This window comes from Novosphingobium sp. B 225, assembly GCF_002198665.1.
Lineage (GTDB): Bacteria > Pseudomonadota > Alphaproteobacteria > Sphingomonadales > Sphingomonadaceae > Novosphingobium.
Genome location: NZ_MWLM01000067.1, coordinates 1 through 44,355, shown reverse-complemented (window position 1 = coordinate 44,355; position 44,355 = coordinate 1). Strand labels below are relative to the sequence as shown.

39 protein-coding genes and 2 tRNA genes are annotated in these 44,355 nt (G+C 64.9%); 31 read left to right on the top strand and 10 right to left on the bottom strand.

The window, feature by feature from the left end; translation table 11 throughout:
* Positions 1 to 241: 241 nt before the first annotated feature.
* Entirely contained in the window at positions 242 to 532 is a 291-nt protein-coding gene (locus MNBBLIKP_RS14925) for a cell division protein ZapA (protein ID WP_088311061.1), read from the bottom strand.
* Complete coding sequence (locus MNBBLIKP_RS14920) at positions 529 to 732, bottom strand: hypothetical protein (protein ID WP_088311060.1); 204 nt, start codon at positions 730 to 732, stop codon at positions 529 to 531. Before MNBBLIKP_RS14920 ends, MNBBLIKP_RS14925 begins: the two co-directional genes overlap by 4 nt.
* A gap of 173 nt (positions 733 to 905) precedes the next feature.
* On the opposite strand from MNBBLIKP_RS14920, the gene tkt reads away from it, so the two are divergent.
* The 4 genes from tkt to MNBBLIKP_RS14900 all read left to right on the top strand — a co-directional run bounded on the left by tkt (position 906) and on the right by MNBBLIKP_RS14900 (position 6,308).
* Entirely contained in the window at positions 906 to 2,900 is a 1,995-nt protein-coding gene (gene tkt / locus MNBBLIKP_RS14915; RefSeq protein ID WP_088311059.1) for a transketolase, read from the top strand.
* Between the two features lie 18 nt (positions 2,901 to 2,918).
* Positions 2,919 to 3,926: a type I glyceraldehyde-3-phosphate dehydrogenase gene (gap, locus tag MNBBLIKP_RS14910; RefSeq protein ID WP_088311058.1), complete on the top strand. Its 1,008-nt coding sequence runs from the start codon at positions 2,919 to 2,921 to the stop codon at positions 3,924 to 3,926.
* Positions 3,927 to 4,136: 210 nt separating this feature from the next.
* Positions 4,137 to 5,336 (top strand): phosphoglycerate kinase, encoded by a 1,200-nt coding sequence (locus tag MNBBLIKP_RS14905; protein ID WP_088311057.1) that lies wholly within the window; start codon positions 4,137 to 4,139, stop codon positions 5,334 to 5,336.
* Between the two features lie 81 nt (positions 5,337 to 5,417).
* Complete coding sequence (locus tag MNBBLIKP_RS14900; protein ID WP_088311056.1) at positions 5,418 to 6,308, top strand: fructose bisphosphate aldolase; 891 nt, start codon at positions 5,418 to 5,420, stop codon at positions 6,306 to 6,308.
* A gap of 114 nt (positions 6,309 to 6,422) precedes the next feature.
* On the opposite strand, the gene MNBBLIKP_RS14895 is transcribed toward MNBBLIKP_RS14900, so the two are convergent.
* A complete protein-coding gene (locus MNBBLIKP_RS14895; protein WP_254913071.1) occupies positions 6,423 to 6,800 on the bottom strand; it encodes a hypothetical protein in 378 nt (125 codons plus the stop codon).
* Positions 6,801 to 6,878: 78 nt separating this feature from the next.
* Between MNBBLIKP_RS14895 and thiE the strand changes: the two genes are divergently transcribed.
* Positions 6,879 to 7,493: a thiamine phosphate synthase gene (gene thiE, locus MNBBLIKP_RS14890; protein ID WP_088311055.1), complete on the top strand. Its 615-nt coding sequence runs from the start codon at positions 6,879 to 6,881 to the stop codon at positions 7,491 to 7,493.
* Positions 7,494 to 7,977: 484 nt separating this feature from the next.
* Positions 7,978 to 9,942: an OPT family oligopeptide transporter gene (locus tag MNBBLIKP_RS14880; RefSeq protein WP_088311053.1), complete on the top strand. Its 1,965-nt coding sequence runs from the start codon at positions 7,978 to 7,980 to the stop codon at positions 9,940 to 9,942.
* A gap of 1 nt (position 9,943) precedes the next feature.
* Here MNBBLIKP_RS14880 and MNBBLIKP_RS14875 read toward each other — a convergent pair whose 3' ends face one another.
* Complete coding sequence (locus MNBBLIKP_RS14875; protein ID WP_140420624.1) at positions 9,944 to 10,303, bottom strand: hypothetical protein; 360 nt, start codon at positions 10,301 to 10,303, stop codon at positions 9,944 to 9,946.
* A 136-nt stretch (positions 10,304 to 10,439) separates the two neighbouring features.
* Here MNBBLIKP_RS14875 and efp point away from each other — a divergent pair, with 136 nt between their 5' ends.
* From efp to MNBBLIKP_RS14835, 8 genes are all read left to right on the top strand, one after another.
* Positions 10,440 to 11,006: an elongation factor P gene (gene efp, locus MNBBLIKP_RS14870; protein WP_088311051.1), complete on the top strand. Its 567-nt coding sequence runs from the start codon at positions 10,440 to 10,442 to the stop codon at positions 11,004 to 11,006.
* Between the two features lie 9 nt (positions 11,007 to 11,015).
* Entirely contained in the window at positions 11,016 to 11,837 is an 822-nt protein-coding gene (locus MNBBLIKP_RS14865) for an inositol monophosphatase family protein (protein ID WP_088311050.1), read from the top strand.
* A 75-nt stretch (positions 11,838 to 11,912) separates the two neighbouring features.
* Positions 11,913 to 12,221 carry a hypothetical protein gene (locus MNBBLIKP_RS14860; protein ID WP_088311049.1) on the top strand — a complete coding sequence of 103 codons (309 nt, stop codon included), beginning with the start codon at positions 11,913 to 11,915 and terminating at the stop codon, positions 12,219 to 12,221.
* Positions 12,222 to 12,275: 54 nt separating this feature from the next.
* Positions 12,276 to 12,359: transfer RNA gene (locus MNBBLIKP_RS14855), tRNA-Leu, on the top strand.
* Between the two features lie 43 nt (positions 12,360 to 12,402).
* On the top strand, positions 12,403 to 13,728 hold the full coding sequence (locus tag MNBBLIKP_RS14850; protein ID WP_088311048.1) for an amidohydrolase: 1,326 nt from the start codon (positions 12,403 to 12,405) through the stop codon (positions 13,726 to 13,728).
* A 133-nt stretch (positions 13,729 to 13,861) separates the two neighbouring features.
* Positions 13,862 to 14,281, top strand: coding sequence for a rubrerythrin family protein (locus tag MNBBLIKP_RS14845; RefSeq protein WP_088311047.1), 420 nt, complete (start codon positions 13,862 to 13,864; stop codon positions 14,279 to 14,281).
* Positions 14,282 to 14,443: 162 nt separating this feature from the next.
* A complete protein-coding gene (locus tag MNBBLIKP_RS14840; RefSeq protein WP_088311046.1) occupies positions 14,444 to 15,769 on the top strand; it encodes a heterodisulfide reductase-related iron-sulfur binding cluster in 1,326 nt (441 codons plus the stop codon).
* A gap of 42 nt (positions 15,770 to 15,811) precedes the next feature.
* Entirely contained in the window at positions 15,812 to 16,408 is a 597-nt protein-coding gene (locus tag MNBBLIKP_RS14835; RefSeq protein WP_176399790.1) for a DUF3501 family protein, read from the top strand.
* On the opposite strand, the gene MNBBLIKP_RS14830 is transcribed toward MNBBLIKP_RS14835, so the two are convergent.
* Together MNBBLIKP_RS14830 and MNBBLIKP_RS18105 are read right to left on the bottom strand one after the other, a co-directional pair.
* Positions 16,405 to 16,977, bottom strand: coding sequence for a hypothetical protein (locus tag MNBBLIKP_RS14830; protein WP_140420623.1), 573 nt, complete (start codon positions 16,975 to 16,977; stop codon positions 16,405 to 16,407). The two genes, MNBBLIKP_RS14835 and MNBBLIKP_RS14830, sit on opposite strands and share 4 nt — an antisense overlap.
* Before the next feature lie 129 nt (positions 16,978 to 17,106).
* Complete coding sequence (locus MNBBLIKP_RS18105; protein ID WP_176399786.1) at positions 17,107 to 17,283, bottom strand: hypothetical protein; 177 nt, start codon at positions 17,281 to 17,283, stop codon at positions 17,107 to 17,109.
* 167 nt (positions 17,284 to 17,450) lie between these two features.
* Between MNBBLIKP_RS18105 and MNBBLIKP_RS14825 the strand changes: the two genes are divergently transcribed.
* The 7 genes from MNBBLIKP_RS14825 (at position 17,451) to MNBBLIKP_RS14795 (ending at position 27,749) form a co-directional block, all read left to right on the top strand.
* On the top strand, positions 17,451 to 18,839 hold the full coding sequence (locus MNBBLIKP_RS14825) for a helix-turn-helix domain-containing protein (RefSeq protein WP_088311043.1): 1,389 nt from the start codon (positions 17,451 to 17,453) through the stop codon (positions 18,837 to 18,839).
* A gap of 113 nt (positions 18,840 to 18,952) precedes the next feature.
* Positions 18,953 to 20,338, top strand: a complete 1,386-nt coding sequence (locus MNBBLIKP_RS14820; RefSeq protein ID WP_088311042.1) for a TIGR03013 family XrtA/PEP-CTERM system glycosyltransferase — start codon at positions 18,953 to 18,955, stop codon at positions 20,336 to 20,338.
* A 1-nt stretch (position 20,339) separates the two neighbouring features.
* Complete coding sequence (gene prsK / locus MNBBLIKP_RS14815; protein WP_088311041.1) at positions 20,340 to 22,457, top strand: XrtA/PEP-CTERM system histidine kinase PrsK; 2,118 nt, start codon at positions 20,340 to 20,342, stop codon at positions 22,455 to 22,457.
* The gene (gene prsR / locus MNBBLIKP_RS14810) at positions 22,457 to 23,821 is read left to right on the top strand and encodes a PEP-CTERM-box response regulator transcription factor (RefSeq protein ID WP_088311065.1); all 1,365 of its coding nucleotides are present in this window, start codon (positions 22,457 to 22,459) and stop codon (positions 23,819 to 23,821) included. The genes prsK and prsR overlap by 1 nt, the downstream gene beginning before the upstream one ends.
* The gene (locus tag MNBBLIKP_RS14805; protein WP_140420622.1) at positions 23,814 to 25,631 is read left to right on the top strand and encodes a tetratricopeptide repeat protein; all 1,818 of its coding nucleotides are present in this window, start codon (positions 23,814 to 23,816) and stop codon (positions 25,629 to 25,631) included. The genes prsR and MNBBLIKP_RS14805 overlap by 8 nt, the downstream gene beginning before the upstream one ends.
* Positions 25,632 to 25,705: 74 nt before the next feature.
* The gene (locus MNBBLIKP_RS14800; RefSeq protein ID WP_088311039.1) at positions 25,706 to 26,764 is read left to right on the top strand and encodes a CaiB/BaiF CoA transferase family protein; all 1,059 of its coding nucleotides are present in this window, start codon (positions 25,706 to 25,708) and stop codon (positions 26,762 to 26,764) included.
* Positions 26,765 to 26,795: 31 nt separating this feature from the next.
* A complete protein-coding gene (locus MNBBLIKP_RS14795) occupies positions 26,796 to 27,749 on the top strand; it encodes a bile acid:sodium symporter family protein (RefSeq protein ID WP_088311038.1) in 954 nt (317 codons plus the stop codon).
* On the opposite strand, the gene MNBBLIKP_RS14790 is transcribed toward MNBBLIKP_RS14795, so the two are convergent.
* A complete protein-coding gene (locus MNBBLIKP_RS14790; RefSeq protein WP_088311037.1) occupies positions 27,736 to 28,803 on the bottom strand; it encodes a DUF475 domain-containing protein in 1,068 nt (355 codons plus the stop codon). The genes MNBBLIKP_RS14795 and MNBBLIKP_RS14790 overlap by 14 nt on opposite strands.
* 41 nt (positions 28,804 to 28,844) lie before the next feature.
* On the bottom strand, positions 28,845 to 29,714 hold the full coding sequence (panB, locus tag MNBBLIKP_RS14785; RefSeq protein WP_088311036.1) for a 3-methyl-2-oxobutanoate hydroxymethyltransferase: 870 nt from the start codon (positions 29,712 to 29,714) through the stop codon (positions 28,845 to 28,847).
* Between the two features lie 143 nt (positions 29,715 to 29,857).
* Between panB and MNBBLIKP_RS14780 the strand changes: the two genes are divergently transcribed.
* The 4 genes from MNBBLIKP_RS14780 (at position 29,858) to MNBBLIKP_RS14765 (ending at position 37,553) form a co-directional block, all read left to right on the top strand.
* Positions 29,858 to 31,486 carry an amino acid permease gene (locus MNBBLIKP_RS14780; protein WP_088311035.1) on the top strand — a complete coding sequence of 543 codons (1,629 nt, stop codon included), beginning with the start codon at positions 29,858 to 29,860 and terminating at the stop codon, positions 31,484 to 31,486.
* Between the two features lie 114 nt (positions 31,487 to 31,600).
* The gene (locus MNBBLIKP_RS18100; RefSeq protein ID WP_176399789.1) at positions 31,601 to 32,341 is read left to right on the top strand and encodes a hypothetical protein; all 741 of its coding nucleotides are present in this window, start codon (positions 31,601 to 31,603) and stop codon (positions 32,339 to 32,341) included.
* A gap of 5 nt (positions 32,342 to 32,346) precedes the next feature.
* Positions 32,347 to 34,086 carry a DUF6504 family protein gene (locus MNBBLIKP_RS14770; protein ID WP_140420621.1) on the top strand — a complete coding sequence of 580 codons (1,740 nt, stop codon included), beginning with the start codon at positions 32,347 to 32,349 and terminating at the stop codon, positions 34,084 to 34,086.
* Between the two features lie 2 nt (positions 34,087 to 34,088).
* The gene (locus MNBBLIKP_RS14765; RefSeq protein ID WP_088311034.1) at positions 34,089 to 37,553 is read left to right on the top strand and encodes an error-prone DNA polymerase; all 3,465 of its coding nucleotides are present in this window, start codon (positions 34,089 to 34,091) and stop codon (positions 37,551 to 37,553) included.
* Positions 37,554 to 37,599: 46 nt separating this feature from the next.
* Here the strand turns inward: MNBBLIKP_RS14765 and MNBBLIKP_RS14760 are convergent.
* Both MNBBLIKP_RS14760 and recJ read right to left on the bottom strand, forming a co-directional pair.
* Positions 37,600 to 37,674: transfer RNA gene (locus tag MNBBLIKP_RS14760), tRNA-Glu, on the bottom strand.
* Between the two features lie 78 nt (positions 37,675 to 37,752).
* The gene (gene recJ / locus MNBBLIKP_RS14755; RefSeq protein ID WP_088311033.1) at positions 37,753 to 39,558 is read right to left on the bottom strand and encodes a single-stranded-DNA-specific exonuclease RecJ; all 1,806 of its coding nucleotides are present in this window, start codon (positions 39,556 to 39,558) and stop codon (positions 37,753 to 37,755) included.
* A gap of 121 nt (positions 39,559 to 39,679) precedes the next feature.
* On the opposite strand from recJ, the gene MNBBLIKP_RS14750 reads away from it, so the two are divergent.
* The 6 genes from MNBBLIKP_RS14750 to MNBBLIKP_RS14730 all read left to right on the top strand — a co-directional run.
* Positions 39,680 to 40,894: a hypothetical protein gene (locus tag MNBBLIKP_RS14750; protein ID WP_254913070.1), complete on the top strand. Its 1,215-nt coding sequence runs from the start codon at positions 39,680 to 39,682 to the stop codon at positions 40,892 to 40,894.
* Between the two features lie 52 nt (positions 40,895 to 40,946).
* Positions 40,947 to 41,375 (top strand): flavodoxin family protein, encoded by a 429-nt coding sequence (locus MNBBLIKP_RS14745; protein WP_088311062.1) that lies wholly within the window; start codon positions 40,947 to 40,949, stop codon positions 41,373 to 41,375.
* A gap of 153 nt (positions 41,376 to 41,528) precedes the next feature.
* Positions 41,529 to 42,239 (top strand): hypothetical protein, encoded by a 711-nt coding sequence (locus MNBBLIKP_RS14740; protein WP_088311032.1) that lies wholly within the window; start codon positions 41,529 to 41,531, stop codon positions 42,237 to 42,239.
* A 7-nt stretch (positions 42,240 to 42,246) separates the two neighbouring features.
* On the top strand, positions 42,247 to 42,585 hold the full coding sequence (locus MNBBLIKP_RS18335) for an AHH domain-containing protein (protein WP_254913069.1): 339 nt from the start codon (positions 42,247 to 42,249) through the stop codon (positions 42,583 to 42,585).
* Positions 42,586 to 42,612: 27 nt separating this feature from the next.
* Positions 42,613 to 42,786, top strand: a complete 174-nt coding sequence (locus tag MNBBLIKP_RS18330; RefSeq protein ID WP_254913068.1) for a hypothetical protein — start codon at positions 42,613 to 42,615, stop codon at positions 42,784 to 42,786.
* A gap of 181 nt (positions 42,787 to 42,967) precedes the next feature.
* Positions 42,968 to 44,355, top strand: a 1,388-nt coding sequence (locus MNBBLIKP_RS14730) for an amidohydrolase family protein (protein WP_140420620.1), incomplete at its 3' end; no start/stop codon positions are given.

Below are 44,355 nucleotides of genomic sequence, written 5' to 3'. Positions count from 1 at the left end.
AGGGGGACCACCCCGCGGGTGGTCCCCCTCCCCCAAAGGGGGAGGATTTCAAACAGGGTGACGGGACCACCATGGGCCGTTGCCGGGAAATCCTCTGACGCGTTCACGTCAGGTGGGGACCATGTGTGCCGGACCAGGATCCGACCAGGGACAGCCCCCATGGATTTGCTTATAGCCTCAGGGATTTTCGAAGGCTCGCACCGGGCAGTACCCGTCGCTGTGCTATATGGCCCTGCTTGCCTTACTGCTCAAGGGCAGAGGCGATATTTTCCAGTCGCTGGGCAATCCGTTCCAGCGCGGGGGCATGGGCATCGGGATCAGCCCCGGCCAGTTTGCCGCGGGCTTCGTGCAGTTCGTCTGCCAGAAGCAGCGCGGCGAACAGCAGTTGCCGGGCTTCACCCTGCGCGGCGCTGCCCATGTCTTCGACCTTGCCGTTGATCATGCTGCCCAGCGCGCGGACGTGATCTTCCTCACCCTCGGCGCAGGCAACGGTATAGTCGCGGCCGCCGATCCGCAGGGATACGTTGCTCATCCCGCCGATCCTTCGATCAGCTGGTCGAGCTGCTGCAGCCCTTCGCTGACCGCGTCACGCAGGCGCGCGTGCTTGGCCTGAAGCTGGGCGAGGTCGGCCAGACCATGGCGATTTTCAGCCACTTGGCGTGCAGCCCCGTCCAGCCGGGCAAGCGCCGCGTCGATCCGGGCCAGAGCCTGAGAGGTTCGATCCCCATTCATCGTGGCAAGGCTAGCGCAATATGGCCGCCCGGCAAAGGGTTGCGTGGGGCTTTTCCCACGATCTCGGAGCATGGCGGTCAGCACCCGTGCTTGACGGGGGGAGATGCCTCCGCAAAGGAACCCCTGCGCCGAATCGCTACGGCATTCGGCCCTGTTACGGAGCCAGCCAGACCATGAGCCTTGATCCCGCCCGCCTCGCGCCCATGGCCAACGCCATCCGCGCGCTTTCGATGGACGCGGTCCAGGCGGCCAACAGTGGCCACCCCGGCATGCCGATGGGCATGGCCGATGTCGCCACCGTGCTGTTCAGCCAGTTCCTGAAATTCGATCCCGCCGCGCCGAAATGGCCGGACCGGGACCGCTTCGTGCTGTCCGCCGGGCACGGTTCGATGCTGATCTATTCGTTGCTCAACCTGACCGGCTATGCCCGGCCGACGATGGATGACATCCGCAATTTCCGTCAGCTGCACAGCCCCTGCGCCGGGCACCCCGAAAATTTTGAGCTGGAAGGTGTGGAATGCACCACCGGCCCGTTAGGGCAGGGCCTGGCCATGGCAGTGGGCATGGCGATTGCCGAACGCCACCTCAACGCGCGGTTCGGTGATGCGCTGGTCGATCACCGGACCTGGGTGATCGCGGGCGATGGCTGCCTGATGGAAGGGATCAACCACGAAGCCGTGGGCCTGGCCGGGACGTTCAAGCTGGGCGGGCTCAACGTGCTGTGGGATGATAACAACATCACGATCGATGGCGATACCGCGCTTTCGACCTGTGAAGACGTGCTGGCGCGCTATGCCGCCAGTGGTTGGCACACCGCGAAGTGTGACGGGCATGACCATGCCGATGTGGCCCGCGCTCTGGCCGAAGCTGCGGCCGATCCGCGCCCCTCGCTGGTCGCCTGCAAGACCGTGATCGGCAAGGGTGCGCCGAACAAGCAGGGCACCCACAATGTCCACGGCGCTCCGCTGGGTGCGGATGAAATTGCTGCGACCCGGGCCTATCTGGGCTGGACCTCGGCTCCGTTTGAAGTGCCAGCAGAGATCGCGGCGGACTGGCGCGCCTTGGGTGCCAGGGGCGCTGCAGCCCGCGCCGAATGGGAAGCGCGGCTGGCCGCATCGCCCGCGCGTGCTGATTTTGAAGCCGGGCTTGCCGGTGTTGCCGCCACGGCCGCTTCTGCGCTCGAAGCCTATATCGCCGATCTGGTTGCGAACCCGCAAAAGGTTGCGACCCGCAAGGCTTCGGAAATGGCGCTGGGGCCTTTGACGGAACAACTGCCCACCCTGATCGGCGGCAGTGCCGACCTGACGGGGTCAAACCTGACCAAGACCAAGTTCACGCCCACTTTCGGCGCGAACGATTATGCCGGGCGGCATATCCATTATGGGATACGCGAATTCGGCATGGCGGCGGCAATGAACGGCATGGCGCTGCACGGCGGCATGGTGCCTTATGGCGGTACTTTCCTGGTGTTCAGCGACTATTGCCGCAACGCGATCCGCATGTCGGCGATCCAGCGTGCCCAGGTTGTCTATGTGCTGACCCACGATTCGATCGGGCTGGGTGAAGACGGGCCGACCCACCAGCCGGTTGAACACATCATGTCGATGCGGCTGATCCCCGGCCTGCTGGTGTTCCGTCCGGCGGACGTGATCGAAACCGCCGAATGCTGGGCCGCCGCGCTGGAAGCCGCGGGCACGGCTTCGGTGCTGGCGCTGTCGCGCCAGAACCTGCCGCAATTGCGCGGGGAAGGGGACGCGGGCTGGACGGGCGCGGCCAACCGCAGCGCCAAGGGCGGCTACCGCCTGCGCAGCGCCGTGGCGGCACGCAAGGTGGTGCTGGTCGCGACCGGTTCGGAAGTGGAAATCGCGGTGGCCTGTGCGGCTGAACTCGAAGTTGCCGGGATCGGCGCGGACGTGGTGTCGATGCCTTGCACCGAACTGTTCGACGCCCAGGATGCGGCCTACCGCGCCGATGTGTTGCCCGCCGATGCGCTCAAGGTCTCGATCGAGGCCGGGGTGACGCATGGCTGGGAACGCTATGTCGGCAGCGATGGGCTGTGCTGCGGGATCGACAGCTTTGGTGCCTCGGCCCCGGCAGACCAGCTCTACAAGTATTTCGGCCTTACGGCTGACGCAATTGTACCCAAGATCAAGGCCAAACTGGGCTAATTAGGAGGAGTTGACACAATGGCGACCAAGGTTGCGATTAACGGTTTCGGACGCATCGGGCGCAACGTGGCACGGGCAATTCTGGAACGCACCGACCATGATCTCGAACTGGTTTCGATCAACGATCTGGCATCGGCCAAGGCCAACGCCATGCTGTTCCAGCGTGACAGCGTCCACGGTCCGTTCAGCGGCACTGTGGAAGTGGACGGCAATGACCTGATCATCAACGGCAAGCGCATCAAGGTAACTGCCGAGCGCGATCCGGCCAACCTGCCGCACGGTGCCAACGGCGTTGACATCGCGCTGGAATGCACCGGTTTCTTCACCGACCGCGCCAGCTGCGAAAAGCATCTGGCCGCCGGTGCCAAGAAGGTGCTGATCTCTGCCCCCGGCAAGAACGTGGACCTGACGGTCGTTTTCGGCGTCAACCATGACAAGCTGGAAGCTGGCCACACCATCGTGTCGAACGCTTCGTGCACCACCAACTGCCTGGCGCCGTTCGCCAAGGTGCTGAACGATGCGATCGGGATCGAACGCGGGCTGATGACCACGGTCCACGCCTATACCAACGATCAGAAGATCCTCGACCAGATCCACGAAGATCCGCGCCGCGCCCGCGCCGCCGCGATGAGCATGATCCCCACCACCACCGGCGCCGCCCGCGCCGTGGGCGAAGTGCTGCCCGAACTGAAGGGCAAGCTGGACGGCAGCGCCATCCGCGTGCCGACCCCGAACGTCTCGGTGGTCGATCTGACCTTCCAGCCGGGGCGCGAAACGACCAAAGAAGAAGTCAACGCGCTGCTCAAGGCCGCGTCGGAAGGCGCGCTGAAGGGCGTGCTGGGCTATTCGGACGAGCCGCTGGTCTCGATCGACTATAACCATTGCCCGAACAGCAGCACCATCGACAGCCTGGAAACCGCCGTGATCGACGGCAAGCTGGTGCGCGTGCTGAGCTGGTACGACAACGAATGGGGCTTTTCCAACCGCATGGTCGATACGGCCGGCGCGATGGGCAAGCTGCTGTAATTAAAGGTACTGCCATACCTGACCCGTCATGCTGAACTTGTTTCAGCATTCATCGTGCCGATTGGACCGACGTTTGCGTTGACAGCTGTTGCGATGCGGCATTGCTGCCAATCAGAGCTTCGGTCGATGGTCGCCAATGGACCCTGAAACAAGTTCAGGGTGACGGGATGAGGTTGGCGGCATGACCACATCTCCGACCGGGAAAATGCAATGACCAAGTTCCGCACCCTCGACGATCTCTCTGACCTGACCGGCAAGGTCGCGCTGGTGCGGGTGGACCTGAACCTGCCGATGCAGGACGGGGCGGTGACCGACGATACCCGCGTGCGGGCCGCCGCGCCGACGATCCTGGAACTGTCGGCCAAGGGCGCGAAAGTGCTGCTGCTGGCGCATTTCGGACGGCCCAAGGGTGAACGCGTTTCGACCATGTCGGTCAGCATGACGCTTGATGCGGTGCAGGCGGTGCTGGGCAAGGAAGTGATGTTCGTGCCCGAGATTGCCGGGCCGGTGCTTGCCCAGTCGATCGGAATCCTTCAGCCCGGTGACATCGCGCTGCTGGAAAACACCCGGTTCTGGAAAGGCGAGGAAGCGAACGATCCTGAGTTCGCCAAGGCGATTGCGGCCAATGCCGACATCTATGTCAACGATGCCTTCTCTGCCGCGCACCGCGCCCATGCCACGACCGAAGGGCTGGCGCACCTGCTGCCCGCCTATGCCGGGCGATCGATGGAAGCCGAACTCAAGGCGCTCGACAAGGCGCTGGGCACCCCGGTCAAACCGGTTGCCGCGGTAGTTGGCGGGGCCAAGGTTTCATCCAAGCTGGACGTGCTGACCCACCTTGTCACCCAGGTCGATCATCTGATCATCGGCGGCGGCATGGCCAATACGTTCCTGGCGGCGCGCGGCGTCAATGTCGGAAAATCGTTGTGCGAGCATGATTTGGCGCCGACTGCTGAGAAAATAATGGAAACTGCGGAGCAGAGCGGCTGCATCGTCCATCTGCCCTATGATGTGGTGGTGGCCAAGGAATTCGCCGCCAATCCGCCAAGCCTGCGGACCTGCAATGTGCATGAAGTGGCCGCGGACGAGATGATCCTTGATGTGGGGCCACAGGCGGTCGAAGCGCTGGCCGATGTGCTCAAGACCTGCCGGACGCTGGTATGGAATGGCCCGCTTGGGGCGTTCGAAACCGAACCGTTCGACATGGCGACCGTCGCTCTGGCCAAAAGCGCCGCAGCGCTGACCTCCGAAGGCGCGCTGGTTTCGGTTGCGGGCGGCGGCGATACCGTTGCCGCGCTTGCCCATGCCGGGGTGACCGAACAGTTCAGCTATATTTCCACCGCCGGGGGCGCCTTCCTCGAATGGATGGAAGGCAAGGAATTGCCCGGCGTGAAGGCGCTCGAAATCTGATTGGTTAGCACGGTTGCCTTTCGCGGCGCTGCTCGCTATCGGCCCCGGATACATACGTATGCAAGCACAGGAACGGATTCGATGAACACTGCTGACATGACCGCCAAGATGGCCGCCGGAAACGGCTTTATCGCCGCGCTGGACCAGTCGGGTGGGTCCACTCCCAAGGCACTGGCCGGGTACGGGATCGAAGCCGGGGCGTGGAGCAATGATGAGGAAATGTTCGGCCTGATCCACGAAATGCGCGCCCGGATCATCCGTTCGGCGGCGTTCGATGGCAGCAAGGTGATCGGCGCGATCCTGTTCGAACGCACCATGGACGGCACGGTCGATGGCGTGCCCACCCCGCAGGCCCTGATCGCCAAGGGCGTGGTGCCGTTCATCAAGATCGACAAGGGTCTGGAAGACGAGGCAAACGGCGTCCAGCTGATGAAGCCGATGCCTGAACTCGATGCGCTGCTGGTCCGGTCAAAGGCGCTGGGCGTCTATGGCACCAAGGAACGCTCGGTGATCAATTCGGCCAATCAGGCCGGGATCGCCGCCGCCGTTGCGCAGCAGTTCGAAGTGGGTCGGCAAGTGCTCAGCCACGGCATGATGCCGATGCTGGAGCCCGAGATCAACATCAAGAGCGAGACCCGCGCCGAATGCGACGAGATCATGCTGGAGGAAATCCTCAAGAACCTTGAAGGCATGGACCAGCAGGTCATGCTCAAGCTGTCGCTGCCGGTGGTGCCGGGCACCTTCGATGCGCTGACCAGCCATCCCAAGGTGCTGCGCGTGGTCGCGCTGTCGGGCGGCTACAAGCGCCCCGAAGCCTGCGTCGAACTCAGCAAGAACAAGGGCATCATCGCCAGCTTCAGCCGCGCGCTGCTCGAAGACCTGCGCGCGCCGATGAGCGACGCGGAATTCGACGCCTCGCTGGGTGAGGCGATTGAGGCGATTTACCAGGGTTCGACCCGGAAGATTGCCTGACGCGAACAGTTACCTCACCTCCGTTCGTGTCGAGCGAAGTCGAGACACCCGGCGCTGGCNGCGCTGGCGTGTCTCGACTTCGCTCGACACGAACGGAGCTGGGCGGGTATTGGCTTACAACCCACCCGCGAAGGTAAAGCTGAACCGGTAGTCCCCCGGCCTGATCGCCCGCTGCACGCTGCGCGGGGGCATGACGCCTTGCAGGGTCAGCTGCCCGTCCGCCACTCGCTCCGGCTTGCCCAGGGTCAGTTCGCGCAGTTCGCTGCCCGTGCCAAGCCGCACGCGCACTTGCAAACGCACGTCCCCGGCGCGGACGCAGCGGGCTTCCATCGGGCAGCGGCTGTCTTCCAGCACTTTGAGCGGGGTTATGCGCGGGCCGTTCACGCTTACGGTCTGGCCCAGCCGCGCCTCCACGCTGCCATCCTCGCCCACGCGGGGCGTGACGCAGCCGGTCAGGAGCAGGGCGAGCGGGAGGAGGGCCATGGGCTTCATCGGCTGCATCCTGCCACGCCGCGATGAACCGCGCCAGAACGCTTGGCGCGCGCCGCTTTGGCGGATAGGGAGACGGCCATGGACCTTTGCCAACTCTACCTGATCTCCCCGCTCGACGTTTCGGGCGCATTCGCTGACCGGCTGGCACGCGCGCTCGATGCCGGGCCGGTCGCAGCCTTTCAGTTCCGCGTGAAAGACGTGGACGAGCATGAGGCGGCGCGATTGGCAGAGCCGCTTCAGGCGATCTGCGCAGAGCGTGAGGTGGCGTTCATCGTCAACGATTCGATCGCGCTGGCCAAACGACTGGGCGCGGACGGGGTCCATCTGGGGCAGGGTGACGGCGAAGTGGCCGATGCCCGCGCGCGGCTGGGCAAGGATGCGCAGATCGGCGTCACCTGCCACGCCAGCCGCCACCTGGCGATGGAAGCGGGCGAGGCCGGGGCAGACTATGTTGCGTTCGGCGCGTTCTTTCCGACCACGACCAAACAGACCGAACATGTCGCCGATCTTGCCACGCTGACCTGGTGGCAGGATATTTTCGAGATTCCCTGCGTCGCGATCGGCGGGATCACGCCAGACAATTGCCTGCCACTGGTTGAGGCCGGGGCGGACTTTCTGGCAGTGTCCGGGGCGGTGTGGAACGGCGATGAAGCGGCGGCGGTCAGGGCATTTGCAGAGCGGTTGCGGGGATAGGGTGACCCTGTGTCGCTTGTCGGCAAGGTGTTGCTGACCGGGTGGATCTGATCCAGAGTTCTGCGGATCGCGCCTTCACAGGGTGATGATTTTGCCTTGCAGCGCAAAGCCCGTCCCCATCGGGTTGTGTGCTCCGGAAAGATTCGGGCGGGACTGGCGCGGAGCCCCCGCAGCACCGATCGGGCTGGATGCGGCGCGCGAAAAGCCGCTGGGCGACACTGGATAGATATCCGGATATGCTGATATCCGTTTATCCGGATATACGGATATCCGTCCAAAAGAGTCTCCAAATTAGCTCTTTCCTACAGGCGTTCAAACCGGGATACTCGCAGACCATGACAGCCGCGAATCCCTTGGAAAGCCTGACTTCCTGCCATGCCGGGCACCGCGCCCCGGCGCAGGCGGAACCGGGGCGGCGGGGCTGGTTTTTCTTCTTTCAGGACTGTGTCCATAGTGTCCAGTCCTTCAGCCGGGGTCCATCCTGATGAGCGATAATCCACCTGTGACCCGGCCTCAGCCGCTCACCGAACTAACCCTGCGCGGCGTGCTGCTGGGGGCTGTGCTGACCGTGCTGTTCACGGCGGCCAACGTATATCTGGGGCTCAAGATCGGGCTGACTTTCGCCACTTCGATCCCGGCGGCGGTGATTTCGATGGCGGCGCTGAAGGCGTTTTCGGACACCACGATCCAGGAAAACAATATCGTCCAGACCATCGCCAGCGCGGCGGGAACGCTGTCGGCGATCATCTTTGTCCTGCCCGGGCTGATCATGATCGGGTGGTGGACGGGGTTCCCCTATTGGCAGTCGGTCGCGGTGATCGCGGTCGGGGGGACGCTGGGGGTGATGTATTCGGTGCCGCTGCGCCGGGCGCTGGTGACCGGATCGGACTTGCCTTATCCCGAAGGCGTCGCGGCGGCAGAAGTGCTGAAGGTTGGAGCAGGCGTTGGCGGGGCTGAGGAGAACCGCAAAGGCCTTGCCGCGATCGTGCTGGGTGCGGTGCTGTCGGCAGGCTATTCGGTGCTGGCCAAGCTGAAACTGGTGGCCGAGGAAGCCAGCATGGCGGTCAAGCTGGGAAGCGGCGGGACGGCCTTTTCAACCAGCTTCTCGCTCGCGCTTATCGGGGTCGGCCATCTGGTCGGCATGGCAGTGGGCGTAGCGATGCTGGTTGGCCTTGCGATTGGCTGGCTGGTGCTGCTGCCGCAGTTCACGGCTGGCGGGCCGCCGGCCGGGGTGGAACTGGCTGACTTTGTCTCCACCACCTTCCGCAGTCAGGTGCGGTTTGTGGGCGCGGGGGCGATTGGCCTCGCGGCGATCTGGACCCTGATCAAGATGATCGGCCCGATCATCAGCGGCATCGCCGGGGCCCTGCGCGCGGCGCAGCAGCGCAAGAGCGGGCAGGGCGACAGCCTGGACATTACCGAGCGTGATCTGCCGATTGGCGTGATCGGCGGTTCGATCCTGCTGGCCATGGTGCCGATCGGATTGCTGCTGGCGGGCTTTGCGCGGGGCGGGCCGGTTGAAGCGCAACTGGGGCTGACCGTGGCGCTGTCGATTGGCTATGTCCTGCTGGCCGGCGTGGTGATCGCTTCGGTCTGCGGCTATATGGCCGGGCTGATCGGGGCTTCGAACAGTCCGATTTCCGGGGTAGGCATCCTGGCCAGCCTGGGCATTTCGCTGGTCCTGGCGGGGATCTATGGCCAGAGCGGCGATCCCGCGGTGACCCGCGCATTGGTCGCTTTCGCTTTGTTCGTCACCGCAATCGTGTTTGGCGTGGCGACGATTTCCAATGACAACCTGCAGGATCTCAAGACCGGGCAACTGGTCGGCGCGACGCCGTGGAAGCAGCAGGTGGCACTGGTGCTGGGGGTGGTGTTCGGCGCGCTGGTGATCCCGCCGGTGCTGGACCTGCTCAACACCACTTTCGGGTTCCAGGGCGCGCCGGGGGCGGGCGAAAACGCACTGGCCGCGCCGCAAGCCGCCTTGATTACCGCGATTGCGCAAGGGGTGCTGGGCGGCAACCTTGATTGGGGGCTGATCGGGCTGGGCGCGGCGATTGGCGCTGTGGTGATCGTGATTGACGAGGTGCTGAGGAAGTCAGGCAAAGGCAGCCTGCCGCCGCTTGCCGTGGGCATGGGAATATACTTACCGATGGGCCTGACCCTGCTGATCCCGATCGGCGCGATTTGCGGACATTTCTATGACAAATGGGCCGCGCGGCAGGCCGAACCCGCCTTTGCCGAACGCATGGGCGTGCTGGCGGCGACCGGGCTGATCGTGGGTGAAAGCCTGTTCGGGGTGGCCTTTGCCGGGATCGCAGCGGCCAGCGGCGATGCCGAAGTGCTGGCGGTGATGGAACACAACCCCTGGGCCGTGCCGCTGGGCGTAGCGGTGTTCGCAGGGGCGGTGGGCTGGCTCTATGCGCGGACGCGGAAGGCGGTGGTGGGATAACTCAGCGGTTGTTGACCACCTGGCGCACGCAGCGCAGATCGCTGTCCTGCCCGTTCGGCCCGGCCTTGCGCAGGAAGTTGCCGGACAGGCGGTTGAACTTCTCCCCGCGCCGGGGGCCGCTGGTGAAAGTGACCGTATCCCCGGTCAGCAGGTAGGTGCCACGGCCCTGGTCGGTGAAATAGCTGGAGGAATTGACGATGGTGAAATCGTGCTGCGGCTGACGCACCCCGGCGGGGCCGGCGGCATCACCGGGCAGCTCGCAGACATAGGTGCCTTGCTGCAGCGTATCGATCTGCCCACCGGGGGTGGCCAGCGCGGGTCCGGCCAGCAACGCGGCCATAGCGATGATGCGGTTCCTCATGAGCCTCCCCTTGTCCGCGGCGCGATTAGCAGGAACTGAACGGACGCGCCACCTTGCCCCGCGCCCCGCGAAGCGCTAAGGGCGCGCCTTTCCCGGTCCTTGCGTCCGGTTCTTTCTCAACCTTGAAGGCATCCCCATGGCGAAGATCAGCGGCGTGGACATCCGTCCCGGCAATATCCTGGAATACGAAAAGGGCATCTGGAAGGTCGCCAAGACCCAGCACACCCAGCCGGGTAAGGGCGGCGCCTTCATGCAGGTTGAAATGAAGAACCTGATCGACGGCCGCAAAACCAACGTCCGCTTCCGCAGCGCCGACACGGTCGAAAAGGTCCGGCTCGACACCAAGGACTTCCAGTTCCTGTATGTCGAAGGTGACGACCTGGTGTTCATGGACGTCGAAACCTATGATCAGATCACTTTGCCCAAGGACCTGCTGGGCGGCGCCGATGCCTTCCTGCAGGACGGCATGACCGTGCTGCTCGAAATGTATGACGAGCGCCCGATCTCGGTTCAGCTGCCCGAACAGGTCGAAGCGACCATCGTCGAAGCCGACGCTGTGGTGAAGGGGCAGACTGCCTCGTCCAGCTACAAGCCCGCGATCCTCGACAACGGGGTGCGCGTGATGGTTCCGCCGCACATCGCCAGCGGCACCCGGATCGTGGTGGACGTTTACGAACGCACCTACGTCAGCAAGGCAGACTGAGCCCAGATCATGGCAGTTGTTCCCGGGATTGTCCGCGTCATGGAAAAGGCCGCCCGCAAGGCCGGCCAGCGGCTGCGCCGCGACTTTGGCGAAGTCGAGCACCTGCAGGTCTCGAAAAAGGGGCCGGCCGACTTCGTGTCCAAGGCCGACCAGCGCGCCGAACGCACCATCTGGGACGAGCTGCGCGCCGCCCGGCCTGACTGGGGCTTCCTGATGGAAGAAGGCGGCGAGATCGAGGGCGAAGCCGGCAAGCCGCGCTTCATCGTCGATCCGCTCGACGGGACCAGCAACTTCCTCCACGGCATCCCGCATTTCGCGATCTCGATCGCGGTGCAGGAACCCAAGCTGGACGGTTCCGGCTGGGGCGAAGTGACTTCGGGGATCGTCTATCAGCCGGTCACCGATGAAAGCTACTGGGCGGAAAAGACCCGCGGCGCCTGGCTGCACGACCGCCGCCTGCGCGTCTCCTCACGCCGCCATCTCGATGAAAGCCTGATCGCCACCGGGATTCCCTTTGCCGGTCGCGGGGACAGTGCCGAATGGTCAAAGATCTATGCCGAACTGGCCTCGACCGTCGCAGGAATCCGCCGCTTTGGCGCGGCTTCGCTTGATCTCGCCTGGGTCGCTTCGGGCCGGTTTGACGGCTACTGGGAAAGCGGCCTCGCGCCGTGGGATTCTGCGGCTGGCTGCCTGCTGGTGCGCGAAGCCGGCGGCTTTGTCACCGACTGGCGCGGGCAATCGCAGCCGATCTGCGATGCCCAGGTGCTCGCCGGGAACGACGTGCTGCATTCGCGGCTGCACAAGGCCCTGGTCGGCGCACTCAAGAAATAACAGGCCGCGTTAGGCCGATCTTAGGCATGTCCGGCAATAAGTGCGGTTACCCACCGCTCTTGCCAAGGCTTGCCGATGTCTGCGCTGCTGCTTGCCCACTCGTTCGCGCCGATTGCCATGGCTCTGGCCGTGCCGGTTCCCGAAGCGGCGCTGGACTTGCCGGATGAGCGCTTTGAACTGCCGCCTTCGCCGCCGAAGGAGCAGGCGCGCCAACGCGATGAAACAATGCCCCGGCTCGATGCGGCGCAGTTCCCGACCGGCTTTGAGCCCCCTACCAAGACCTGGAGCATGGCGGGCGGCCCGGTGCTCGAACTGGGCGCACTTGGCTCGCGCCGGTTCAAGGCGCCCGATGTGGTCCACCTCGCTCTCGGCTGGGATTTCTGAAACCCCGGCTTGAACCCGCGCGCCAAGGTCGCTAAGCGGCCTCTTCGCGCAGGAGCCCCTGTGGCGGAATGGTAGACGCGAACGACTCAAAATCGTTTGTAGCAATACGTGCCCGTTCGAGTCGGGCCAGGGGCACCATCAGCGATTGCAGCACGGCGATTTGCCGCCTAGCCTGCACAGCATGACCAAGCTCTCGCTCACCATCGCCGCCGCGCTTGCCGCATTGTCTGCCGTTCCCGCCGTGGCCAAGGATGGGGTGGCTGAACGGGTCCGGGCCGATTTGCCTGGACTGGTGGCGATCTACCGCGATCTGCACCAGAACCCGGAACTCAGCTTTCAGGAAGTTCGCTCGGCCAAAATCATGGCCGATGCGGCGCGCGCTGCCGGGTTTGAAGTGACCGAGCGGGTCGGCAAGACCGGGGTGGTCGCGGTGCTGCGCAATGGCGCGGGGCCGACCGTGCTGATCCGTGCGGATATGGATGGGCTGCCGGTGGTTGAGCAGACCGGGCTGCCCTATGCCTCCAAGGCGCGCGGCACTTCCACTGCCGGGGTCGAAAGCGGGATCATGCACGCCTGCGGGCATGATACCCATATGACCGGCTGGATCGGCGCGGCGCGGGCGCTCAGCGCCAGCCGGGCGAACTGGTCGGGCACCCTGGTGATGATCGGTCAGCCTGCGGAAGAGATCACTGATGGCGCCGCCGCGATGATCGCAGACGGATTGTTCACCCGGTTTCCCAAGCCCGACTATACCCTGGCTTTCCACGATACGTCCGATCTCGCTTCGGGAGTGGTCGGGGTCAAGGCGGGTTTCGTGCTGGCCAATTCAGACAGCGTGGACATAACGGTAAAGGGCCTTGGCGGCCACGGCGCCTATCCGCAGACCACCAAGGATCCGATCGTCCTGGCCAGCGCGATCGTCATGCGCCTGCAGACCCTGGTCAGCCGCGAGGCGAGCCCGTTTGACCCCTCGGTCGTCACGGTCGGCGCGTTCCACGGCGGGGCCAAGCACAACATCATCTCGGACGAGGTCAAGTTGCAGCTCACCGTCCGGTCCTATTCGGACAAGTCGCGGCAACTGCTGCTGGACGGCATCAAGCGGATCGCCCGCGCAGAGGCGCTGGCCTCAGGCTTGCCGGAGGATCGCTTGCCCGTCGTCAGTGTCGACGCAACGGGTGCGAAAGCCACTTTCAACACTCCCGAACTGGCCGAGCGGATGCGCGGTGTCATGGTCGCTGAGTTCGGTGCAGAGCGAGTCGCCAACCCGCTTCCTTCGATGGCCGGTGAGGATTTTGGCGAATTTGCCCGCGCGGCCGGGCCGAAAACCCAATCGCTGATCCTGTGGGTTGGCGGAAGGCCCGCAGCCGATCTTGCCGCGGCAGAGCGCGACGGCAAGCAGCTTCATGGCCTGCACAGTCCGTTCTGGGCGCCAGAGGCAGATAAAGTGATCGAAGCCGGAGCCGTGGCGCTGTCAGTTGCGGCGATGGATCTGATGCCGAAGCGTTGAAAATCGTTTCTGCGAATTATTCTCAATAATGTGATCGGAAATGCCGATCACCGGTTGCGGAATTTCGCGATGGCTTCTGCCTGTCATGCGGCCCAATGAAGCAGGGTCGAAAGTTCATTCCAGGAGAGACATCATGGGACTCAAGGGCACCAAGACCGAAGAAAACCTCAAAGCCGCCTTCGCCGGTGAAAGCCAGGCAAACCGCCGCTATCTGTATTTCGCCCAGAAGGCTGACATCGAAGGCCACAATGACGTCGCCGCCGTGTTCCGTTCGACCGCAGAGGGTGAAACCGGCCACGCTCACGGGCACCTTGAATACCTTGAAGAAACCGGCGATCCGGCCACCGGCCTGCCGATTGGTGATACTGCCGCCAACCTGAAGGCGTCGATCGCGGGTGAAACCCACGAATACACCGACATGTATCCGGGTATGGCCAAGACCGCGCGCGACGAAGGCTTCGACGAAATCGCCGACTGGTTCGAAACCCTCGCCAAGGCGGAAAAGAGCCACGCCGGCAAGTTCCAGAAGACTCTGGATTCGCTGGACGCGTAAGGCCAATAGCCCTCTCTCCTTAAGGGGAGAGGGCCCGGAGAGGGGGAGTCGCAGCGCGCTCCCCTCTCCAAGCTTTGCTAGGCCCTGCCGGGCCTAGCTGCGCTAACCTCTCCCCTCAGGGGGAGAGGGCATCGCCCCTTCTTTACGAGCCGGGAACCCACCATGGAAGGTAGCCTAGAGGCACCCACGCGCCACCCAATCCCGTGGCAGGATGAAGCTTGGTACGATGAAGCCGCGCTCGATGCCGAGTTGCGCCGCGTCTATGACATCTGTCATGGCTGCCGCCGCTGCTTCAATCTGTGTGACAGTTTCCCGATCCTGTTCGACGCGGTTGATGAAAGCCCGAACGAGGAAGTGGATGACCTGACATCGGCCCAGCTGGCCTCGGTCGTCGATGCCTGCACGCTGTGCGACATGTGCTTCATGACGAAGTGCCCCTATGTCCCGCCGCACTCATTTGACCTTGATTTTCCGCATCTTATGCTGCGCCACCGCGCGGTCCAGCACCGCAAGGGTGAAACCTCGTTCGCGGATCAGCAGCTCAGCGAAATGGACCGCAACGGACGGCTGGGCACTATCGCTGCGGGCCTTGCCAATTGGGCGACCAAGGAAAGCAACGGCCTGACCCGTCCGATCATGGAAAAGGTCGTCGGGATCGATCGCCGCGCGCATCTGCCGCCGTTCATGGACGTGCCGCTGGTCAATCAGGCCAATGGCATTGTTCCTGCGCCCAATCCGGATGGCCCGGCCTTTGGCAAGAAAGTGGCGATCTATGCCGGGTGTCACGATAATTTCAACGATGGCACCCCCGGCCTCGCGCTTGTGAAGGTTTTGACTCACCAGGGCGTGCAGGTGCGGATCGAGCATCCCGACTGTTGCGGCATGCCCAAGTTTGAAAACGGTGATCTGCCGGCCGTGGCCAGCGCCGCACAGCGGATTTCCGCGCATTTCGCACCGCTGGTTGAACAGGGCTGGGACGTTGTGCCGCTCACCACCAGTTGCGCGCTGATGCTGAAATTCGAATGGCCGCTGATTGAAACGGACAACCCGGCGGTGGCCACGCTGGCCAAGCATACGTTTGACGTTTCGGAATATGTGGTGGCCTTGAACAAGGACAAGGGGCTGGCCCCAATCCCGGAAATGCCCGCCAGCATCGCGGTCCATTTTGCCTGCCATGCCCGTGCGCAGAACATGGGCCCCAAGGCGATGGAAATGCTCCGCCTGATCCCCGGCGCAACACCCGCCTTGACTGAGCGCTGCTCTGGCCACGGCGGCAAGTGGGGGATTTTCAAGGAGAATTTTGACCGGGCCGTCAAAGTTGGCAAGCCGGCTGCACGCAATCTGGTCAAAGGTGACCCGGACCTGATCGTCAGCGAATGTCCGCTGGCCGGGCCGCACCTGAAACAGGTGATTGCGGCCAATGGCGGCACCGCGCCGGCCCGGATCGGCCATCCGATCGAAGTACTCGCCAAGGCCTACGGCCTGTGAATAAATTCACTGAGTCAGTTTTTATTGTAAGGAATGCCACAAATGCCCCGCGACCAGCGCAGCATCACTGCTGCCGATATCCTGCCGCTCGACCAGTATCAGCTGATCCGTGCCGACAAGAAGCAGGAAGCGATCGAGCGCAAGAAGCTGACCCGGATTTCGGTGGGCCCGCACGCCACGGTGCTGTTTGAAAACTGGGATTCGATGTGGCTGCAGATCCAGGAAATGCTGCGCATTGAAAAAGGCGGGGCAGAGCAGCTGGTAGACGAACTGGCAGCTTATGATCCGATGGTCCCCAAGGGCAGCGAACTGACTGCGACTGTGCTGTTCGAAATTGGCGATGCTGACAAGCGTGACGCCTTTCTGCGGACGATCGGCGGGGTGGAAAATCACGTCGCGATCCAGCTGGGTTCACATCTGATCCGCGCGCGGCCCGAAGGCGATCTGGAACGCACCCGCGAAAGCGACAACAAGGCCAGCGCGGTCCATTTCTTCCACTTCGATTTCACCCCCGAAGCGATTGCTGCGTGGCAAAGCGGAGAAGGCACGGCAATGGTGCTGGTGGACCATCCGAACTATGGCCACGCGGCCGTGATTGGCGCAGAAACTCGTGCGTTTCTGGCGCGGGAATGCTTTTAGAAATCGTCGCTTGCACCCGTTCCGGTGCGATCGCCGGAAGCGGCTTTGAGCGTTTCGATCTGTTCGGCGTTGGGGCGGAACATGGTGCCGGCCTTGCCCTTTTGCTTGGCGCGGGCGGCATCGCCGATCGGACCCACCAGGTCGGTGGCGAGCTGGCCTTTGACGGACACGGTCTGGCCCGGGGTCATCGGCATGTTGCGGGGCAGCACGGGATGCGCAGGCGTATAGCCGCTACCCGGAGCAATGGCCCGGTTTTGACGCGGTGCATCGGGATCGATTGAGCCCGTACCGCCGCCGCCCGAATCCCCGGATCCTTCATCTCCGCCACCGCCCCAGGAAACGGGCTTGGCCTTGATTTTCATGCCCATCGCCACCTTGCGGGTGCCAAGCGTTTCCGCTTCGGTTTCGAGCAGCTGGTTCTTGGCCTCACGCGCTTGCATCTGGGCGCTTAACGAGGCGTCCTCGCCGCTGACAAACATGGCAAAGCACAGCGTGATAACCACTGTCGCCGCTGCAAAATGCTTCAGCAGCTTTGGTGAAACCGGCAATTGGGGCGTGGACCTGCGCATGGCCGGGGGCCTAGCACGCGAAGGTTAACCACCGCGTTCCGGCATATGGTTAGCGCAAGGTTGACGACCGCCGGGATGAAAGGGGCACCCCGGCGGCCGCCAATTCTCCTCCCCAGGAGAGGGTCGGCCTCAGGCGAAGCTGCCGAGGCGATGATAGAGCGCGCTGATCCGCGCCAATTCGTCAGGCTCTTCGGTGGCGCGGGCGTGGCTGGCCAGCGCGGCACGGAGCAGGGTGAAATCCTGGTTCGAAAGCAGCGCGCGGGCCCGGCCCGGCTGGCGCATTTCGGTTTGGGTGGCCGTTTCCATGGGCAATTCCTTCGGTTCGGTTCGATTCGGAGCCTGCGCTCCGTCTGGAACCTGTCTAATCCGTGGTTGGTCACCCGCGTAATAAAAATGACAACAAATCTTGTCCATCTGCGCTGATTTGGCGGGTCAGGCTTGTAAAAATGTAAAATATGTGACAAATGGTCCGAATGAGCGATCCCAGCATCCTGGCCGGGCCGGCGATCCGCCGTCTGCGGCGGCGCGAACAGATGACCCAGTCGGCCATGGCCGCAAGGCTCGGGATTTCGCCCAGCTATCTCAACCTGATAGAACGCAACCAGCGCCCGCTTTCGGCGCGGCTGGTGGTGGTGCTGGCCGAACAGTTCGATTTTGATCCGCGCAGCCTGCGTCAGGATGAAGTGGTGGGCGGGGTCGATGGCCTGCGCCGCCGACTGGCGGACGAACGCTTTGCCGACCTGTCGATCGACCGCGATGAAATCGCCGAATGGCTCGCCGCAGCGCCGCAGGCCGCCCTGGCCTTTGCCCGGCTGTTCGACGCGAGTGGCAAGGATGCCGGTTTGGCGCAAAACGATCCGATGGATCTGGTGCGGCGCGAGGTGGAGCGCTGGCGCAACCATTTTGCCGATCTGGACGCCGCGGCCGAGGCGCTGGCCGACGAACTGCGCCTGTCCAGCGCGGAACTGGGCGCGGCGCTGGCTGAACGGCTGCGCCAGCAGCACCAGCTGTCAGTGCGGATCCTGCCTGCCGATGTGATGCCCGATGCGCTGCGGCGGCTCGATCTGCATGCGCGGCAATTGCAGCTGTCCGAACTGCTCGACACGCCCAGCCGCAATTTCCAGATCGCGGTGCAGTTGGCCCTGCTGGAACAGCGCGATGCCATCGCGGCCATCGCCAATGGCGCACAATTTACTGATCGCGCGGCCTGGCGTCTGTTTCGCCGCCATCTGGCGCATTACTTCGCCGCCGCGCTGCTGATGCCCTATGGCCGCTTCATGCGCGCCTGCGAAGCAACCGGCTATGATCTGGCAGTGCTGCAGCGCCGGTTTGGCGTAACCTTTGAACAGCTTGCCCACCGGCTCACCACATTGCAACGCGTCGGCCAGCGCGGGCTGCCGTTCGGCATGGCCCGGATCGACCGCGCCGGGCAGTTTTCCAAGCGGTTTGCCGGGGCGAGCGGCTCCCCCCTGATCGAAGGAGAGGCCAGCTGCCCGCTGTGGATCGCGCATCGGGCCTTTGAGCAAGGCGGGCGGATCGGGACGCAACTGGTCGAATTTGCCAGCGGGGCGGGAACGCCCGGCCTGTGGCTGACCATGGCCCGTACGGTTGAAGCCAGCGGCGCGCTGGGAACAGAAGCGCCGCAATATGCCGTGGCTCTGGTGCTGGAAGCGCGGCTGGCCGGGCAATTGGCGCAAAGCCGGGGCATGGCGTTGGATGCGGCCCACGCGGCACGTACCGGGCCGGGCTGTGCCGCATGCCACCGCGCCGATTGCCTGCAACGTTCGCTCCCCCCGCGCGGTGCGGCACTGCAGTTTGACGAGCGCACCCGCGGGTTGACGCCGTTTGCCTTCGGGGCGTGACCCTAAGTCAACAATTTATGCCCCTTAACCATATGCTGTAAAATTTACCGACATTTCACCTCTGCCGGTTAGGGCAAGGCCTTCAGATGTGAAGGAAGGCCGCTCCGGCAACCATGATCCGGCTATTCAAACACTATATCCCGCATGCGGTGATCCTGCTGGGGCTGATCGATATCGGCTTGCTGATCTTCGCTGGCGATTTCGCTTGGCGGCTGCGCTCAACCCAGATCGGGTCGCTGCCCGGGCCCACGCTTGACCGGATCGGGCAGCTTGCGGGCTATGCCGGGATCATCCTGACAGCGATGATTGCGGTAGGGGTCTATGGCTCTGACGCGCTGCGATCGATGCGGTTTGCCACGGCGCGGCTGCTGGTCGCGGTCAGCCTGGGGATCATCGGGCTGTCATTTGTCGATTTTGTGCTGGGCGGGCACAATTTCTGGCGCTCGACCCTGGCTTACGCGATGGCGGCTTCGGTGGTGCTGCTGGTGCTCAACCGGCTGGTGGTGGGGGGCGTACTGGGTGCATCCGCGTTCCGCCGCCGCGTGCTGGTGCTGGGCGCGGGAATGCGCGCCGACCGGCTGCGCAAGCTGTCAGAGCGTCCCGAAAGCGGCTTCGTGATCGTGGGCTATATCGCGATGACCGAAAGCGTGCCGGTGGTTGAAGAAGCAATCAACCGCGCCGCGATCCACAACATGACGCGCTATGTCGAAAACCTGGGGGTCAGCGAAGTGGTGCTGGCGCTGGAAGAACGCCGCAACGCGCTGCCGCTGCCCGATCTGCTGCGGATCAAGACCACCGGGGTCCACGTCAACGATTTTTCGAGCTTCATCGAGCGTGAGACGGGCCGGGTCGACCTTGATACAGTCAATCCCAGCTGGCTGATCTTTTCAGACGGGTTCTCCTCTGGCCGGGCGATTTCAAGCGTGGCCAAACGGCTGTTCGATATTTTCGCCAGCGCGTTGCTGCTGGCCCTGGCCGCGCCGGTGATCCTGCTGTTTGCGCTGCTGATCAAGCTGGAGAGCAAGGGGCCTGCGTTCTACCGCCAGGTCCGCGTCGGGCTCTACAATCAGCCGTTTAACGTGATCAAGTTGCGCTCGATGCGCAATGACGCCGAAGCGGGGGGGGCGCAGTGGGCGCAGAAGGACGATCCGCGCGTCACCCGGCTGGGCAAATTCATCCGCAAGGTCCGGATCGATGAATTGCCGCAATGCTGGTCAGTGCTGAAAGGCGAGATGAGCTTTGTCGGCCCGCGTCCGGAACGCCCGGAATTCGTCGCCGATCTGGAACAGAAGCTGCCCTATTACGCCGAACGCCACATGGTGAAGCCTGGGATCACTGGCTGGGCGCAGATCAACTATCCCTATGGCGCATCGATCGAGGATTCGCGTCACAAGCTGGAATACGATCTCTATTACGCCAAGAACTACACCCCGTTCTTGGATCTGCTGATCCTGCTGCAAACCCTGCGCGTGGTGCTGTGGCACGAGGGCGCGCGCTGAAATGAGCGGTGCCGATGCCTTGTTGCCAGGCATTGCGGCTGCGGTCTGGGGGACCGGGGCCTTTGCTTGTGCAGCGGCGGCGGGCTGGATTGCATCGCGGCGCGATTGCTATGGCAAGGTCCGGCGGGGACTGGTGCTGGCCTTGCTGGCCACGTTCGGCTGGGCCTTGTCCGGAACGCTGGCCGGGCCCGATGGCATGGCGACGACCTTGCTGGAATCCGTGCGCAATCTGGGCTGGCTGGTCGCACTCTATGGCCTGTTTGCGCTCGACGGCCGGCACCGCAACGTCCACCCGGTAAGGCCGCTGCTGGGAGCGCTGGCGTTTGTTTCGCTGGTCCAGGGTATCTCGCAGCTGCTGCTGATCAAACTGCGGTTAACGCCTGACTTTCATCAAGCCTATGTCCATACGCTGGTGCTGCTGCAACTGCTGATCGCGACCGGCGGTCTGGTGCTGGTCCATAACCTGCACGTGGGTGCATCGCGCCAGGCGCGGTTGCTGGTGCGTTGGCCGGCAGCGGCGCTGCTGGTGCAGTGGGGCTTTGACCTCAACTTCTTCACGATCGCCTATCTGGCGGGGAGCAGTCCGGAGGGCCTTTCGGCGCTGCGCGGCGCACCGGCGCTGGTCATGGCGCTGCTGCTGGCGATGGGCGCGCGGCGCGGGAGCGAGGAATTGCACCTGCGCCCGTCGCGCGCAGTAACCTTCCAGTCGATCTCGCTGATGCTGATCGGGGCCTACCTGCTGGCGATGGTCGCGATTGCGCAGTGGCTGTCGATCCAGGGCGGAGACTTTGCCGCTTCGATGCAGCTGCTGTTCGTGGTCACCGCATCGCTGATCGCGCTGATCGTGATGCCATCACCGCGGCTGCGCGGCTGGCTGCGGGTGACGATGGCGAAGCACCTGTTCCAGCACCGGTATGACTACCGCGTCGAATGGCTGCGCTTTACCCGCACGATCGCGCAAGGACGGGCGAACCCGGCGTCACTGCAGGAACGCGTGATCCGCGCGGTGGCGGACATTACTGACAGCCCGGCTGGCATGCTGTTGACCGAGGCCGAGGATGGCCGGTTCGAACTGGCCGCGCGATGGCAGTGGCCAACCGCCGATGTGCCGGCCGAGCCGCTTCCCGCCGAGGCGGTCAAGTTGTTTGAAACGCGCAGCTATATTGCCGATCTTGATGAGCTGCGCCTGACCGGTGAGGCAGACCGTGCGCAGGCACCGGTGCCCGATTGGATACTGGCCGAACCACGGGCCTGGGCCGTGGTTCCCTTGCTTCACTTTGAACATCTGGTCGGGCTGGTGGTGCTGGCGCGCCCGGCGCATGTCCGCCGGCTGGACTGGGAAGATTTTGACCTGCTCCGCGTCGCCGGACAACAGCTGGCCAGCTATCTGGCGGAGCAGAGCGGACAAGCTGCCTTGGCCGAGGCCGGGCGGTTTGACGATTTCAACCGCCGCATCGCCTTTGTCATGCATGACATCAAGAACCTGGCGAGCCAGCTCAGCCTGCTGTCACGCAATGCCGAACTGCACGCGGAAAACCCCGAATTTCGTGCCGATATGCTGATCACCCTGCGCAATTCGACCGAAAAGCTCAACGCCCTGATTGCCCGCCTGTCGCGCTATGGCCGGACCCAGCTGGAAGCGCTTGTGCCGGTTGAGGCAGATCAGGTCGCCGCGACGGTGGTTGCGCAGTTCAAGGGGCGCCACCAGGTCGAACTGGTCGAAGCGCAGCCCTGCCGGATCGCCGCACAGCCGGATTCGCTTGAACAAGTGCTGAGCCACCTGATCCAGAACGCAATCGATGCAAGTGCACCTCATTCCCCGGTGTTCGTGCGCGTTGCCAACGACGGTGTGCTGGGTGACATCGAGGTGCTGGATAGCGGTACCGGGATGAGCGCCGAGTTCGTCCGCACGCGCTTGTTCAAGCCGTTTGACAGTTCCAAACCGGGCGGTTTCGGGATCGGAGCCTATGAAGCGCGCGAGCTGGTCAAGGCGATGGGGGGAAGGCTGGATGTCGAAAGCCGCGAAGGGCTTGGCTCCCGCTTCACTATCCGCCTGCCGTTGTCCGCCACGGCCGAACTGATCGAAAATCTCAATGCCGCAGGCAAGAAAGTAGCATGATGTCCGATACCAAGCCCAAACTGCTGATTGTCGAGGACGATGCGGGACTGCAGGCACAGTTGAAATGGGCCTATCCCGATTTCGATGTGGTGATCGCGGGCGACCGGGCCAGTGCCATGGCCGCATTACGCGCCGAGGAACCGGCGGTGGTCACACTTGACCTGGGCCTGCCGCCCGATCCCGACGGCACCAGCGAAGGTTTTGCCGTGCTGGACGAGATCATGGCACTTAAGCCCGATACCAAGGTGATCGTCGCATCCGGCCACGGCGCGCGGGAAAGCGCGCTTTCGGCAATCGCCAAGGGGGCCTACGATTTCTACCAGAAGCCGGTCGATATCGAGGCATTGGGGCTGATTGTACGCCGCGCGCTTCAGCTCCATGCGATCGAGGCGGAAAACCGCAACCTGGCGAGCCGCTCGGGCGAAGACAATCGTGTGCTGGGCCGGATGATCACCGGCGCGCCGGAAATGGTCAAAGTGGCACGCACGATCGAGCGCGTGGCCAACACCAATGTCTCAGTCATGCTGCTGGGCGCGAGCGGGACCGGCAAGGAATTGCTGGCGCGCGGGCTGCACGAGGCGAGCGACCGCAACAAGGGCGCGTTCGTGGCGATCAACTGCGCCGCGATCCCCGAAAATTTGCTGGAAAGCGAACTGTTCGGGCACGAAAAGGGGGCCTTCACCGGCGCGGTCAAGACCACCGAGGGCAAGATCGAAATGGCGGGCGGGGGCACGCTGTTCCTTGACGAAGTGGGCGATATTCCACTGCCCTTGCAGGTCAAGCTGCTGCGCTTTCTGCAGGAACGCGTGATCGAACGGATCGGTTCGCGTAAATCGATCGAGGTCGATACCCGGATCGTCTGTGCCACCCACCAGAATCTGGAAGCGATGATCGCTGATGGCCGGTTTCGCGAAGACTTGTTCTATCGCCTCGCCGAAATTGTCGTGCGCATTCCCAGCCTGGCCGAACGCCCCGGCGACGCGGCTCTGCTGGCCAAAGCGTTTCTGGCGCGGTTTGCCAAGGAAATGAATCCGGTGGTCAAGGGCTTTGCCCCCGATGCGCTGGCCGCGATCGATGGCTGGGCCTGGCCCGGCAACGTGCGCGAACTGGAAAACCGCGTGAAGCGCGCGGTGATCATGACCGAGGGCAAGCTGGTGGGCGCGGCCGACCTGGATTTGGCGGAACCGGGCGAGGGCGATGATCAGTTGCTCAACCTCAAAAGCGCGCGCGAGGCAACCGACCGGCGGGTCATCCGCCATGCTTTGGCACGCAGTGAAGGCAATATTTCCAGCACCGCCAAGATCCTGGGGATCAGCCGCCCGACGCTCTACGACTTGCTCAAGCAATATGATCTTCATGCCTGAGCGTCGCCGCCTGCTACCCGCAATGCTGATCGGCCTGGTGCTCGCCGGGGCGGGGCCGCTACTCGCCGCAGTTGAGCCGGGCGCGATGGATCCGGCCAAGGCTGCGCTGCTGCGCGGTGACGGGATTGCGGGCGAGGTTGCGCTGAACAAGGTGCTCGCTGCCGGAGCTAACCGCGCAGATATTGCCGCGCGGATGGGCGAGGCGCTGCTGCTCCAGGGCGATCTGATCAAAGCGCGCGAGTGGCTGGGGCCGGGTCAATTTGCCAAGGGCGAAGAAGCGCACGGCTGGCGCATGCTGGGCATGCTGGAACGTCTGTCGGGCAATTTGCCTGCCGCCGGGCAGGCCTATGACAAGGCGCTGGCACTATCGCCTAAGGATCCCTTGCTGTGGGTGGATATTGGCCGCCTGCGCTATGTCGGCGGGGAGCAATTGCAAGCGCTCGAAGCGTCGGAACGGGCGCTGGCGGCAGGGCCGGACAATCCGCGCGCACTGGAATTTCGCGCGCAATTGCTGCGCGATCAATCGGGCTGGGATGCGGCTTTGCCGCTCTACGAACAGGCGCTGGAGCAGCTGCCAAACGATCTGTCGCTGCTGGGCGGTTATGCCGCGACGTTGGGCGAGGCGGGGCGGGCCAAGGACATGCTGGTGGTGACCCGCAAGATGATCGGGATTGTGCCCAAGCATCCCTATGCGTGGTATCTGCAAGCCGTGTTGGCGGCGCGCGCGGGCAAGATAGACCTGGCGCGGCGGCTGCTTGACCGCGCCGGAACCCGGCTGAAAGACATGCCAGCCGCCATCGAGCTGACCGGTCTGCTCGAACTGGAAGCGGGCAACGCCAATCTGGCGGCAGGGACGCTGGAACGGCTTGCGGATCGCCAGCCGGTCAATCAGCGGCTGCAACTGCTGTTTGCTCGCGCTTTATATGAATCAAATGATTTCAATAAATTACATGATAGGTTTGATGGACTGGCGCAGCGTCCGGATGCTCCGGCCTATTTGCTGGAACTGATCGGACGGGCTTACGAGGAACAGGGTGACCGGCTTGCCGCCGCGCCGTTCCTGGACCGTGCGGCTGCGGCAACGGTTCCGGCAATCATGCCAATCCCCGAACGCGATCCGATCGGCGTTCTGGCCGTACGCTGGAGCGACATGCCGGGCGTGCCGGCCAGAGCGGTCGGCTATGTCCGCAGCCTGCTTGCGGCGAACAACCTAGCTGGCGCGCAGAATGTTGCCAACCAGTTCCGCCAGCTTCACCCTGGTTCAGCGGAAGCGCTGGCATTGTGGGGCGATGTGGCGATGGCAGGGGGACAGGCCGGACAAGCGCTGGATGCCTACAAGTTGTCCGCCCGGGTACGTTTTCCCGAAACCCTGCTGCTGCGGATGGGCGAAAGCTTTGACAAGGCGGGCAAGGGGGCAGAGGCGATGCCGGTGGTGGCGAGTTACCTTGCCGCCTATCCCGGTAGCCGCCTCGCTGCGCGCATGGCCGCCAGCCACCGCGCCTTTGCGGGGGATTGGGGCGCAGCGCGCGCCATACTGGAAAACCTGCGGCGGCGCGGGGGCGGGCGCGATGTGCGCTTGCTGTCTGACCTGTCGTTGGCGCAGCTGCGCATGGGGGATCATGCAGCGGCACTCGCCAGCGCCGAACAGGCCTATCTGTTGCAGCCCGGCAGCAGCGTTACCGCCCAGGCACTGGGCATGGCACTGGCCTTTGCCGGACAGGACAAGTCGCGTGCAGGCGCGCTGCTCGACAAGGCACAGGCAATTGGCGGCGCGAACAAGCTGCTCGATGAGGCCCGCCGCAAGCTCTAACCCTCGCATCGGCGCTTGCCAGCGCGTCCAAGGCGATTTAATCGACTGATTAAATCAATCGGAAGAGGTGTGCGATGGCGGGTGTTCTGCAAGGCGTGACGGTGATCGAACTGGCCGGAATCGGGCCGGGGCCGTTCTGCGGAATGATGCTGGCCGATCATGGAGCGCGGGTGATCCGGGTCGAGCGGCCGGGCCATGCGGGCCGGTTCGGCGATGCCGGCAACCGCGACATCCTCAACCGCAACCGCGAAGTGATCGAACTCGATCTCAAGGATCCCGCCGCGATCGAAACGCTCAAAGACATGGCGAAAAGCGCCGATGCGCTGATCGAAGGCTATCGCCCCGGTGTACTCGAACGGCTGGGGCTGGGGCCGGACGTGCTGCTGGGCGTCAATCCCAAGCTGGTGATCGGGCGGATGACCGGCTGGGGCCAGCAAGGGCCGATGGCGCCGCTGGCCGGGCATGACATCAACTATATCGCGCTGTCGGGCGCGCTCCATTCGTATGGGCGCAAGGGGGAAAAGCCCAGCTTCCCGGTCAACGCCGTAGGCGATTTTGGCGGCGGCGGGATGATGCTGGCCTTCGGCGTGGTTTCCGCGATCCTTCTCGCGCGCAGCGGCGGCGTGGGGCAGGTGGTTGACTGCGCGATGGTCGATGGCGCGGCGATCCTTTCGGCGATGACCTATACCTTCCTCGGCAATGGCCAGTGGCGCGACGAACGCGGGGTCAACCTGCTCGACAGCGGCACCCATTTCTATGACACCTACGAAACCAGCGACGGCAAATGGATCTCTTTGGGTTCGATCGAGCCGCAGTTCTATGCCCTGCTGCTGGAAAAGACCGGACTGACCGGCGATCCCGATTTTGCCCAGCAAATGAACCCCGCCAAGTGGGACGAGCTGAAGGAACGGATGACCGCGCTGATCCTGACCAAGACCCGCGACGAATGGTGCAGCATCATGGACGGTACCGACATCTGCTTTGCCCCGGTGCTGAGCCTGAAGGAAGCGCCGCAGCACCCGCACAATGTGGCGCGCGGTACTTTTGTGGAGGACGGCGGCATGGTTCAGCCCGCGCCCGCGCCGCGCTTTTCCGCCACGCCCGCGCCCGCGCCGAAGCTGGCGGGGCGTTGACAAAGGCGACCGCTGCGGCTTTGCCGGGTAGATGAACCTGCTCAGCCGCATTGATCCGATGGTCCGCCTGCTGGTGCTGGCGATCGCGTTGGCCGTGGTCCTGCCGGTTCACGGCAGCGCCCGCGATGCGGTGCAATTCGTGTCCAACGCGGCAGTGTTCCTGCTGTTCTTCCTCAACGGTTTGCGTCTGCCCCGGCATGAAGTGGTGGCGGGGATGGGCAACCACCGGCTGCTCTGGCCGCTGACGCTGTGGGTGTTCGGCGGCATGGCCATGGCGGGCTGGGGCATGTGGCAGCTGGGGCAGGGCTGGATGCCACCCTTGGTGGCGCTTGGTTTCCTCTATCTGGGCTGCCTGCCTTCCACGGTGCAGTCGGCCACAGCCTATAGCTCGCTGGCGGGCGGGAACGTGGCCAGTTCGGTGGTCGCGGCGGCGCTGCTCAATATCCTGGGAGTGTTCATCACCGCGCCGCTGTTCTCGTTCCTGGCGGGGGGCAAGGAAGCGGCGTTCCATGCCGACGGGCTGGTCAAAGTGGTGACGATCCTGCTGCTGCCGTTCGTGTTCGGACAAGTCCTGCAAGGGCGGCTGGGCGGCTGGGTGAAGGAACACCGTCCGCTGGTCACCTGGATGGACCGCAGCTCGATTGCAATTGCGGTCTATGTCGCCTTTTCAGGCGCGGTGGAGCAGAATTTCTGGACTCGGATCGATGCGGCCGGCTGGCTCTGGCTGGCGGGCGGAACTGCGGCGCTGCTGGTGATCGGGCATTGCGGTGCCTGGCTGGTCGGCGGCCTGGCTGGCGTGGACCGGGCCAACCGCGTCTCTATGCTGTTCGCCGGGGCGCAAAAGAGCATTGCAATGGGCGCTCCGCTGGCCACGGTGCTGTTCGCGCCGGATATTGCGGGGATCGTGCTGCTGCCGATCCTGCTCTACCACTTGTGCCAGTTGGTGCTGGCTGCCCCATTGGCGGCGCGGCTCAGTCAGCCCTGACCGCGCTTTCCAGCTCGCCATCTGGGAAGCGGCGCTTGTGCCGGATCGACCAGGCCAGCGAAACGCCGATCAGCACCGCGCCGATCAGGCCGGTGACGGTTTCAGGAATGTGGAACCTGGCCGAAAACAGCATGATCCCGCCCAGCGCGATGATGGCCCAGAATGCGCCGTGTTCAAGATAGCGATATTCCGCCAGCGTGCCCTTCTGCACCAGATGGATCGTCATCGACCGCACGAACATCGCCCCGATCGACAGGCCCAGCGCGATGATGATCATGTTGTTTGACAGGGCAAAAGCACCGATCACCCCATCGAACGAGAACGAGGCGTCGAGAATGTTGAGGTAGAGGAACCCGCCCAGGCCCGAACGCACCACAGCGCCCTGCGCCGCCAGCGCTTCCTCGCGCATTTCCAGCACCGTGCCCAAGGCCTCGACCGCAATGAACGTGACGATCCCCAGCGTGCCCGAAACCATAAAGGTCAGTGCATCCTGCGCCGGGAGCATCCGCGAAATCAGATAGATCGCGACCAGCAGCAGCGCGATTTCGGCTGCCTTGATGTTGGAAAAGCGGGCCAGCCTGGCCTCGATCCATTCGATCCAGTGGACGTCTTTTTCTCCGTCAAAAAAGAATGACAGGCCAACCATCGCCAGGAATGCGCCGCCGAACCCGGCAATCCCGACGTGGGCGGATGAGACGATCGCTTCATAGCGTCCCGGATCGTTGAGCGAGAGATTTACGGCCTCCATCGGCCCCAGTCCGGCCGCGATTGCGACGATCGCCAGCGGGAAGACGATGCGCATGCCGAACACCGCGATCACCATGCCCCAGGTCAGGAACCGGCGCTGCCACACCGCATCCATATCTTCCAGCACCGATGCGTTGACCACGGCATTGTCGAACGAGAGCGACACTTCGAGAATGGATAGCACCACCACGATCCACAGCAGCCCCAGCATACCGCTGATCGTGCCGGTCTGGTGCCAGCCATACCAGGCGGCCAGGGCCAGGCAGACCAGCGTGAACAGGATCGATCCCTTGTAAAAGCGTAGCAATGTGGTGTTTCCCTGATGACTGGGTGATGCAGCCGGCGCTCTTACCGGGGCTGATAGGTTTGTTCCACCCCCGGAAAGGAGCGTGCGCGCACTTCGGCGGCATACCGTTCGGCCGCACCCGAAATCGTTTCGGCAATCGCTTCATAGCGTTTCACGAAGCGCGGCACGCGTTCGAACATGCCCAGCATGTCCTCGGTTACCAGTACCTGTCCGTCGCACTGCGCCGAAGCGCCGATGCCGATGGTCGGGCACTTCACTGCTTTGGTCACCGCGATGGCGATGGGTTCAACCACGCCTTCGACGACGATGCCAAAGGCCCCGGCATCGTCCAATGCCCTGGCGTCGGCGACGATCTTGTCCGCTTCGGCCTGGCTGCGCCCGCGCGCGTTATAGCCGCCCAGCACGTTGACCGCCTGCGGGGTCAGCCCGACATGACCCATCACCGGAATTCCCCGTGCGGTCAGGAAAGCCACGGTTTCGGCCATCGCCGCGCCGCCTTCCAGCTTGACGCCCGCACAGCCGGTATCCTTGAGCAGCCGCGCCGCGCTTTCAAACGCCTGCTGCGGCGATGCTTCATAGGTGCCGAATGGCATATCGACCAGCACGGCTGAATGGTACGATCCGCGCACCACCGCCGCACCGTGGGCGGCCATCATGTCCAGCGTTACAGGGACTGAACTGGGCAGGCCATAGATCACCTGTCCCAGCGAATCCCCCACCAGCAGCAGATCGCAATGCGCATCGAGCAGTTGTGCCTGCCGCGCGGTATAGGCGGTGAGCATCACGATCGGTTCGGCGGTTACCCCATCCAGCTTGCGCTGGCGGATCGCCGGAATGGTCAGCCGCTTCATCGGCGCGGGCGTGGGATTGGCGCGGCTGGTGGCGGTATCGAGCTGGAAGGTGGTGGACATGAACGCCTCTTAGCCTGTGCGACATGTCTGGGGAAGGGCGCGCACTTAACCCTTGCCATCGCGCGCTTCGCCGCTAGCTTCCGCGCCAGGGAAAAATCGCGTCCGCCCACTGGGCTGGCCGACAAGAATTTTAGGGGAACTGCATGTTCGGTCGCGTGAAATCACTCGACGCCATATTGGCAACCGCCGAAAAGAAATCGCTTCACCGCTCGCTTGGTGCCTTCCAGCTGACCATGCTGGGGGTAGGCGCGATCATCGGTACCGGCATTTTCGTGCTGACCGCCGAAGCCGCGCAAAAGGCTGGTCCGGGGATGATGATCAGCTTCATCATCGCCGGGTTCGTCTGCGCCGTGGCGGCGCTGTGTTATGCGGAAATGGCCTCTATGGTCCCGGTTTCGGGATCGGCCTATACCTATAGCTATGCGGTGATGGGCGAACTGCTGGCCTGGATGGTCGGTTGGGCGCTGGTGCTGGAATATGCCGTGGCGGCCGGGGCCGTCGCGGTCGGCTGGTCTGGCTATTTCGTTGGATTATTGCGAGAATATCTGGGCATTACGCTGCCAACCGCGTTGGTTAATGCCGATGCGCTGATTGCTTCGATCAAGCTCGCCTTCGGCGCGACCAACAGCGAAGCGATCCAGACTGCGATTGCCACGGGTGGCTATGTCAACCTGCCGGCTTTCATCATTTCGCTGCTGGTGACCTGGCTGCTGGTGATCGGAACCAAGGAAAGCGCCTACGTCAATGCGATCCTGGTGATGGTCAAGATCACCGCGCTGACGCTGTTTGTCGTGCTGGCGCTGCCGGTGATGAAGAGCGAGAATTTTGAGCCTTTCGCCCCGCTGGGCTTTGGCGGGATTTCGGCCGCAGCGGCCTCGATCTTCTTCGCCTATGTCGGGTTTGACGCGGTTTCGACCGCGGCGGAGGAAACCAAGAATCCGCAGCGCAACATGCCGATCGGCCTGATCGGCAGTCTGGCGATCTGTACCGTGTTCTACCTGCTGGTGGCCTCGGGCGTGATCGGCAGCGTTGGCGCGCAGCCGCTGTTTGATGCGGCGGGCAATGGTCTTGCCCCGGGCAGCACCGAACTGGCCGCAGCTTGCGCCACCAAGGGCGGGCAGGCGGTGGTTTGTTCCAAGGAAGCCCTGGCCTGGACGCTGCGTGAAATCGGTGGTCAGCAGGGTTCGTCGTGGATCCAGCAGGCCGGTAACCTGGTCGGTCTTGCGGCCGGTCTGGCGCTGCCTTCGGTAATCCTGATGATGATGTTCGGCCAGACCCGCATCTTCTTCGTGATGAGCCGCGATGGCCTGCTGCCGGAAAAGCTTAGCAAGGTGCACCCCAAGTATCACACGCCGCACGTGGTGACGGTGATTACCGGGATCTTCGTGGCGATTTTTGCGGCGCTGTTCCCGGTGGGGGCTCTGGCCGACATTTCGAACTCGGGCACACTGTTCGCTTTCGCCATGGTGGCCATTGCGGTGCTGATCCTGCGTCGGCGCGATCCGAACCGGGTGCGGCCGTTCCGCACCCCGGCGGTGTGGCTGGTTTCGCCGCTTGCGGCTGTGGGCTGCGTCTATCTGTTCTGGAGCCTGTCGGGTTACACCAAGCTGCTGTTCGTCGGCTGGGCCGTGATCGGTCTGCTGGTCTACTTCGGCTATAGCCGCAGCCGCAGCCATGTTGGCCGCGGTCTGGTGGAAGTGCACGAGGAAGACGCCGACATCCCACCGCAGCCGGTGCCGCCGCTGCCCGGCGGGATCGACATCAACGACTGATCCGGTTCGCCGGTCAGGCAAAGCACGGGGCCGCTCCTTCGGGGGCGGCCTTTTGCGTTTGGGAATTGCGAATCGGAGAGAATGAGAACATAAGCGGAACGAAAGTGATTCCGCATGACTGTTCCCACCCCTCTCAGCGCCTTTGCGCGCCGCAAGCCCCTGTCGCCGCTCTGGGCCGCGCCATCGCAGGCCGCCGCTGCGCGCTGGCGCCCAGGCCTGCCCGATGGCGCGCTGCATGGCGAAGTGTTCGCCTCCTCGCGCGAGGGGGGCGGGGCGGCTTTCGCGCTGGCCCTGGCGCTTGACCGGCTGCACGCCGCGCGGCCCGATCCCGCTGCCGACATGCCGGATGAACGGCCCTGGCTGTGGGTGCAGGACGCCGCGGCCGTGCGGCTGACCGGGCGGCCCTATCGCCCCGGCCTGCCGCCGCAGCTGCGCCACCGGCTGATCCATGTCATGGCTAGCAAGCCCGAGGATGCACTGTTCGCGCTGGAAGAGGCGCTGCGCTGCCGCGATCTGGCCTTCGTGATCGGCGAAGTGGCGGGCAATCCGCGCGTGCTTGATTTCACCGCCTCGCGCCGCCTTTCGCTGACAGCGGAGCGCCACGGGGTGCCGCTGTGGCTGGTGCGGATTGATGCCCGGCGCGATCTCGGTTCGGCGCGAATGCGGTGGGAAGCACGCGCCGCGCCCAGTCAGCCGCTGCGCTGGAACGCCCAGGCCCCCGGCGTGCCCGCTTGGCACGCAGAACTGTTCCGCGCCCGCGCGCATCCACCGGGGGAGTGGGTGCTGGAAGGCGGGGCAGAACTGGTGTCCAGGCCGCTCTCCGTCGGGGCAAAGGGCCTTGGGCTGATGGCCTGAAGCGCATGCCCGCGCTCCCGCCCCGCCGCATTCTGTCGATCTGGCTGGCAGAACTCGCCATGGACCGCTGGCGGATGCTTTACAATCCTCCCCCTCTGGGGGAGGTGGCAGCCCCGCAAGGGGCTGACGGAGGGGGTAGTGCGGCAAGCCCCCCTCCGACCTGCCTGCGGCAGGCCACCTCCCCCAAGGAGGGAGGATCTGAAAGTCCCCTCGTCCTGATTGCCGATAGCGCACACGGCCCGCGCATCACCGCTGCCAACCTGGCCGGATACGCAGCCGGGGCGCAGGCGGGGATGATGCTGGCCGATGCGCGCGCGCTGTGTCCGCAGGTGGCGACTGCCCCGGCCGATCCGGCGGGCGACCTGCTGTTCCTTGAGCAACTGGCGCTGTGGGCGCAGCGCTGGGGGCCGTGGTCGGCGCTCGATCCGCCCGACGGGCTGGTGGTGGACGTGACCGGGGTGGCGCACCTCTATGGCGGGGAAGCGGCGCTGCTGGAGGATGCTCGCCGCCGCCTTGCCGCGCGCGGGCTGGCGGCGCGGCTCGCGATTGCCCCCACCGCCGGGGCGGCCTGGGCGCTGGCGCATTTCGGCGATGGGGCGGCGATCATGCAGGCCGTGGACAGCCTCGATCACCTCCCCGTCGCTGCGCTGCGGCTTGATCCGGCAACCTTGCTGGTCTTGCGGCGACTGGGGCTGAAGCGGATCGGGGAGCTGTCCGGCGTGGCGCGCGATGCGCTTGCGCGGCGCTTCCGCACGATCCGCGCCCCTGCGGCCAATCCGCTGATCCGGCTCGATCAACTGTGCGGACGGGTGCCCGAACCCTTGCTGCCGGTGGTCGCGGCAGAGGTGCCCTTGGTCCAGCGCCGCCTGCTCGAACCGATCCGCCACCGCAGCTTGCTTGACCGGGTGGTGGACGATCTCTGCGCCGACATGGCCCGCCTGCTGGAAAGCAAGGCCGTGGGCGCGCGGCGGCTGGAGCTGGGCTTGTGGAAAGTCGATGGCGAAGTGGTGGTGCGCGCGCTGGAGATGGCCATGGCCAGCCGTGATCCGGCGCATATCGCCCGGCTGTTCGCGCATCGGCTGGACAATATCGATGCTGGCTTCGGGATCGAACTGGCCCGCCTGCGCGCGCCCTGGACCGAGCCTTTGGCGCTCAGCCAGCGCGATCTGGAGGCCGCAGCTGAGGCGCACGGCACCAGCCTGCCCGCCTGCATCGACCGCCTGACCGCGCGGCTGGGTCAAGGTGCAGTGCGGCGTCCGCTGCCGCGCGCCAGCCACTTGCCCGAACGCGCGCAAGTGTGGGGAGAACCCTTGTCGGGTGCGCCATCGACATCCGTCGATGGCTTGCGGCACCGGCCTACTCCCCCACCCGGCCACCCAGAGCATACCATTCCGTTGGGTGGCCGGGTGGGGGAGTGGGCTGGTGCCGCCTCCAGCCGTGAGGCTGGAAAGGAACGGCCCTTGAAGCTGCTTGACCGGGCCGAGCCGATCGCGGTGCTCTATGCCAGCCCGGACGGGCTGCCGCGCCGGTTCCGCTGGCGCGGCGAAGTGCACGAGATCACGCGCGCCGAAGGGCCGGAGCGGATCGCGCCCGAATGGTGGCGTGAACGCGGCACGGTGCGGCTGCGCGATTACTACCGGATCGAGGATGGACAAGGCCGCCGCTATTGGATCTACCGCGCCGGCCTGCCGGATGACGGGCGCGGCGGGGTGCCCGAATGGTTCCTGCAGGGGCTGTGCGGCTAGCCATGCCGGAGGCGCCGCTTACCCCCGAACGCCGCCGGCTCGAGCCGGGCGGTCTGCCGCCACCCGCCCCGGCGCCGTTTGTCGAGCTGGGCATGGTCAGCTGCTTTTCGTTCTTGCGCGGGGCTTCGGACGCAGTCGATCTGGCCAGCACGGCACGCAGCCTGGGCTATGACGCGCTGGGGATCGCCGATGCCAACACCATGGCCGGGGTGGTGCGGCTGCACAGCGAGGCTAAGGCACTGGGCATGCGGCCAGTGATCGGCTGCCGGATTGAAACCACCGAGGGTCTGGCCTTCCTTGCCTATCCGGCGGACAGGGCCGCTTATGGCCGCCTCTGCCGGCTGATCTCCGCCGGACGGATGGCCCGGCTCGATGGCGAATGGCAGGACAAGGGGGCCTGCGACATCTCGCTGCGCATGCTGGCGGACCACGCCGAGGGGGTGCTCCTGGTGCTGGTCCCGCCCGACGATCTGGATACAGAGCTGACGATTGCGGTGGAGAGCAATGTTGTTGTCTTAACCCCGTCTAAGTTTCACGGGGATGACGAAGGGAAGGGGGCCTCCGCGCCTCCGCGTGAAACCACTCTGACCGCTCCGTTTACAGACCTGCTCCTCCACCTGACCCGCCAGCTGCCCACGCTGCGTCATATCGCTGCGAGCCACCTCTACACCGGCGACGATCTTGCCCGGATCGCGCGGCTGGATGGGCTGGCGCGGGAGCATGGCATGGCGATTCTGGCCACCAACCTGCCGCTTTATCACGCGCCGCAACGGCGGCCCTTGCACGATGTGATGACCGCGATCCGGCACAAGACTACGGTGGCGCGGGCCGGGCACTTGCTCCAGCCCAATGCCGAACGCCATCTGAAAGCGCCGGAGGAAATGGCCCGCCTGTTCGCGCCCTGGCCGCATGCGTTGCAGGCCGCACGCGACCTTGCCGATGCGTGCCGGTTCAGTCTGGAGGAACTGCGCTATGAATATCCGGAAGAGATCTGCCCCGAAGGGCTTGATCCGCACAGCTACCTGGCCCGGCTGACCATGGCGGGCGCGGCCACGCGCTATCCGGCGGGGGTGCCCGACAGTGTGACTGCCACGCTGCACCGCGAGCTGGAACTGATCGGCAAATTGCAGCTTTCGCGCTATTTCCTGACGATCAAGGACATCGTCGATTTCGCCCGCGCGCAGGAACCGCCAATCCTGTGCCAGGGGCGCGGTTCGGCGGCCAATTCGGCGGTGTGCTATTGTCTGGAAATCACTGCGGTCGATCCCGCGAAGCACGCGCTGCTGTTTGACCGGTTCATTTCTGAAGACCGCAACGAACCGCCCGATATCGACGTCGATTTCGAACACGAACGGCGCGAGGAGGTGATCCAGTACATCTATGCCCGCTATGGCCGCCAGCGCGCCGGGCTGTGCGCCACGGTGATCCATTACCGCCCGCGCATGGCGATCCGCGAGGTCGGCAAGGCGATGGGCCTGTCCGAAGATGTCACCAGCGCACTCGCCAAGACGGTGTGGGGCGGGCATGGCCGCTCGATCAAGGAGGCCCATGTCGAACAGGAAACGGGCATGGACCTCAGCGATCCGCACCTCAGACGGGTTCTGATCCTGACCGAGCAAATGATTGGCATGCCGCGCCATTTGTCGCAGCACGTTGGCGGGTTCATCCTCACCCAGGGCCTGCTGACCGAGACTGTGCCGATCGGCAACGGGGCCATGGCGGATCGCAGCTTCATCGAATGGGACAAGGACGATATTGACGCGCTCGGCATTCTGAAAGTCGATGTGCTGGCACTGGGTATGCTCACTTGCATCCGCAAATGCCTTGATCTGCTGGGTGAACATCACGGGCAGGATCTGACGCTGGCCACCGTCCCGCGTGAGGATCCCACGGTTTATGACATGCTGTGCAAAGGCGATTCGCTCGGCGTGTTTCAGGTGGAGAGCCGCGCGCAGATGAACATGCTGCCGCGGCTGCGTCCGCGCTGCTTCTATGATCTGGTGATCGAAGTGGCGATCGTCCGGCCCGGGCCGATCCAGGGCGATATGGTTCACCCCTACCTGAAACGGCGGCGCGGGGCAGAGCGGGTAGAAATCCCCGCGCCGGGGCCGCAGCACGGGCCGCCGGACGAGCTGACCTCGATCCTTGGCCGCACCCTTGGCGTGCCGATCTTTCAGGAACAGGCGATGAAGATCGCGCTTGATGCGGCCAAATTCACCGGGCTGGAGGCCAACCGGCTGCGCAAATCGATGGCGACCTTTCGCAGCAAGGGCATGGTGGCGGAACTGGAGGAAATGATGGTCGGGCGGATGATCGCGCGCGGCTATGATCCGGATTTCGCCGCGCGCTGTTTCAACCAGATCAAGGGGTTCGGCGAATACGGCTTCCCCGAAAGCCACGCCGCCAGCTTTGCGCATCTGGTCTATGTCTCATCCTGGCTGAAATGCCATTTCCCGGCGGCTTTCGCCTGCGGCCTGCTCAATTCCCAGCCAATGGGCTTTTACGCGCCCGCGCAGATCGTCCGCGATTGCCGCGAGCATGGCGTGGAAGTGCTGCCGGTCGATGTGAATTGCAGTGGGTGGGATAACACCTTGGAAAGTGCTCCCCGGCACGGGGAGGGACGGGCGCTCCGCCTCGGCCTGCGCCAGGTCGATGGCTTTCCCGAGGCCGCCGCCGCGCGGATTGTGGCGGCGCGGGTTGAGGGCGGGCGGTTTCGCGATGTGCGGGAACTCAAGGAGCGCGCCGCGCTCAGCCCCGCGCTGGTTGAGCGGCTGGCCTCGGCCGATTGTCTTGGCTCGCTCGGGCTCTCGCGGCGGCAGGCGCTGTGGGATGCGCGCAGCCTGATTGCCGCGCCCGACCTGCCCTTGTTCGCCGCCGCAGCAGCGCGCGATGAAGGTGCGGAGCGGGTGCAGACCCGGCTGCCGGTGATGCCGCTGTCAGAGGAAGTGGTGGCCGATTACCAGACCCAGCGGCTCAGCCTGAAAGCCCATCCGCTCGCCTTCCTGCGCGCGGACCTCGCCGAACGCGGCTTTATCCGCGCGGCAGATCTGCGCAGCCGCAAGTACCGCAGCGCGGTGCAGGTGGCAGGCGTGGTGCTGATCCGCCAGCGCCCCGGCAGCGCCAAGGGTGTGTGCTTCATCACGCTGGAGGACGAGACCGGGGTGGTCAATCTGGTGATCTGGCCCGATGTGATGGAACGCCAGCGCAAGGTGATCATGGCCGCGCGGCTGATGGAAGTGAAAGGGCGGGTCGAATACGATGACGAGGTGATCCACGTGATCGCCACCCACCTGACCGATGCCACTCCCAGCCTGCACGCGCTGTCGGATGACCTGCTGCCGGGCCACGTCGACCGCGCCGATCATGTCACCCGCCCCGTGCAGGGCAGCCGCAGCGGTGAGGCGCACCACCGCATGGGCCATCCCCGGCAGGTCCGGGTGATCCCCAAGTCTCGCGATTTTCATTGAGGGGCGGCGGCAGAGCCGGAATCAAAATGCCCACCGCGCTGCTGGATGGTGACCCCTACGGGAATCGAACCCGTGTTTCAGCCGTGAAAGGGCCGCGTCCTAACCGCTAGACGAAGGGGCCGCACCGCTGCGTGGTGGGCAGGGGTGCGCCATTAAGGGAGGGCGCATTGGGGGTCAAGCCCCTTACCCAAAGATTGTTTCAATCGATCCAGGCCGCATCGTCCAGATGCAGTTCGGCTTGCGGACGGCTGGCCCAATCATCGATCTTCGCGCGCCCCGCCAGCCACAACCGACGGCCCTGCGATCCGTGGAGCAGGGCCTGACCCAGATCGGTGCTGGCAGCGCGGAACGCGATCGCCTTGAAGCTGCCACCATCCTCGCCCCGCGCGATCAGGCGGACGTGATCGGTGCCGACCAGATCGGCCTTGACCAGCCGCACCGGCCCCACTGCCACGCGTGGGCCGGGCCAGCCCATGCCATAGGGGCCCGCGCTGTCCATTGCCTCGACCAGCGAAGGCGTCAGCCCGCCGGGGGCCAGCGCAAGGTCGAGCGGCAGCGATTGTCCGGCCATTGCCGCGGCCACATCCGCGCCCAGCCGCGCATCCAGCCAATCAGCCAGCGCATCGAGCTGGCCCGGCGCAACGGTCAGCCCCGCCGCCATGGCATGCCCGCCACCTGCAATCAGCAACCCGGCCTCACGCGCGGCGATGATCGCAGCGCCCAGGTCCACGCCGCTGATTGAGCGGCCAGAACCTTTGCCATTGCCGTGTTCATCGGCATCAAGCGCAATCACCAGCGCGGGCTTGCCGGTCTTTTCCTTGATCCGCCCGGCCACGATCCCGATCACGCCCGGGTGCCAGCCCGCGCCCGCCAGAGTTACCACCGCGCGGTTGTGCTGGGTGGCCAGCTGGGCCTCAGCCTCTTCCTGCACGGCAGCCTCGATCGCGCGGCGTTCTTCGTTGAGCCCGGAAAGCTGCGCGGCAATGTCGCGCGCTTCGTCAGGATCCTCGGTGGTCAGCAGCCGCACCCCCAGGGTCGATTCGCCCACCCGGCCCCCGGCGTTGATTCGCGGGCCCAGGGCAAAGCCCAGGTCGCTGCAGCTGGGCGCGCGGGACAGTCGGCTGGCGTCGATCAGCGCGGCCATGCCAATGCCTTCGCGCTTGGCCATCACTTTCAGCCCCTGCGCCACGAAAGCGCGGTTAAGACCGTGGAGCTGAGCCACGTCTGCCACGGTGCCCAGCGCAACCAGATCGAGCAGGGCGAACAGGTCGGGCTCGCGCTTGCCTTCGAAAAAGCCGCGCTGGCGCAGCACCCGCACGGTGGCAACGCCAAGCAGGAAGGCCACGCCGACAGCCGCCAGGTGTCCGAATCCGGCGGCCAGGTCACTTTCGTCAAGCCGGTTGGGATTGACCAGCGCCATGGCCCTGGGCAGTTCTGCCGCGCATTTGTGGTGATCGACCACCACCACGTCCACGCCTGCCGCATGCGCCATGTCGAGCGCTTCGAATGCCATGGCCCCGCAATCGACCGTGACGATCAGGCTGGAGCCTTCCTCTGCCAGCCGCACCAGCGCCTCGCCCGAGGGGCCATAACCTTCGAGCAGGCGATCGGGGATATAGTACCGCGCCGCGTGCCCCAGATCACGCAACAAGCGGATCAGCAGGGCGGCGCTGGTGGCGCCGTCAACGTCATAGTCGCCATAGATGGTGACCTGTTCCTGCGTCAGCACCGCCTGGGCCAACCGCTCCGCTGCGGCGTCCATATCGCGGAATTCAGACGGATCGGGCAGAAAGGCGCGCAGCGAGGGGTTGCGGTGACGCTCCAGATCGTCATGCGGCACGCCGCGTGCCAGCAGCAGCTGGGTGACCAGATCATGCTCAAGCGTGGCCATGCCGCCGCCCCCGCCGCCCACCGCGCCGACGTCCATATTGCCCCCGCGCCAGCGCCAGATCTTGCCCGAAAGCGAACGGTCTATGCCAAGGATCGATGCAGGTGCAGAAGCCATTCTGTCCGGCTAGCCGATTGCGGGCGGGCAGGAAAGTTTTCGCGGGTTTGATGTCGACAATTGACAACTTGTTGCGGTGGGCCTTCGCTAGGGTCCAGCTGATTGAACAGGGAGTCGTGTCATGCACCGTCGTACCGTGATCGCACTTGCACTGGGCGCAACCGCGCTCGTCGCCATCCCCACCATGGCCCAGCGCGCGCCGACCAGCGGGCCGGTGGCCCGATACGATATGCGCGCGGGGACCGTTTCGGGTTTTGGCGCAATGGGCGGCGGCATGGGCGCGGCCATGGGCATGATGTTTGGCGGCGGCGGCAACAAGCAGCAGCACGAATTGTACTTGCGGCTCGGATCAGGCCGCGCGCCGGACAAGGGCGGACCCAAGGCGGATCACTTCATGCCGCCCAGCGCCAAGCTGGGCAAATCGGTTGCGCTGGTTACTCCGGTGCAGGAAAAGGCCCCGGTCGATGGCTTTCAGGGGGAACGCCCGCGCGGACGGCTGCTGATCTTCTGGGGCTGCGGCGAACACGCACCCAAGGGGCAGCCGGTCGTGATCGACTTTGCCAAGATCGCCGCCGGGCAGATGCCGGCCGGGATCTGGAGCACCACGATCATCCGCGATTGGGGCCCCAATCAGGCCAACAGCAAGACTTTCGGGCGCTGGCCGGCCGAAGACGGCAAATATGCCAAGGCCGATACCGCGCTGCCCGGCCTGCACCGTGTGGCGGGCAACTATTCGCCCGAAATGTCCTTTACCCTGACCAAGGACTTCATGGCCCCGCTCAAAACCACCAACACCACGCAGGCGAGCGGGGCAGGGCTGCTTGCGTGGGGCGGGATTGCGGACGCGACCGGCTATCTCGCCACGCTGTTCGGCGGCAAGATGGCCCCTGATGGCAAGATGGGCGATATGGTCATGTGGACCAGCAGCGCAGGCCGCCAGTTCGGCGGCGGGCTGACTGACTGGCTTTCGCCCGGGCAGGTCGCGGGTCTGGTCAAGGACCGCACAGTGATGCCGCCCAGCCAGACCAGCTGCATGATCCCGGCAGAAGTCCGCACCGCTGCGGCCGATTTCAAGATGGGCATGCTGACGGCCTATGGCCCGCAGGAAGACTTTTCCTTCCCGCCGCGCCCGGCCGATCCCAAGGCCGCCTGGAACCTGGAATGGACTGCGCGGATCCGGCACCGGTCGATGACCAGCTGGATGGACATGCCCGGCATGGGCGGCATGGGCGGCGGGCGCGAGGATTCGGGGCCGCAGCCGCAACAGCAGCAGAATTGCAAGCCCAAGGGTGGGCTGGGCGGCTTGCTGGGCGGCGTGCTCAAGCCGGGTTGCTGACCGGTTGACCCTGCTGATCGTCTGGCACAGCCGCACCGGCGCGGCGCGGGCGATGGCCGAGGCGGCGCATGCGGCAACGCAGGGACGCTCCACGCTGATCGCGGCGGAAGGGGCCGCACCCGAACACCTGCTCGCCGCCAGCGGTTACCTGTTCGTCTGCCCGGAAAACCTTGGCACGATGAGCGGGGCGATGAAGGAGCTGTTTGACCGCTGCTATTACCCGCTGCTCGGGCAGGTGGAGGGGCGGCCCTATGCCACGCTGATCGCCGCGGGCAGCGACGGGCAGGGGGCCCAGGCGCAGCTGGACCGGATCGTCACCGGCTGGCGGCTGAAACGGGTTGCCGAACCGCTGATCGTCAACCTGGGCGCGCAAAGCCCCGAGGCGATTCTGGCCCCCAAACAGCTTACGCCTGCCCAGCTGGAACCATGCGCGGCAATCGGCGCGGCGCTTGCCGAAGGGCTGGCATTGGGGGTTTTCTGACCCGATCGCCGCAATTGTATCCGAAACAGAGCTTTCGCCGTGATCGGGACTCGACGAGCAAGCCCCAATGGTGCCAGATGCACGCAGGGTATTCCAAGTGCCATGGGGGGAACCATCGCCGCGGATAGGAAAGCTGTGCCACAAGCCGGAGCCATGCTTTCGTTGATTTTCGCGAAAGGCCAGCGCCCGGATTGCGCCGCCGTGTCCGCATTGGCGGATGGGGCACAGGCGCGCTTTGCGATCAGCCACGCTCCGCCGCCGGATCAGGGCTGGTTGGAACTGCTGGCCATGGGGATGACCGCCGATTGTCGCGGGCTGGCTCCTGCCGTGGCCGCGCCTTTGCCCGCCAAGGGTGCGATGCTGGGGCTGAGTGACTTTCCAGCGGGAGAGGCGATTGCGCTTCAGCCTGGCCCCCACCTGGCAGAGGCGGCGGCGCTGCTGCCGGTGGTCCGCGCCATGGCCATGCTGGCGCTGCAACTGGCGGAGCTGCCCGGCCTGCTGGCGCTGTGCTGGAACCCGGCCGGTTGCTGGATGGCCCCGGCTTACTTCCGCAAGATTGCAAACGATTGGCTGGCCGGTGGCCCGTTCCCGGCGCTGGGGCTGACCAGCCTGCACCGCGGGGAACAGGGGGCAATGCACAGCCGCGGGCTGGCCGTGTTTACCGGGCAGGAACTGATGATCCCCGCTGCCGAAGGGATCACTCCGGCCGATCAGGCCCGGATCGCGGTGCGGCTGATCAATGAACTGGTCGGGCTGGACCCGCTGACCGAGCCGGTGGAACTGACGGGGCCAGGGGGAGAGACGGTGGTGGTCGCCCCGATTGTGGCCGAAGGGCTGCTGCGGGTCATGGTCCGGCGGGAATAGCGCGGGGATGAGCCTGCATTACCCTGGCAGCCTTGGGCCAGCTTCGCCGCCGCGCCAGCGCCTGTCGTTCCGCGCGGTCAACCGCCGGGGCGAACCGGGCTATGAGCCCGGCCTGCAGCGCCACCACCTGCTGCCGCGCCAGCTGCTGTCACGGCGCTGTTTCGGCACCTTGTTCGGCGCGCTGGGGCTGGACCGGGTGGGGTTTGACGATTTCCGCCGCAACGGCCTCCTGCTCCCCGCCAATGATGAGGCGAGCGTCCGCATCGGCCTCCCGCTCCATCGCGGCCCGCACCGCACCTACAACGAACTGGTGCTGGAACGCGTCGGCCAGATTGAAGCCACCTGATCCACCACCCACCCCCGCGCGCCCGAAGTGGCCCTGATCGAAGCCTATGAACGGCTCGAACTCCTCCAGCGCGCATTGCGGCGGCTGCTGCTGGCGCAGCACAAGCGGATGAAGCTGAACCGGCATGACCCGCTGGGCCGGGGCTTTGACTTCAGCGAGCTGGACGCAATGGCAGAAGTGCTGTGGGGAGAGACCGAGTAACGGAGCGGGGCAGACCTCGGCAAAACTGCGGCAAGACTGCGGCAAGACTGCGGTAAGGCTGAAGTAGGATCACGGGGGGCAGCGGCCGGCCGCGCACTCCCCCCGGCGGGTTGAACATCCGGTTTGCGCATGGGCCAGGATGGGCGATAGGGTGCGCTCTCCTCATGGAAAGGCGGCACAGGTGAAATTTGTTCGCATCGCAGTGTTGGTGGCCGCATCTGTGCTGCCGGTTCAGGCTGCTGCGCGCGATCAGGCCGACGTCCTGATCCGCCACGCGACCATTATCGATGTCGAACATGCCCGGGCCATACCGGACCAGGCCGTCGCCACGCGCGGTGACACGATTGTTGCGGTTGGTGACGATGCCCGGATCGCCCGGGCATGGAACGCCCGGCAGCAGGTGCAAGGCCGGGGCCGGTTCCTGATCCCGGGCCTGTGGGACATGCATGTCCATTTCGGCGGCGGCCCGGCCCTGATCGAAGAGAACAAGGCGCTGCTGCCGCTCTACGTCGCCCATGGCATCACCACGGTTCGCGATGCGGCGGGCGATCTGCCCACGGAAGTCCTGAATTGGCGTGGTGAGATTGCCAGCGGCACACTGTTCGGCCCAACCTTGCTCAGCTCTGGCCCCAAGATCGAAGGGATCAAGCCGATCTGGAAAGGCACTCTGGAAACCGGATCGGAAGCCGATGTTGATGCCGCGATTGACCGGCTGCGCGCGCTCAAGGTCGATTTCGTCAAGATCACGGACAACACGCTGAAACCTGAACTGTTCCTCTATGCGGTGCGCCGCGCGCGCGGCGCGGGGCTGCCGGTGTCCGGACATATTCCGATGGCGCTGACGGTGGGGCAATCGGTTGATGCCGGGATCAGCTCGATCGAACACCTCAGCTATGCCTATGTCGCCGGGGTCAGGGACGAAGCGCAGATCGCGGCCGATTACGGCGCCGGTCGGATCAACCGGGCCGAGGCGCAGGCGCGGATCGATGCCGGGTTCGATCAAGCGACCGCGCTGGCCTCTTACCGCAAGCTGCGGGACCGGAATGTGTCCGTCACCCCCACGCTCAATGTAGAGCGGCTGATTGCCTATCTTGATAGCGATGACCATTCGCAGGAACCGTTCCTGGCCTATATCGGGCCGGGGCTGCGCAAGACCTATCAGTGGCGGGTTGACCGCGCGGCCAAGGCAAGCCCGGACCAGATCGCGGCGCGCCATCTGGAATATCAGCGGACCGCAGCGGTCCTGCCCCTGCTGGCCAAGGCGGGCGTGACGATCATGGCCGGCACCGATGCGGGCTTCCTCAATTCCTACGATTATCCCGGGATCGGGCTGCATCAGGAACTGGCGCTCTATGTGCAGAACGGCCTGACCCCGGCCCAGGCCCTCACCGCCGCGACCCGCGCCGGACCGGCGTGGTTCGGCCGGCTTGATCGGTTTGGATCGGTTGCGGCAGGCAAACAGGCCGATCTGGTCCTGCTTGATCGCAATCCGCTGAAACACATTGCCGCAACCCGGGCGATCAACACCGTCATCCTGCGCGGCAAAGTAAACGACCGCACCACACTGAA

What these genes read in the sequence shown, in the direction of transcription:
- MNBBLIKP_RS14770 (WP_140420621.1), top strand. Translation starts at nt 32,347, where the DNA reads ATGCCCGCGCTCCCGCCCCGCCGCATTCTGTCGATCTGGCTGGCAGAA.
- MNBBLIKP_RS14850 (WP_088311048.1), top strand. Translation starts at nt 12,403, where the DNA reads ATGACCAAGCTCTCGCTCACCATCGCCGCCGCGCTTGCCGCATTGTCT.
- MNBBLIKP_RS14925 (WP_088311061.1), bottom strand. Translation starts at nt 532, where the DNA reads ATGAGCAACGTATCCCTGCGGATCGGCGGCCGCGACTATACCGTTGCC.
- MNBBLIKP_RS14745 (WP_088311062.1), top strand. Translation starts at nt 40,947, where the DNA reads ATGGCCGAGGCGGCGCATGCGGCAACGCAGGGACGCTCCACGCTGATC.
- MNBBLIKP_RS14830 (WP_140420623.1), bottom strand. Translation starts at nt 16,977, where the DNA reads ATGCGCAGGTCCACGCCCCAATTGCCGGTTTCACCAAAGCTGCTGAAG.
- MNBBLIKP_RS14900 (WP_088311056.1), top strand. Translation starts at nt 5,418, where the DNA reads ATGAACACTGCTGACATGACCGCCAAGATGGCCGCCGGAAACGGCTTT.
- thiE (WP_088311055.1), top strand. Translation starts at nt 6,879, where the DNA reads ATGGACCTTTGCCAACTCTACCTGATCTCCCCGCTCGACGTTTCGGGC.
- MNBBLIKP_RS14840 (WP_088311046.1), top strand. Translation starts at nt 14,444, where the DNA reads ATGGAAGGTAGCCTAGAGGCACCCACGCGCCACCCAATCCCGTGGCAG.
- panB (WP_088311036.1), bottom strand. Translation starts at nt 29,714, where the DNA reads ATGTCCACCACCTTCCAGCTCGATACCGCCACCAGCCGCGCCAATCCC.
- prsK (WP_088311041.1), top strand. Translation starts at nt 20,340, where the DNA reads ATGAGCGGTGCCGATGCCTTGTTGCCAGGCATTGCGGCTGCGGTCTGG.
- MNBBLIKP_RS14880 (WP_088311053.1), top strand. Translation starts at nt 7,978, where the DNA reads ATGAGCGATAATCCACCTGTGACCCGGCCTCAGCCGCTCACCGAACTA.
- MNBBLIKP_RS14905 (WP_088311057.1), top strand. Translation starts at nt 4,137, where the DNA reads ATGACCAAGTTCCGCACCCTCGACGATCTCTCTGACCTGACCGGCAAG.
- recJ (WP_088311033.1), bottom strand. Translation starts at nt 39,558, where the DNA reads ATGGCTTCTGCACCTGCATCGATCCTTGGCATAGACCGTTCGCTTTCG.
- MNBBLIKP_RS18335 (WP_254913069.1), top strand. Translation starts at nt 42,247, where the DNA reads ATGAGCCTGCATTACCCTGGCAGCCTTGGGCCAGCTTCGCCGCCGCGC.
- MNBBLIKP_RS18100 (WP_176399789.1), top strand. Translation starts at nt 31,601, where the DNA reads ATGACTGTTCCCACCCCTCTCAGCGCCTTTGCGCGCCGCAAGCCCCTG.
- gap (WP_088311058.1), top strand. Translation starts at nt 2,919, where the DNA reads ATGGCGACCAAGGTTGCGATTAACGGTTTCGGACGCATCGGGCGCAAC.
- MNBBLIKP_RS14820 (WP_088311042.1), top strand. Translation starts at nt 18,953, where the DNA reads ATGATCCGGCTATTCAAACACTATATCCCGCATGCGGTGATCCTGCTG.
- MNBBLIKP_RS14765 (WP_088311034.1), top strand. Translation starts at nt 34,089, where the DNA reads ATGCCGGAGGCGCCGCTTACCCCCGAACGCCGCCGGCTCGAGCCGGGC.
- MNBBLIKP_RS14780 (WP_088311035.1), top strand. Translation starts at nt 29,858, where the DNA reads ATGTTCGGTCGCGTGAAATCACTCGACGCCATATTGGCAACCGCCGAA.
- MNBBLIKP_RS14835 (WP_176399790.1), top strand. Translation starts at nt 15,812, where the DNA reads ATGCCCCGCGACCAGCGCAGCATCACTGCTGCCGATATCCTGCCGCTC.
- MNBBLIKP_RS14795 (WP_088311038.1), top strand. Translation starts at nt 26,796, where the DNA reads ATGAACCTGCTCAGCCGCATTGATCCGATGGTCCGCCTGCTGGTGCTG.
- MNBBLIKP_RS14860 (WP_088311049.1), top strand. Translation starts at nt 11,913, where the DNA reads ATGTCTGCGCTGCTGCTTGCCCACTCGTTCGCGCCGATTGCCATGGCT.
- MNBBLIKP_RS14825 (WP_088311043.1), top strand. Translation starts at nt 17,451, where the DNA reads ATGAGCGATCCCAGCATCCTGGCCGGGCCGGCGATCCGCCGTCTGCGG.
- MNBBLIKP_RS14740 (WP_088311032.1), top strand. Translation starts at nt 41,529, where the DNA reads ATGCTTTCGTTGATTTTCGCGAAAGGCCAGCGCCCGGATTGCGCCGCC.
- prsR (WP_088311065.1), top strand. Translation starts at nt 22,457, where the DNA reads ATGTCCGATACCAAGCCCAAACTGCTGATTGTCGAGGACGATGCGGGA.
- efp (WP_088311051.1), top strand. Translation starts at nt 10,440, where the DNA reads ATGGCGAAGATCAGCGGCGTGGACATCCGTCCCGGCAATATCCTGGAA.
- MNBBLIKP_RS14865 (WP_088311050.1), top strand. Translation starts at nt 11,016, where the DNA reads ATGGCAGTTGTTCCCGGGATTGTCCGCGTCATGGAAAAGGCCGCCCGC.
- MNBBLIKP_RS18105 (WP_176399786.1), bottom strand. Translation starts at nt 17,283, where the DNA reads ATGGAAACGGCCACCCAAACCGAAATGCGCCAGCCGGGCCGGGCCCGC.
- MNBBLIKP_RS14805 (WP_140420622.1), top strand. Translation starts at nt 23,814, where the DNA reads ATGCCTGAGCGTCGCCGCCTGCTACCCGCAATGCTGATCGGCCTGGTG.
- MNBBLIKP_RS14845 (WP_088311047.1), top strand. Translation starts at nt 13,862, where the DNA reads ATGGGACTCAAGGGCACCAAGACCGAAGAAAACCTCAAAGCCGCCTTC.
- MNBBLIKP_RS14800 (WP_088311039.1), top strand. Translation starts at nt 25,706, where the DNA reads ATGGCGGGTGTTCTGCAAGGCGTGACGGTGATCGAACTGGCCGGAATC.
- MNBBLIKP_RS14920 (WP_088311060.1), bottom strand. Translation starts at nt 732, where the DNA reads ATGAATGGGGATCGAACCTCTCAGGCTCTGGCCCGGATCGACGCGGCG.
- MNBBLIKP_RS14895 (WP_254913071.1), bottom strand. Translation starts at nt 6,800, where the DNA reads ATGAAGCCCATGGCCCTCCTCCCGCTCGCCCTGCTCCTGACCGGCTGC.
- MNBBLIKP_RS14750 (WP_254913070.1), top strand. Translation starts at nt 39,680, where the DNA reads ATGCACCGTCGTACCGTGATCGCACTTGCACTGGGCGCAACCGCGCTC.
- MNBBLIKP_RS14875 (WP_140420624.1), bottom strand. Translation starts at nt 10,303, where the DNA reads ATGAGGAACCGCATCATCGCTATGGCCGCGTTGCTGGCCGGACCCGCG.
- tkt (WP_088311059.1), top strand. Translation starts at nt 906, where the DNA reads ATGAGCCTTGATCCCGCCCGCCTCGCGCCCATGGCCAACGCCATCCGC.